Raw genomic sequence first — 45,812 nt, forward strand, 5'->3', positions numbered from 1 at the left:
GGGTGAAGAACGCGACCGGCATCCGCTGCACGTGCGCGAACACCTTCGTGCGCAGGTCGAAGATCAGCCCTTCACCGATCCGCGCCGAGAACCAGCGCTGCACCAGACCCAGCGCCGCTTCCACGACCGCGAGCAACGCGACCACCAGGGCCAGCGCGGTCACCAGGCCGGCGTTCCCCTTGGAGATCCCGTCGTCGACGATCTTCTTGAACAGCAGCGGCGACGCGATCACCAGCACCGCCGAGACGATCACCAGCAGCAGGAACGCCGTGATGTGCCAGCGGAACGGCCTGGCGAACCGGACGATCCGCCGCAGCGTGCCCTTGGCGAGCTTCTGCTCGAGGACCGACGAGTCCTGACGCCGCCAGCCCATCGCGCCCATTCCTGGGCGCATCATTCCCGACATCCGGCTCCCTCCCTGTGCTGAACCTTCATAACACTCGAGGTCACTCCGCGCTTCCCGCAACTTTTGGTTGCGCATCGGCGCGACCTGGTCTAGAGTCACATGCAACCAAAGGTTGCGAAAGGACGGAAGCAATGACCAGGAGCATCGAGCGGGAGATCCGGGTGGAGGCTAGCCCAGAGGTGGTCTACGAGGTGATCAGCTCGCCGGAGCACCTGCGTGAGTGGTGGCCGGACGAGTTCGACCTCGACCCGGTGCCCGGCGCGAGCGGTCAGATCACCTTCCGCCGGCCGGACGGGGACAAGGTCGAACCGCTGACGGTCGTCGAGGCCGACCCGCCGCGACGCTTCTCCTTCCGCTGGGCGTACACGGGCGAGACCGCCACCGCGGAGAACTCGCTGCTGGTCACCTTCGACGTGGTCCCGACCGACGGCGGCACGCTGCTGCGGTTCGCCGAGACCGGGTACGACGAGGCGTCGAAATCCGACGAGATGCTCGCCGACCACACGACCGGCTGGGACTACTTCCTTCCCCGCATCCCGCCGTACGCCGAGAAGTTGGCGCAGCGGCCGTGATCGACGACGAGCTCTGGTCGGCGATCGGCGACCCGACCCGGCGGCGGATGCTCGACCTGCTGCTCGCGGGCGGCGGCGGTACGGCGACCAGTCTCAGCGAGCAACTGCCCGTCACACGGCAAGCGGTCGCGAAGCATCTCGGCGTACTCGACCGGGCCGGGCTGGTGCACTCCACGCCGTCCGGACGGGAACGCCGCTACACCGTGGACGAGGAACGCCTCGCCCGCGCGATCAACCAGCTGACCGACGTCACCGACGCCTGGGACCGGCGGCTGCAACGCATCAAGCGCATCGCCGAGGCGATCGAACAAGCCGAGAGGAAACTCCAATGAGCGACATCCTGCACCGAGTTGGCATCATCGCGTCCCCGAAGGACGTCTTCGCCGCACTCACCACGATCGACGGCCTGGCCGGCTGGTGGACCGAGGACACGGTCGGCGACCCCGACGGCGTGATCCAGTTCCGCTTCGCCACAGCGGGCGGCGACGGCTTCGACATGAAGGTCGTCGAGACCAAGCCCGGTGAACTGGTCCACTGGGAGGTCGTCGGCGGCCCGGACGAGTGGATCGGCACGCACGTCACCTTCGAGCTGTCCCAGACCGACGAGTACACGATCATCCTGTTCAAGCAGGCGGGCTGGCGGGAGCCGGTCGAGTTCATGTACCACTGCAGCACCAAGTGGGCAACGTTCCTGATGAGCCTCAAGCAGTACGTCGAAACCGGCAAGGGCGAGCCCGCGCCGCACGACGTACTGGTCAGCAACTGGCACTAACCGAGTGCGGCCAGGAGCTCCTTCAACCGGCGCTCCTGGGCCTCACGCTCGGCCTTGAGTTGGTCGTCGTACGTGCGGTCCGCGGCACCGAGGAGCAACGCCTTGGTCTCGCGGATCGCGCCGGGCAGCGGGCCGAGCAACGCGTCGGACAGATCCTTCACCGTCGCCTCCAGCTCGTCCGCCGGTACGACGATGTTCGCGAGGCCGAGCTCCTTCGCCTCCGCGGCCTCGACCCAGCGGCTCGTCGCGCAGATCTCCAGCGCCCGCGAATAGCCGACCAGCTCGACGAGCGGCTTCGTACCGCCGAGGTCCGGCACCAGCCCGAGGGACGGCTCGCGCATGCTGAAGCGGGCGTCGGGCGTGACGACCCGGAGGTCACAGGCCAAGGCGAGCTGGAACCCGGCGCCGACCGCATGGCCCTGCACCGCGGCGATGCTGACGATCTCGGGCCGCCGCAGCCAGGAGAACCCGGACTGGAACTTCGCGATCAGCTCGAGGACCTCGTCGGTGGGCTTGGCGCCGAGAGTGAGCAGCGGCTCCTGACCGAGATCGTTCTCGCCCATGATCAGCCGGCGGTCCAGACCGGCCGAGAACGACGGCCCCTCCCCCGACACGACCACCACGCGGACGTCGGCCGGCAGTGCCGTACCGAAATCGGCCAGCGCACTCCACATCGCGGGCGTCTGGGCGTTGCGCACCTCCGGACGGTCGAGCACCACACGCGCGACCGGTCCGTCCACCGTCAACCGCAGTCCGAGATCCGTCATGCACCGAACATTACTTCGGAGTAATCAGGCAAGCGAGATCAGGTCGGCGTACTCGTTGGTCCAGAGGTCTTCGACGCCGTCGGGCAGCAGGACGACGCGCTCGGGTTCGAGGGCCTCGACGGCGCCCTCGTCGTGGGTGACCAGGACGATCGCGCCGGTGTACGAGCGGATCGCGTTCAGCACCTCGGCGCGGGACGCCGGGTCCAGGTTGTTGGTCGGCTCGTCGAGCAGCAGGACGTTCGCCGCGGACACGACCAGGGTGGCCAGGGCGAGACGGGTCTTCTCGCCGCCGGACAGCACCCTGGCGGGCTTGTCCGCGTCGTCGCCGGTGAACAGGAACGAGCCGAGCACGCTGCGCGCCTGCGTCTCGTTCAGGTCCGGGGCGGCGGTCTTCATGTTCTCCAAGACCGTGCGGTTCACGTCCAAGGTCTCGTGCTCCTGGGCGTAGTACCCGAGCTTGAGGCCGTGGCCGTCGATCACCTCGCCGGTGTCCGCCTTCTCGATCCCGCCGAGGATCCGCAGCAGCGTGGTCTTCCCGGCGCCGTTCAGCCCGAGGACGACGACCCGCGAGCCCTTGTCGATCGCCAGGTCGACGTCGGTGAAGATCTCCAGCGAGCCGTACGACTTCGACAACTCCCGCGCCATCAGCGGCGTCTTGCCGCACGGCGCCGGTGTCGGGAAGGCGATCTTCGCGACGCGATCCTGCTTGCGCTCGTCCTCGAGCGAGGACATCAACCGCTCGGCCCGCCGCAGCATCTGCTGGGCCGCGGCCGCCTTGGTCGCCTTGGCGCGCATCTTGTTCGCCTGGTCGACCAGCTGGGTCGCCTTCTTCTCCGCATTCGCCCGCTCGCGCTTGCGGCGGCGTTCGTCGGTCTCCCGCTGGAGCAGGTACGCCTTCCAGCCGACGTTGTAGACGTCGATCTCGGCCCGGTTCGCGTCCAGGTGGAAGACCCGGGTGACGGTGTCCTGCAGCAGGTTCACGTCGTGGCTGATCATGATCACGCCGCCGGCGTACGACTTGAGGAAGTCGCGCAGCCAGATGATCGAGTCGGCGTCCAGGTGGTTGGTCGGCTCGTCGAGCAGCAGCGTCTCAGCCTGCGCGAACAGGATCCGGGCCAGCTCGACGCGGCGACGCTGACCGCCGGACAGGGTCGACAGCGGCTGGCCGAGGACGCGGTCCGGGAGGCCGAGGTTGGCCGCGATCCGGGCCGCCTCGGACTCGGCGGCGTACCCACCGGCGGCGTGCAACTCCGCCTCGGCACGCTCGTACCGCCGCATGCCCTTGGCGCGGGTCTTCTCGTCCGCACTGGCCATCGACTTCTCGGCGGAGCGCAACCGCCGTACGACGTCGTCCAGGCCGCGCGCGGACAGGATCCGGTCCCGGGCCAGTACTTCGAGATCGCCGGTGCGGGGGTCCTGCGGCAGGTAGCCGATCTCGCCCGAGGACGTCACGGAACCGCTGGCCGGCAGCCCTTCGCCGGCGAGGATCTTGGTCAGTGTCGTCTTACCGGCGCCGTTGCGGCCGACCAGCCCGACCTTGTCGCCGGGGCCGACCCGGAACGAGGCGGGCGCGAGCAGCTGACGGGCACCAACACGAACCTCGAGATTGGAGACAGTGATCATCGGGGTTCGTAGGGGTCCTTTTCGCTAGAGCTTCAGCCGAGTGTGCTGATCTAGTGTATGTGGCATGAAATTCAATCCGGACGCGGATCTCGACACGAGTGGCGTCGAGGACACCCGTGGGAGTGGCGGCGGACGTGGCGGCGGGATGCCCGGCGGGATGATCCCGGTCGGCGGTGGCATCGGCGGCATCATCCTGCTCGTCGTGATCCTGCTCCTGACCGGCGGCCTGCCAGGCGGAGGTGGCAGCGACGAACCGGTCACGCAGAACACGGCGGCCGGCAACCTGGGCTCCTGCAAGAAGGGCACCGACCTGCAGTCGAACTCGGACTGCCGGTTCGTGTTCTACCAGAACTCGATCGAGAGCTTCTGGGCCGCGGAGCTCCCCCGGCGCGGCAAGAAGTACACCCGCGCGCCGATGCGGGTGTTCGAGGGCTCGGTGAACACCGGCTGCGGCCCGGCGACCAGCGCGGTCGGCCCGTTCTACTGCCCGCCGGACAAGCGGGTGTACCTGGACATCGGGTTCTTCGAGACGCTGCAGAAGGACCTGGGCGCCCGCGGCGGCGAGTTCGCCGAGGCGTACGTCGTCGCGCACGAGTACGGCCACCACATCCAGAACCTGTACGGCATCCTCGGCCGGATCAAGACCCGCAACGGCCCGACGTCCGACGCGGTCCGCTCCGAGCTCCAGGCCGACTGCCTGGCCGGGATCTGGACCAACCACGCCACCACGGTCCCGAACTCGAGCGGCCAGCCGCTCATCACCGAGCTCAGCGAGGACGATATCGCCCGCGGCCTGGACGCCGCCGCCTCGGTCGGCGACGACCGCATCCAGTCGAAGACCCAGGGCCAGGTCACCCCGGAAAGCTTCAGCCACGGCACCGCCGAACAACGCATGAAGTGGTTCAAAGCCGGCATGGACTCCGGCGACATGACCACCTGCGACACCTGGTCCGCCTCAACTCTCTGACGGCAACACGAAACCGCCCGGCAACTTACCGGGCGGCTTCGTGTTTGTAGCTGTCAGGCGACCTGGGCGGGGCGGTGGTAGCCGGGGAGGAGTTCGTCGACGAGGGCGTCGGTTTCGGCCTCGGGGCCGCGGGGGCCGCCGTGTTTGGTGAGGGCGGCGTACATCTGGCCGGCCACGTTGGTGACGTCGGCGGTGGTGCCGAAGTGGGCTGCCAGGCGGAGGGTGGCGCGCCACAGTTCCTCCGAGGCCGGCGAGAAGCTGAGGCCGGTCTGGAGGGCCGTGCGGGCCAGGTTGCCGTCGTTGTGGCTGAGGGACGACTCGGCGAGCCGCAGCGCGGCGTCGACGACGGCCTCCGCCATCCGGCGCTCGATCCCGGACGCGGCGAGCCACGAGTAGCGGCCGCCGGGCAGGTTCGACCAGGCCGGGCCGTGCACCAGGCTGAGCGCCGTCGACAGCGGGCCACGCGGGTCGTCGACCATCGACGCCTGCTTCGCCAGCGTGCGGAACACGTCCCAGTCGACCCGGACGACGCTGCGGTTGAGCATCCAGCGGCCCGACTCGTCGGCGTACATCGCGTCCACACCGACCCAGCGCCGGGTGTGCTCCAGCGCCGCGTCGCGCAGCTCCTCGCTGATGCCACGCGGCCAGATCGCCCCGGCGAGCACGTTCGGGTGTACGCCGTAGTCCTGGCTGGCCAGGAACGCGATGATCTCGGTCGACAGCGTGATCCGGCCGTCGTCGATGACCCCGCGGGCGTCCACCTCGACCGGACCGAGCAGGTCGACCTCGACCGGTGCCGGCTGGCTCAGGTCCGTGGTGGAGAACTCGTACGCCGGCATGTCCTGCTCGGACCGGCGCTTGTCGCGGGCGTCGAACTCGGCCGCGTCGAACAGCGCGACCAGGTCGGCGAACTGCTCCGGGTTGACGCTGTGCGCGTCGACCTCGAGGCCGAGCAACCTGCAGACGGCCTGGTTCTTCTCGTCCACGACGAACCGCCACGGCGAGTTCATCACATCGCCGACCACGACCACCGAGATGCTGCGCTTGGTGTCCGCGGCCAGCCGGTTCAGCTGGTCCTGCTCCTCCGGCGACGGCGGCGCGGACACGAAGATGATCTCCGAGCCCCACAGCGCCGCGTCCGGATGCGTCATCCGGGCCTCCGCCACGGAACCGGCGTTCCGCCGCTGGCAGGCCTGCACCTGCGCCTCGGTACGGCGGACGACCTGGGCCACCGCGTCGTCGAGGCGGATCCAGTAGCTCAGCCGCGTCGGCGCGAGCGACGACAGGTCGTCGCCGAACCCGACCATGCTGATGTGCGCGCCCTCGGACCACAGGTTCGTGGCCAGCTCGACCGCGAGCGAACCCACCACGTCGCGGGACGCGTTGTTCACGCCGCCGAACGCAACGATCCCGTTCGCGGTGTCGAGGTCGATCAGCACCGTCGCGCCGTCCGCGTTCTGGCCGACCGTCACCAGTGTCGGGTACGGCGCGGGCGCGTTGACCTCACCACTCGGGCCGTACCCGCGGCGCAGCGTCCACCGGGTGCCCTCGGCAATCGCCTGCCACGGACCGGGGGGCTCGCCCTGCGCGCCGTACGGGTCGAGCACGAGCGTGAGCGACCGGTCGGTCACCAGCGCGGCGACCACATTCGGCATCGGCCGGTTCAGCTGCGTCATGTCGGCGCCGAGCTTGCGCAGCGAGTTGTCCACGAACTGCGCGGTCGGGACGTCCGACGCGAGCCGCAAGCCGATCTCGGTCTGCCGGTGACCGGCAGCCTTCGGGCCGGGGCCCTGTGCCCAGCCGCGGCGCCGCTTCAGCGCCAGCGCCAGACCGGCCGCGAGCAGCGTCGCCCCGAAGCCGAAGATCCCGGCGTCCTTCAGGCTGATGCCGTCGTCGGCCGCGACCGGAGTTGCCTCCGGCACCTGAGTGCCGCCGCCGGCCGGCTCGCCGTGCTCGTGACCGGCCCCCGGAGCGTGCGGCTCGACGGTGACGTTCGGCTCCCCCGGCTTGACGTTCTTCGCGCCTGGGTCGTTCTTGGCGCTGCCGATGACGACGGACGAGGGCTTCTCGATGCCCTGCTCCGAGTAGCGGCCCGGACCGACCGGCTTCTGCTCGGGCGTCGTCCGGGTCTCGGTCTTGTTCTCGACCGTCGTCTTCGGCTTGGCCGGGGTCGTCTTCGTGTTGACCGTCTTGGTGGTGGGCTTGATGGTCGTGGGGTCGCCGATGCTCACGCGGACCGTGTGCACGCCCGGGCCCTTGGCGTCGGCGGGCAGCCGCACCTGCCAGCCCGGCAGGATCAGGTCCGGGTTCGTCAGCCGGCGGCCGTCGGGCTGGAGCTTGTCCTTGTTGAGGTCGTAGATCTCCTTGTACCGGCGGCCCTCACCGAGATACCGCTCCGCGATGTCCCACAGGCAGTCGTAGTTCCGGCCCTGCGGCGGACGGACCTCGGTGTACTTGACGACCTGACCCTTGTGGTCGTTGTTCGTCCGTACGCCGACACTCGTCTTCGACTGCTGGTGGCTGCCGCTGAGCACCGTGCTGGCTGCCTCGGTCTGGCGGAACTGCGACGTCGAGGACTGCTCGTTGCCGTGCCGCACGCTCACGGACGTCGGGGCGGCCGGGCCGCTCGTGGTGACCGCGCTCGCGACCGGCAGGCTGACGCCGGCACCCGCCGCGATCAGGACGACCGTGCCGATCAGCCGGCGCGCCAGCACCTGCGAGCCGCCGCCGAGCGGGACGCGTGGGGAAAGACCGTGGCCGCGGATCTCCGCGGCCGCCTCCGCGATCAGGCAGACGACGAAGTGCAGCCAGGCGAGCCAGATGAAGAACGCGATGATGCCGAGCACCGTCTCGACGCTCAGCTCGCTGAACAGCATGCTCTTGCTGGGCATCTTCTCCGGCCACGGCGTACCGAAGAACCGCAGCAGCACGTACGGCACGCCTCCGACGATCGCCAGGATCGCGAGCAGCGCGACGAAGCCCTTCAGCCGGTCCGCGCCCGGACTCCCCTGACGCCGCTGCGGCAACCGCGCCGCCTGCGCAGGCTCATTCGTCCTTACCATCGCTCCTCCATACCCCCACCATCAGCCACCAATGGCCTGAACTTCCTGCACCGGCAACCGCTGCACGGCCGTCACAGTCGCCTTACCGATCGAATGCCAGCCGCCGGCGTCCCGACCGATCCAGTACGAGACCTCCCAGATGATGGTCAGCTTCACCGTGTACATGCCGTCCGGCTGACTCGCACTGGACTTCGCGTACTTGTGCTTGCAGGTGTTCATCTGGTGGAAGGGATCCTGGGTCTCGTCGTACCCGTCCGGGTCGTCCGCCGGAGTGGTCCCCATCAAGCACGTGAACGGCGCAGTCCCGTCACCGGGATCGACCTTCATCTCGACGACCATGCCCCGCATGGTCAGGTTGTGCTGCGGATCGTAGTAACCGCTCAACTCACCCGTGGTCTTGTACTGCTCGGAGCTCTCCTTCGTCAGAGAGAAGAACGCCGGGATGTTCACCCGCGGCGTGAAGGTCGGCTTGACCACCAGCGCCGGAGTGGGATAGGTGCTCTTGAACCGTGTCCAGAACTGGTCCATGTAGTCCGGTTCTGGGCACTGCGCTTCCTCTTCGGCATTCACCGGCATGTAGGCGCGCTCCAGATGCGCCTTGTTGCCGCCGTTGTAGGTGTTCAGGTCGTAGTCGGTGATCGTGACCCGGAGCACCCACTTCTTCCCCTCCGGTGCCTGCGGAAGGTGGATCCCGTCTGGGATCGGGAAGTTGCGGCACGGCACGAACGGCTTGCCGTCCAGCCTCTCTCGCCAGGTCGGCGGCGGTGTGCCGTCACCCAGGTAGGCACTGCCCGAGGTGCAGTACGCGCCGAATCCGGTCGAGTTCACGTACATGCTGCAGACCGTGTTGCCGGTCTGGATCGTGTCTGCGGTGGCCGTCGTGGCCGGTCCGGCCATGAGCAGTGCGAGTACGGCGCTCAGGGCGAGCAGTGCGCGGCCTACGCGGTTGTGCATCCTCACTCCCCAGACTCGTCTTCCGGCAGATTATCTTCGACCAGGGGCATCATGCCCGGTACCCAGTGCCCCGTCACCTCTTCGCAACCTCGAAATCGCCATTCCGGTCTAGTACGGATAGCGTACCGACGCGCAGTTCACACCCTTGCTGGTCGCCAGGCGGTACGGCATCCAGCCGACACCCGTCTTGATCATCTCGATCACCTCGGGCGAGCCCTTCGGCGTCACCACGGTCCAGGTCTGCGACTTCGGGTCCCAGTACTGCGTGGTCTGCGAGCGGCAGGTCTGCACGGCGACGGTGTTGTCCGGCGTGCTCTTGGCACCGACCACGACCACGCTGCCCGGCGGCTTCATCACCCATCCGTTGCGCTTGGCATCCTGGATCCCTTGCGACACATCGGCGTAGAAGAACGACGGGAACCGCTTCTTCAGGATTGTGTCGTCCTTCGACACGAGGGCCTGGAAGTAGAGCGGGTAGCTGGTCACGAGGCCTTGGACGGCGGGGTTGGACGCGAAGTTCCCGGGTTGGATGACGACTTGTTTTGCGGTCGGTGCAGTTGGTTTGGCGGTGGTGGCCGGCGCAGTGGTCGTGCTCGGCTCTGACGACGGTGCGGTGGACGGTGTGCTGGACGTCGTCGTACCGGAGTCGCCGCCGACCGGGACCGGGCGGCCGCCGTCGTTGGCGTCCTTGCTGCAGGCACTCAGCAGCAGGACGCCGACCACTGCAAAGGCCGGGAGGGCAAACCTACGCACGGACAGAATCCTCCGGTGTCTAGCGCCCGCTCGGCGGCGAGCTGCTCGTGGGGCCTGACGGTTCGCCGGTCGGCGGGGTCTCGGACGGGGTCGGTGTTGGTGTGACGTTCGGCGAGCAGGACGCCGGGAACGGGAACGGAGACAGGGTCCAGATCGGGGTCGGCGATCCGAGGGTCCAGGTCGGGCACGGCAGGTCGATCGTCGGCGGACGCGGCGTGTCGATCGGGCCGCCGGGTCCGTCGGTGGTCGAGTTCACGACGATCGGCGGGATGGTCGGGCTGTCGTCCGCCTTGTCGACACCCTGTTCGGCGTGCGCCTGGCCGGTGCCGCTGGCCTTCAGGGAGGTCTTGCCGATCAGGCCGAGGAACGTCGTCTTGTTGGCGATGTCGACCTGGATGTCGACCTCTTTGTCGGTCAGCGTGGTCGGCCCGCACGCCGTGACCGCCGGGTCGTTCGACCGCACCTGGCCGCAGAACTCCGTGATCGCGGCGGCCGCCTTGGCGGTGTCGATCTTGGCCTCGGCGACGTTCAGCTGGATGGCCGCGGCGCCGACGCGCGCGGCCTCCTGCGCGTAGCCGACCGCGCGGGAGCGGGCGCCCAGCTGCCGGCCGCCGTCGATCACCAGGCCGGCCAGCGTGAAGATCATGACCGCGAGGATCGCGACCGCTGGGCTCAGCGCGCCGCGACCGAACCGCCGATGGTTGCGTCGCGCATCGATCCGGAAGAACTCGACGAGCCTACGAGCCGTCACCACGCACCCCCCGGTACGGATCGAGCGAGGACGTGAACCGCTTGGTGATCTTGGTGTCGCCGCCCAGGCCGAGCAGGCCGAGGTCGCGGTAGTTGATCGTGCAGGTGACCTCGACCGACAACGGCGAACCGGCCACGAACCCGGTCGTGATCGAGCCCGCCGCGGACTCCTTGCACGAGGCCACCGCCTGGCTCATCGTCGAGTTGACGGCCTCGTCGACGCGGGCCTGGGCATCCTGCAGCGACCGCGCCTGGCTCGCGCCCCGGGCACCGTCACGGGCCGCGCTCTCCAGCAGCGACGACGTCTGGAAGTACCGCCCGCAGGCCAGCAGGAACATGAACAGCGCCAGCAGCACGGGCGCGAGGATCACCATCTCCAGCGCCATCGTGCCGCGCTCGCGGGTACGGCGATGCCGCCCGCGAGAGCCTGGTCTGCGTGTCATCTGCTCGCTCACTTGTCGGCTTCGAACTGTTCGATGCGGCCGGTGGCGGTCCGGGTCACCTTCAGCTCCAGACCCGGCACCAGCGAAACGGTTTTGCCGGTGACCGTGAACGAGACCACGCCTTCCGGGTCGTTGTACGCCGGGAACGGGACGGTGGCGTTCTGCAACGTCGTACCGCCGAGCTGCTGGGCGTACGACTGGACGTCGGCCCGCACCTTCTCCCCCACCGCCGGGGTGTAGACCAGCGGCTGCACCAGCCGCAGCCGGGACACGCCCTCCTGCGCGGCGTTCAGCGCGACGGAACGCCCGTACAGCCACAGAGCGGTCTGGATGGACACGAAGATCAGCGCGATGATCGCCGGCGCCAGGATGGACAGCTCGAGTGTGCTGACCCCCCGCTCGGAACGTCTCCGCCGAACTCGTTTCCTCCCCAGCCGCATGGTTCGTCCGTCAGCCCTTGTCGATATCGGCCGTGTGCTTCTCGATGACGCGCTTCACCACGACGCCGATCGCCAGCGCGGCGACGACCAGGATCCCCGAGATGATCGCCCACTCGAGTGCGGAGGCGCCCAGCTCGGTGTTCCCCTGCCGTGCGCGGGCCCGCTGGGCCTGCGCCCGCGCCACCGCGTAGCCGGCCATTGCCCGCCAGAACATCAAGTCCGAGGTCATGCGAATGCCTTCCAGTTCGTGAGGCCGAAGCAGGCCTCAGTATGCCGTGTTCGACGGGCCGTTCCGTCCAACGGATCCCTTGCCCTCATCACTGTTCGGACTAACTTCCGAGGATCGCCACGCCGGCCGGGAAGGCCAGGAACAGGAAGAACGCCGCGATCATGACCAGCTGCGCGACCAGCATGGACTGGGAGCGCTCACCCGCCTTGCCTTCCACGTCGGCCAGTTCCTTGCGCCGCAGTGACGCGGCCCGGGCGAGCAGCGACGAACGGATCTTCGCGCCCTCGTCACCGGCCAGCGCGAGCGCCGAGGCCAGGTCCCGCAGTTCCTCGACGCCCAGGTCCTCGCCGAGCCGGGCCATCGCGTCCCACGGCGTGATGCCGATCAGCCGCGCGTTCGCCAGCGCCTGCCGGATCCGGGCCATCGCCCAGTGCTCGCCGATCGTCGACGCCGTCATCAGCGCTTCGGGCAGACCGCGGCCGCCCGCGAGGTTCATCGCGACCAGGTCCAGGAAGCTGCCGACCACGTGCCGGAAGTCGCGCCGCCGCGCCTCCGCCTGCTGACGCAACGCCAGGTCGGGCAGGAAGAACGCCAGCGCCATGAAGCCGAGCGTCACGATCGCCGGCGCCACGCCGGGCGCACTGATCCCGATCGCGGAGGCCAGGAACAGCACGATCGGGACGAAGATCATCGCGCCGAGCGCGAAGAAGACCTTGGTCGCGAGCATCGCGGCGAACGGCTGGTTCATCACCGCGAGGTCGCGGCGCAGCTTGCCGAACGCCCAGCCGCGGGCGTTGGCCTCCGCCTCGAGCCGGCGGCCCAGCGTCTCCCGCGCCCGGTCCACGCCGCCCAGCACGCGTTCGCCGGCGGCGCTGGTGGTGGCGCCGCTGGTGTAACCGCCGCGGCCCGCGTCGATCCGCGCGATCGTCGACAGCACGTTGGCCCGCGGCTTGATGAACATCCGGACCAGCACGTACACACCGAGTCCGGCGATACCGCCGGTAATGAAAGCCCAGGTCATCCGCTCACCGTCTCCATCCGGTCGTCGCCCGACCGGTTCAGCCGGTGCTCGTCGGCCATACCGATCAGGAACCGGTCCGGCACCTCGATCTTGGCCAGCCGCCGCAGCCACAGCAGTCCGAGTGCGTAGAGCCCGATCACCACCGCCAGCACGACCTGCCCGACGAAGCTCGTGTACGGCGCCATGTACGCCGAGTTGAACAGCACCAGACCGGCCGCCATCAGCAGCGTGATCGCGACTACGACCTGCACGCTGCGCCGGGTCGAACGACGTTCCGCCGCGACCTTCCGGCGTACGTCGAGTTCCTCGCGGGCCGAGTCCGCCAGCGCACTGAGCACCTCGCGCAGACCGGGACCGCGCAGCCGGGCGTTCAGCACCAGGGCGGCGACGATCAGGTCCGCGGACGGGTCGTCCAGGTCGTCGGCGAACCGCATCAGGGCCGACGGCAACGGTTCGCGGATCCGCAGCCGGTCGACCAGCAGGTTCAGGCTGGGCTTGATCGCGGGCGCCGCGTTCACCGCCGTCGCCGGGATCGCCTGCTCCAGGCCGACCGCGCCGGCGATCGTGTCGCGGAGCGCCTCGGTCCAGGTGGCCAGCGCGTCCAGGCGGTCGATCGCCCGGCGTTCCTCACCGGTGCCGCCGAAGAAGCGGTCGGCCATCGCCGCGAGCAGGGCGAGGGCGACCGCGAGTACCAGCCAGCGGGTCACCACCAGCACGAGCAGGCCGACCGCGAAGGCGACGCCGAGCCGGACCATGTTCTTGCGGGCCTCGACGGTGCGGTTGCGGAACAGCGACGGCGTCTCGTCCTTCGGCTCGGTACCGCGGATCGCGACGATCAGCAGCATCACCGCGCCGCCGACCAACGCCCCGCACAGCAGCGCGCCCAGAGTCCGGTCGTTCATCGCATCACGCCCACGTTCCGTGGACGAGGGGCTGGTACCCGAAGTGCTCGAGCTCGTCCATGCACGCGATCGGCGCGTGCGCCGCGGCATGGCCGTCCGGTCCCGGTGCGAACACCTCGCCGGACAGCACCCGGCCGTCCCATCCGGTGACCTCCCGGATGCTCTCGACGTACCGGCTCAGGCCGCCGCCGCGGGAGTAGTCGTTGTGCTTGCGGACGAACACGACGAAGTCGAGCGCACCGGCGATCAGCATCTGGGTGGCGTCCATCGGCAGCCGCTCGCGGGCCTGGATCGCGTACGTGCTGATCCGGTTGAACACCTCCATCGAGCTGTTCGAGTGGATCGTCGACAGCGAGCCGTCGTTACCCTGGCTCATCGCGTTCAGCATCGTGACGATCTCGTCGCCGAGCACCTCACCGACGATCACCCGGCTCGGGTTCATCCGCAGCGAACGCCGGACCAGGTCGGCCATGCTGACCTCGCCGACACCTTCGGAGTTCGGCAGCCGTTCCTCGAACGCGACCACGTTCGGGTGCAGGTCCTTGAACTCGCCGAGGCCGAGCTCGAGCGAGCGCTCGACGGTGATCAGCCGCTCGTGCGGCTGGATCTCGTTGGCCAGTGCCCGCAGCAGCGTCGTCTTCCCGGAGTTCGTGGCGCCGGCGATCATGACGTTCTTCCGCGCCGCGACCGCGGCCCGCAGGAACGAGCCGACGTCGTCGGAGATGGTGCCGTTGGCCACCAGGTCCTTGAGGAACACCTTGCCGAGACGGGCCCGCCGGATCGACACCGCGGGACGGGACGTCACGCCCATCACGGCGGAGAGCCGGGACCCGTCGGGCAGCCGCAGGTCCAGCTGCGGGTTCGCCGAGTCGAACGGGCGGCTGGTCAGGCCGGCGTGCGCCGCCAGCACCTGGATCAGCTCGACCAGTTCCTCATCGCTCTCCGCGACCGGGCCCGGGGTCTCCTCGCGACCGTCGCCGTACTGCACGAAGACCTGGTCGCAGCCGTTGATGTCGATGTTCTCGACCTCGGGGTCGTCGATCAGCGGCTGCAGCCGGCCGACGCCGAACAGCGCGGAGTGGATCGCGCCGGCGATCTGCGCGTCGTCGTCCGGCGTCGGCGGCGTCCGGCCCTCGGCCAGCTCGTACCGCGCGTGGTCCTCGAGCACCTGCACGATCAGCGACCGCGCATACTCCCGCTCGTCCTCCGCGCTCATCGGAGGTACGCCGTTCACCTGGTCGCGGCGGCGCTGCTCGTTCAGCCGCTCCGCGACCTGCACCCGCAGCTTCCGGACGAGCTCCTGATCGGCGCTCATCGATAGTCACCAGGCGGTGGCGGGAAGGCTGCGTTGGCCATGTCGAAGTCCTGCGGCGGCGGCGCGGAGACCAGCGACGCCATCTCCGCGGTGATGGCGCTCGCCGAACGGATCAGCTGGGTCTTGTCGAGCCGGCCGTGGCCGCGCCCGTCGAAGAACGCCGCACCGACCGGGTCGTACGCCAGGTGCCAGCGGTGCCGCACCGGCAAGGACATCGCGTCCAGCACGGACCAGACCTGCTTCACGCCGTCCCGCTGCTTCGGGTCGGCCACGACGACCACGCCGAGCTGTGCGTCGACATGGTGCACCAGCGTCGACAGCCGCTCTCGCAGGTGCGCCACCGACGAGCCTGTCGCCGTACACACCAGTACGACGAGACGCGCGGACTGGATGACCGGAAGCTGCGGCGACGACGCACCGATCCGCCCGCAGTCCGCCAGTACGTCGCCGTGCTGCATCTGGTTGAACGTGATGCCGAGCGGATGCCACAGACCGCCCATGCCACCGACCTGCTCCGGCGAGCGCACACCGAGCAGTACGTCGAGACCACCGTCGAGCTGCTGGCTGTGCGCGAGGATGACCTCGTCCCCCAGCCCCTTCCGGCTCGCGGCCGCCAGGCTGACCAGGCCGCGATCGGAGTTGAGGCCGGCTCCGCCCGGTCCGGTCATCCGGATCGCCACGTCGCTGCCGGCCGGGTCGCACTCGGCCAGCAGCACCTGCCGCGGCCAGAGCGCACCGAACACCAGGCTTGCCGTGGTCACCCCGGGCGAGCCCTTCGCGCTCGCCAGCGCCACCAGCGCCATCAGTTGGCCCCGTTGCGAGCGACGTCCGGCTTGGTGCCCGGCGCCAGCTTCACCAGCACGAGGGTCTTCGCCGCGGCCGCCGCCGCAACCGTGGTGATGTCGTCGGCGGGGATCAGGATCGTCACGTTGAGCGAGCTGTTCGCGCTCGTCTTGCTGTCGGTGATCGCACCGGCGGTCGACGTCACCTCGGCGGCGCTGACCAACGGCACCGCGGCACCCTCCGCGTTGGCGGACGGCACGCGGATGACCTTGACGATGTCGCCGACCTCGAGCCCGTCCGACGGCGCGCGCCCGGCCTCCAGGCTGACACCGACCAGGGCGCCCCCGGCCGGGATCGGCTGCTCGCCCTCCGCAGTGAGGTTCTCCGGCGTGACGAACTGGTCCTTGTACATCCAGGTCTTCGTGTAGCGGCCGAGGTACTTGTTCGCCTCCGACCACGGGATCAGCCCACCGGTGGCACCGGCCAGGTCACCCCGGGAGAGGTCCTTCGCTTCGAGCTTGCTGCCCGGCGGCAGCGCGTCGACCGAGATCGCCACGAAGTCGGAGCGGTTGCCGCTGTTCAGCGCGATCAGCGCGGATCCGGCGGCGCCGAGCAGGATCAGGATGACCGCGAGCGCGGCCAGGGCAGGACGGCGTTCCCGGCCGCTCGGGAGGCGGGTCGATCCGCCGCCCGTCGATCGGCCCGCTGCCCGGGCGCCTTGGGAAGAGCTACGCGTGGAGGACGAGAGACTCACCCGCATACCGTAATGGCAGCGAGGTGCCATCCGCGCCAGAAGGCCACTGCCGTTACCGCGCCGCGACCCGCTCCAGCTCGGCAGGCTTGAGCAGCTGGTTGAAGGTGCCCGGTCCGCCGTACAACTGGTCTAGATAGGCATACATCGCGCGCAGGCACAGGCCGATCTGCCGCTCCCAGCCGGGACGTGCCTCCAGCCAGGTCACGAGGTCCCGTCCCTCGACCAGCGTGACGGCGGCGTTCACCGGCTGCACCAGCCGGTCCGTGTCGGGGTCCGGCTCGATCTCCGGGCCGCGTACCTCCCGGACCGCGGCGGCCAGGGCCACTTGCTCGGCGCCGGTGAAGAAGTAGTCGAACCCGTGCTGGCCGTGCAGCCGGTCGAGGTACTCACAGAGCGCGAGGAACAGTTCGATGCCGTCGTACTCCCGGCCGTCGCCCGCATGGTGCCGCAACTCGGCGACGGTGCTGCGCGCCTGGGGGATGTTCCACTCCGAGTCACCGAACTTCTCCCACATGCACTTGATCCTAGGCGGGCCGCTGGGCGTAAATCGTTAACGGTTCGGGTGAATTGAGTTGCTGGCAAGTAACCGATTGTTTGCTAAATTCCGGACCAGAGGGTCCGGGTGACAACTGGTGATCACCCGGGCACTTAACGGGAGGGGTGGTTCGGCTGACTACAACGACGTTGTCCGCCACTGATCCGACGGCCCGCGCACGCTGGGCAGTCGGGAACGCGCTCGGGATCCTGCACCCCTCGGCGGTGCCGCTCCGTGACGGCCGGGTTCGGCTGAATGCACGCGACGACATGCTCGCGGCGCGGGTGATGCGCGCGATCGAGGAGTTGCTCGACCGCCGGGCCGCGGACCGCGTCGGCGACGACCGTCTGCTGGCGGAGGCCGTCAGCGTGATCGGGACCGAAGTGGCCCGGGCGCGCGGTGAGTTGCCCGCGCGCGGTGCGGTCGACGCCCTCGACCGGTACCTCCGGGTGCCAGGGCTGGATCAGTCCCGTCGTACCGAGGCAGACGCGATGCTCCGGGTCGCCCTCAGCGGCGCGGCGCCGGACGACCCCGAGGCGGCCGCCCGCCTCAGCCGGCTGACAGCCCCGCGGAACGCTCTCGCGACCTCGGCGCTCGTGTCCGCCTCGGCCGCGATCAACCGTGACGCGGAACTCCTGGGCCTGGGTACGCCGCCCGCACCGCGGCGCTCCGGACGCCACCGCGCACGGGTCGGGAGCAGGCACCGCAGCGCGGAAGGACGCCGGGTTTGGACCTCGCAGGTCCGCGGCACCGGGCTGACGATCGGCGCGCGCCCGAGCTCGCAGGGACCGCTGACCGACCTGCACGCGCTGAACCTGCTCGCCGCGATGGATCGCCGGGCCCTGTCGGCCGCGGTGACCGATCGTCCGGCTGTCGACCCCACCGCAGGTCAGGCCCTCCTGCAGATGACGGGCTCGGCCGTACCGCAGCAGCTCCGGGTCGAGATCGGCGACACCACCCTGGGCGCGCTGGGGCAGGGCATCATCCGGGCCGGTACGGCGACTGACCCGCACGTACTGCGGATTCCGGCCGGGCTCAGCGACGAACAGGTCCGCTACGTCTGGACGCACCAGCTGACGCTGATGTCGCAGGAGATCGCCGCCGCAGAGGCAGGCCGGTCCCGTGGTGTCTTCGGCAAGTTGAGATCCGTCTTCAGCCATGAGCGCCGCGACCGGCGGCTGCACGCGGACCACGCCGCGTTCCAGAGCCTGCTCGTGGACTGGCACGAGGCACGCGCCGAGACGCTCGCGAACGGGCATCCGAGCGGGCCGCGCAGCGTCGCCGACCTCGAGCGCGACCTGGAGGGTCTGGCCCGGACCATCCGTCGGCACGGCGGTTCCGAGCCTGCACTCCCCTGGACCGCCGGAGCGGTCGCAGCGCCCGAGGCAACTGCAGCAGGCTGGGCCGCCGCGCGCGCCGAGGCCGAGGCGAGGCCCGCCCGGAACACGCCCGCTCACCTGCGCGGTCAGGTTGTCACCCAGATCGAAACGCTCCAGGCCACGGTCACGGATCTCGACAAGAAGGCCGAGCACAAGCGGAACACCTCCCAAGAGGCGACCGACCAGGCAGAGAAGGCCGACGACGACGCCGGCGACGAGGACCGGCAACGCGACCGCGGCGCCCCCGAGCGGGCGCGCAAGCTGCGCGTCACAGCCCAGACCGCGCGGAACAAGGCCGACCGGCACACGGAGATCGCCGGTGCCTACGAGCAGGCCGCCGCCGACGCCCGGCAGGCCCTGGCCGGCTATCAGACGCTCCTCACCGAGATCGATGCCGACGGCCCGCAGAGCCGGATCGCCGACCTGGCCGCTGCCGCGAAGCAGCAGGTGGCGGTGTACGAACGCAGCCTCGGCCAGGCGATGCCGGTCAAGGACCTGCTGATGACCGGTGTGCCGGACGGCGACCAGCTCAACCTGCCGGTCACCGATATCAATCGGGTCCTGCGGGCGAACAAGTTCAGCGAACAGCTGGCGACCCGAGGCCCGCTCCCCGTGCCCGCAGCGGAGTACCGGCGGCTGCTGTCCGGCGACGGCATGGTGTTCAACGTCGACAACGACGCCACCACGGACGTCTCGTCGCTGCGCCAAGTGCGGTTGCGGCTGATCCCGGACGACATCACCGAGCGCGACGACATCGACTTCCGGATGGCCGAGCAGATGTCGGGTTCGCTCGGCGAGGGCGGCACGAGCGTCGGCACGACGGACACCCATTCGACGAACGTCAACATCGGTGTGAACGTCGGGGCGATCATGGCCCTCGCCGCACCCGGTACGCCGGTCCACGCCGCCGCGCAGCTCATCGCGCCGAAGGTCGAGGTGGCGCGCGGCCGCTCGCTCGCCGAGAGCAGCGGGGCCACCGCACACCACCAGTCCGGCTGGGTCGACGACAACCGCGGCGAGTCGATCCTCTACGAGTGGTCCGGCAAGTGGCAGATCGAGGTTCGGGCCTCCCCCACCGAGCCCTGGTCGGCGGTCGAGACGGTCGACGCCGGCCGCCGGCAGACGTGGGTCTCCAGCGCGTACACGGTGAAGCCGCCGGCCGAGACCGTCTCGCTCGCAGAGATCGGCCACGGGCAGGAGGTCACGGGCGAGTTCCCGCGGCACGGGGTCACCAGCATCACCGGACTGCACGACGTCACGGATCGCTTGGTCCGCAAGGCACAGCAGCAGTACGACGACCTGGACCGGGTCTCGTACAACCACATCGCCGGCCTGATGATCAACGACTCGTACCGCCTGCTGCGCGAGTTCAGCCGGCCCGGCGGTGTCACCCGGCGGATCCCCACCGGCGGCGAGACGGAGTACGACCTCACCTGGGAGGTCGAACCGATCTGGGCCGACGCGAAGCTCGTCGGTGAGTCCAGCTCGGAGATGTGGCAGGAAGAGGTCCTCGTCGACTTCGCCGGCCTCAACGCGAGCCAGACCTACACGGCGTCGGTCACCGGCACGGGGTCGGTCTCGTTCCCTGGCAAGCCGTCCGACCTGAGCCCGGTGCCCGCGGCGGCCGCGCTCAACAACGTCGGTGGTTCCGGCGTGAACGTGTCGCCGAACGCGTCGGCCGGACGCAACGTGTCCCGGGCGGGCGGCCAGAGCGTCAGCATGACCACGATCACCCCGGCCGTGCACCGCAACCAGGGCCCGACGCAGGGCGTGCTGGTCGGTCTGAGAGTGCGCGCGACGCTCCGCAAAGTCGGCGATTCCACGGCCGCACCGATCGTCGAGACCGGCGAGTGCCGGGCGCTGCTGCGGGTCGCGGAGAACGACCTGCTGCGCGCGGGCGGCAGGGCGGACAAGGACGCCGTACTGCGGGAAGACGATGGCACCATCAAGGTGGACAAGCACGGGCACGTGCTGTTGCGCGGCGACGCCGAGCCGTCGACCGTGCCGCAGACGTTGCCACCGTGGATGGGTCGCGGCGAGAACCAGATGCGCGGCGTCGGCAAGGCCCTGCCGCAGAACCTCAAGGGCGCCGAGCGAGCACAGCGCCAGGCGCTGGAGCAACTGGCCAAGATGGGTCTGGTAGCGCGGCCCGGAGAGCCGGCCACCGCTCAGCAGGAGGCCAACCGCGAGCGGATCGAGCAGCACATCAGCGCGCCGCGGATCGAGGCCGGTATCAACCAGGCCTGTCAGGGCGGCCTGATCGTGATGCTCGAGGACACCGGCTTCGCGGGTACGCCGCGCTGGCGGCCGTTCCGGCTGTCGGTCACGCAGGACTACGACGAGGCGACCAAGCAGTTCAAGGCCGAAGGCGCCGGAACCAGCACGAACGAGAACGTCGTACTGCTCGGCATCAGCTCGGCGGCCACCGGCCGGACGTCGAGCCGGTCCCGGGGCGTGCCGCTCTCCGCCGGCGTCGGCGCCTCCAACCCGCCGCCGGAAGGCATTCGGGGCTGGATGGGCAAGATCGGCGTGAAGGTCAGCCGGAACGCGCTCGGCCGTACCTTGAGCTGGACCGCGGGACGGCGCGTCAACAACGTCACGCTGAGCGAGAGCACCGAACCGCTCGACCGGCTCGAGCAGGGCATCCGGATCACGTTCGCCGAGATGACCGACAACGGCGACGCCGAGCCGATCGCCGACGTCCGGGGCAGCATGGAGGTCGCGTACGACAGCTCGATGACCCGAGCCGACGCTCCGGTGTACGAGAAGAACCCGAAGCCGCCGCACCAGCTGGCGGTCGAGCAGGCGTTCCCGGTCGCGGTCGATGCCGGTAACGCGGCCGACGAGCTGTGCAAGGCGATCCCCGCGATCCGGTCCGACTCCACCGCTCTGCCAGCGCTGCACGAGGCCCTGGCGCCGACCAGCCTGGTTGCGAACCGCGAGTGGATGAACGGCAACTATCGGCTGCCGTTCATGGTGGTCCGTGCGCCGGGCAGCCCGGCGCATGCGCTCGCGGACGGAACGATCCTGCCGGACGAGTACCAGATCGTGATCCGCGGCGAGGCGGTCAGCCTCACGCACGTCGCGATGAGCCAAGAGAACTCGGTCGACATCAACTTCACGATGACCGACGTCGGCTCCACGTCCGGGACGTCGGCTTCGGGCGGCGTCAGCGGCGACGTCGGGGGCGGCCTGGTGCAGGCCGACGGCTCCGCTCGCTCCGGGAACCTGTCGGTCGGACGCACCGGCGGCCGGTCGCAGTCCACCACGACCAGCGAGACCTCCGGCGACGAGCGGCTGCTGATCAATCCGGGCACGCACCACGAGTTCATCGAGCGCCACAAGATGACCGCGGACATCATGCACAACGGTCAGGTGATCAAGTCCGTCCCGTTGCCGGACGCACTGGCGCAGAAGGCGATGGCCGAGCGCCGGGCACTGGATCTGTACGCCTCCGGCAAGCTCGATCTGCCGCTCTGGGTGGCGTCCGACGCCGCCGAGCGGTACCTGAACGACAGGCTGCCGATCAGTCACCGCGTCGCGGCCGGCTTTCTGCGTCGTTACCAGCGGGAGAAGGCCGGTGTGACCACCGGCCTGGCCGCCGAGCACACGGTCGAGCGTCTGACGGCGAAGCTGCAGACGAAGAGCGGGGCCCCCGGTGCGCAGGCCTCGAATGCCGCCACGGAGTTCGACACGACGGCCGATCAGGTCGAGGAAATGGCTGCGCAGCACCGCGTCATGAGCACTTCCGCGGCGTACGACGAGAGCCAGGGAGCGGCCAAGATCGAGTCGCTCACCGTCGAAGGCACCACGCACCGGGTGGACCTGCGGACCCTGGTCGTGCCGCAGGTCGACGAACTCGCTCCCGGGCTGCGGGAGGCCAGCCGCCTGCTCCAGGGCGCCCTGGACATCGACCTGAAGCCAGGGAACTTCCACGGCCACCTCGAGGACATGCTCGGCGCGGACGGCTTCGAGGTTCCCATCGAGGTGCCGATCCAGGGACAGGCACGGCCCGACGTCCTATTCGTCCAGGTGCACGCCCGGTACGAGGGCGAGCGCACCATCGAAGGCGTCCCGACCACCCCCGAAGGCGAACCCGACATCCCGAAGGAGGAGGCCGGCAGCGTCGACCAGAACTACGACTACGAGCAGATCGACCGGTCGGCCGCCCACACCGTGACCGTCTCCGCCGGTGTCGAGGGCAAGACCCCCACCGCTCTCGGCGACGGCTCCGGCGGGGTCGCCACGGACCAGACCACGTCCCACACGGGCGGTGACGGCCAGCAGAACGCCACGATCGACCGGTTGGGCCATTTCGACCCGGTCAAGACGCATCAGAAGATCGTGTTCACGACCCAGGTCGTCAGGGTCCGGAACGCCGGCGCGGCCGCGATGGCCAGTGCCCGCTGGAAGCTCGGCCGGATCGACCCGGCCGACGTCACCAGCATCTCCGAACCTCGTGAGCTCCGCGCGGACATCGTCCAGTGGATCCCCCGCGGCGACCTGACGGACGGCCCGCGGATCGAGCCGCAGCCGGAGCTGGAGGAACGCGCCGAGCACCGCCCGATCCGGCTCCCGGAGGGCGCCGTGCCGATCCGGGCGGCGCTGCACGCGAAGGGCGGCGCCCGGCGCAACGAACTGGCCGAGAACCTGACCGCCCATCTCGAGCAGCCCGGCGTCCTCGGCCGGCGAGGTACGGCGGAGTACCGGCATCTGATCAGGTCGAACCTCAAGCCGAGCGCACTGAAGGCCAAGGCCGGCCGGCTGCTCGGCGACGGCATCGCGCTGCAGCCGATGGCACGTCCGGGCAACGGGCGGACGATGGTGAGCGTCAAGATCAACGCGACCGCGCTCGGCTGGGAGCTGCACGGACCGTCGCTCGAGGGTCAGGCAGGCCGGGTCTGGCGCCGGCAGGACGTGAACCGCTCGTCCAGCAGCAGCAACCGGCTGACCCCGGTCACCGCGTCCGGCGGCGTCGACGGCGGGCTGGTCTCGATCAGCGGATCCATCGGCGAACAGGTCAAGGAGCAGTCGTCGGATGCCAACGGCACCCGGCTCGAGACCAGCCGGTTCCTCGAGGGCCAGATGGTCACGGTCCGGATCCCGGTGGTGTACGACGCCACGGTTCGGACGACCACCGACAACGGCCGTGGCGAGCCGGTCGTGAAGAAGTCCGTCAACCTGCCGGACCTGGCCCGCGGCGAGATGTACGTCCGGATGCTCCGGCACCAGTACCTCGAGGGACTCCGGCAGATGGAGTCCGGCGCGTCCCTCGACGCCGTACTGGCGAACGCGCGGCTGCAGGCGGTGCCGGAGGAACTCGGGGCGCCGGACATCACGGCGACCGAGTACGGGCAGGGCAAGTCGGGCGCAGTCTTCCAGCCGTACCGGCCGCTGCTGAACGCCCTCGAGCGCGCGAAGGCCGAACGCAAGCCGATCGTCCTGCTGGTCCAGGAGGCCGACGGTACCGAGCGGAAGTACCAGGCCCTGCCGAACGGCACCATGCTCGGCGACCGCGACGGCGGTTTCGCGTCGGCGTTCGCGACGCTGCATCCGAACCTGGCGCTGATGGCCGAGGGACGGGTCGACCTGCGCGAGCTGTACAACACGTCGTCACCGGACGGCAGCTTCAGCGCGAAGGTGGCCGGTGCGCTGGAGAAGGCGAACGTGCCGCGGGACGTGCTCAAGGGTCTCGACTACACGACGGCCGCGCGGACGCTTCCAACAGCCGACCAAGGGGCGCGCACCGCGCCGGGCAGTGCGGCCGGACGGACGATTGCACAAACCGGCCACGGGCCGTCGCTGTCCGGGCCGTGAGCCGATCATGGAAACTCCAGAACCTGGTGGACGAGAGGGGCTCGATGGCATTCGCGGTGGCGCGGACCTGGGACGAGGCGCAGCTGTACCTGGAGCTGCATCCGTGCCCGGACTGCGGGTCGGTCGACGCGCCCTGGGAACAGGCACTGGTCCAGGTCGATGGTGAGTTGGCGTCCAGCTACTCCGCGATCTGCCCCGGGTGTTCCGCCGCACGCGAGTACCTGTTCGGGCTGCCGGCACGCGAGACACCGGTGCACGGCTGGCCGACGTTCGGCGGTCCGGAGCCTTCCGAGATCCTCGACGCGGGCCAGTGGCTGGACGTCGCCGACATCGCCGCGGCGGCCGTCCCCACGGATCCCGTCGAGGCCGGTAGGGTGCTGGCCATCGCGCAGTCCGCCGTCGCCGAGGTGATCAAGTTCGTCCCGGCCGGCGCGGACGCCGTACCGGACGACGAGTTCTGGACACCGGAAGGACAGGCGGTGCGTGCCGCCGAACCGGGGCGCTTCCGGCTGGACAGGTTACTGGTCACGCGTGACGCGTATGCCGAACTGGGCAGAGAAATCAGCGAGACAGGAGCGAGATAACCGATGCCGATGGCAAGGACCCTGTGGGAGGCCCGGATCTACGTCGCGCTGGAGACCGCGCAGGCCGGACCGCAACCCGGTGAGGTGTTGGCGCCTGCCCCCGATTTCGAGCTCGGCGACAACCTCGTCGAGGGCCCGGATGCCTGGACCTACCGGTCGCCGATCGGCGAGATCACCATCCCGTACTCGTCGCAGCACTCGTCCACCCGGCTCGGAGCGCATTGGGGACTGGGCCGGTCGCAGTTGGTCGACGCAGCGGAGTGGGCGGTCGTCGGACACCTGTACGCCGACCGGACGATCGCGGCCGACATGGCGTACGACGGTCAACCGGGCCAGGCGCGCTACTATGTCGAGCTCGGCTGGGAACTCGCCGCCGAGGCGATCCGGGAGGCGATGAAGTCGCTGCCGGAAGGTACCAACGGCGGTGACACGGTCCCCGACTCGGAGATCTGGACCAGCTTCGGCACCGACGCAAAGGCCCGCGACCCGTACCTGGTCAGCCGCGCCCGGCTGGATGACGACCTGGAGTACTACACCGGCACGCTGGCGGACTTCCGCGCGTTGTACAGCGACTCCTGATGTGAGAATCCCCACCGGTAATTGTTAACTCGTCTAGTGGGATTTGTGGCGAGAAATTGAACAGCTGGTTGCTAATCTCCCCGTCCGGTGATCTGAACGGGGAGATTGGCGTTGACGAGTGCTGCCGGCACGGAGAACGACCCGCGGGTTCGCGCGCGCCAGGCGCTCGGGCTCGCGGTCGGCGTGGTGGCGCCCGAGGCCATCGCCCTGCAGGCCGGCGGCCTGCGGTTGGGGCACTCTCGTGAACGACTGGCCCGCAAGGCCCTTCGCCGGCTGGAGCGCAGGCTTGCCCGGCGAGCGACTGCGGTCGGCGACGACCGCCTGGTCGCCGAAGCCGTAGCGTTCGTCGGAGCCCAGCTCGAACGGGTGCGCGGCGGGAGTGCGGCGGACGGCGCGACCGGTGGGCTCGATGCCCTGCTCGACCTCCCGGGGCTGCCCGCAGTGCAGCAGCGCGAGGCACAGGCTCTGCTGCAGGATCTGCTGGACGGCAACCGGCTCGAGAGCGAGGCCGACCTTCGGCGGCTGACCAGCGCGCGGGCCCGTCAGGAGGGTTCGAACCGGCCCTTCGCGGCGGATCTGGTCGCCAACGCGAACTCCCTGGCCCGCGACGCGGAGCGCCTGGCCCTCACACAGCAACAGCCCGCGACGCTGCGGGCGCCGGGCCGCTCGCGACGCCCGGTCGGCGGCGTGCACCAACCGGGCAGCGGTACGGGACGCGCAGCGGCGGGTGGATTCTTCGGGCCGATCCGTCGGCTCGTGAGCGACATCAGGGCGAGCGCCGGGGCGCACCGCGCCGTACGGAATCGTCGGGCGGAGGCGCAGTACGAGGAGTTCCGCCGGCTCAGTGTGGAGTGGCGGGACACGCGGGACGGGCTGGGTGTCCGCGCGCTCGCCGATGTCGAGACCGACCTGACCAACCTGTCCGACGCCATCCGCCACGGCGGGCACCCTGCTCCGAGGGCGCCGTGGACCGGTCTGCACGTCGTCGTACCTGAGGCGGAGCAGACGCCGGCGACGACTCCGGAGGAACGCTTCCACGCCCGCGTACGTCGGCAGGTCGCCGATCTCGAGTCCGCTGCGGCGGATCACATGCGGCGCGCCGACGTACGAACCGCGAGCGCGGCGGACGCCCGCGACCAGGCGGCGGAGCTGTTCACCGCGGCCGACGACGAGGCCGGCGCGCGGGACGCATCCGCGAGCGAGCGCGCCCGCCGGCTCCGCGTCCGGGCCGTCGCGCGGCTCCGGGTCGCCGACCGTCATACCGAGATCGCGCGCTTGTGCACCGCCGCGGCAGATCAGGCCAGGACCGCGGCCGAGGCGTTCCGCGCGCTGTCCCCACAAGGCGATACAGAGGCCGCCGTACGGGAGGTTCGGGCGTACGAGCAGGCGACCGCGGCCACTCTCCCGGCCAAGGACGTCCAGCACAACGGCCTTCCGTCCGGCCGGCTCCCCCACCTGACCAGGCTGTGCAAGGAGCTCAACGAGGCGCTCGAGGAGCACAAGGCGCCGTACTCCTTCACCCCGGACGTTCTGCACCGGACGCTGCGCGGCGAGAGCCGCCGGATCCTCTCGCCCGACGGTTTCGTGCTGACGATCGGCAACGACGCGCGCGCGGACGCCGACGACCTCCTGCAGTTTCACCTCCAACTCGATCCCGGCGAGCTCCACGAGGTGCTCGACAGCCCGCTGACCATCGACGAGGCCCAGGTGGGGCAGGTGGTCCAGAGCGGCTTCAGCGTCGCCACCGCCGCAGCCCAGAACACCGCAGCGACAGCCAGCACAAGCCTCCGGGCCGTGACAGAGGCGCTGCCGGACACGAACAAACTGAAGGTGGCCGCCGCGTTCGTTGCCCCCGGCGCCGAACTGAGCCGCGGCCGGGGCCGGACGGTCACCGGCGGGGCGACCGAGTTCGCCCAGACGGGCGCGGTCGAGGCGCTCCGTGGCGAGTTCCTGCGGTACCGCTCGGACCGGCCCCGCTGGATCTGGCGGATCCGCGAGTCGGCCACCGCGGACTGGTCACCGCCCAACGTCGTCGACACCGGCGCGGACCACGACGCTGCCACGCTCGACCTGGGCTACATCCACACCTACACGGTTCCGCCGCCGACCGAGACGACCGATCTGGAGACGCTGGGTCTGGCCGCGGAACGCCGTACGGCGATGCCCGAGCACATGGCCACCCGCGTCGACGGCCTCAACGACCTCTGCGACCGAACCCTGGCGGAGCTGCAGCATCGACTCGGATCGGTCGACCGTGTCGGACACGACCGGGTCCGCGGTCTGGTCGTCGAGGACGGGATGATCCGGCTGGACGAGACCACGCGGCCCGGCGGTGTCTGGCGCCTCATCACCGAGGGCGGCCGACCGGTCGCCTGGGCACAGCTGGAGACGGACGTAGACCTCGAGTCCGCCGAGTTGACCAGCGACAGCTCGCCGGATCACAAACTCGAACTCTGGCGCGTCGGCAACTCGGGCGCGTCCGGCAGTCAGTCGTTCAGCCGGTCGCGCACGGCCGGCCTCACGGGCAGTACGCCGATCTCCGACCTGGGCCCGACGACCGCGGACCTGGCTCCGGGACTGCACGCGGGACGGAACACCAGCCACGAGGACACCGCGTCGACGGCCGACCTGGGCAGCCGGTGGAGCACCCAGCGGATCGCGCCGACCGTCGGCATGAAGCTGCGCCTGCGGCACAAGGTCACTGTCCATCGCCTCGACCGCGACGAATCGTTCACGACCGAAGGAGCGGGCGACGCCTGCCTGCGGATGGCGGAGCGGGACGCGTTCCGCTACGGACTCCCGGTCCCCGCCGCGGCCCTGCTCCGGGATGCCGATGGAGCCGTACGACGCGGTACGGACGGCCGGATCCTCCTCCGCGGGGATCCGCGCCCGACCGACACTCCCCTGCAACTCCCGCCGTGGCTGGGCAACGGACCGGGGCAGCTGCGCGGCGCCGGACCGGCGATGATCCGGGAGCTCACCGGCGCCGACGACGCACTGCAGGACTTCCTCACGCACCTGTCGCAGCAGGGCATGATCCCGCCGCTCGACGACGGCCGCCCAATGCCGTCGGCTCTCACCGATCAGGACCCCGCCGTCGTACTCAGCCAGGTGGAGAACTGGGAACGCGCCTGCCAGCAAATCGCCAAGCACCGGCTGGAGACCGGGTACGACCATGCCGCACAGGACCGGCTGCGCTTTCAACTCACCGAGCACCGCACTGGCCACCCGCCACGGGTCCGGACCTACCAGATCGCCCTCGAGCAGCACTTCGACCGCACGACGCCGATCGGCGTCGCGGACAACGACATGGTCGTCAACGTCGACATCGGCGTCAGTACGTCGGGACGTACCGGCTCCCGGGCGCAGAGTGTGCCGTGGTCGGCACGGCTGGGTCTGAGCAACGCGCCGGCCGCCGGGGACGCCGGGACCACACCGACGGCGGGTGCCTCGGTCGGCCGGACGTCGCGCGGCCGTTCCATCGGATGGTCGTCCACCAGAGGCGCGTACCGGATGACGGTGGCCGAGTCAGGTTCGACGGTCTCGGTGTTCGACGTACCGCACACGATCACGGTCAGCGAGGTCACGTCCGACGGGACGGCGGTGCCGGTGGCCTCGTCCGAGGGCAGCGCGCAGGTCTGGCTCGACAGCGAGTTCTGCGGAGGAGTGCAGCCCACGGTCGCCGTACCGGGCCGCGTCGAAGCCAAGCTGCTGCAGACGGTGGCGGTCCACCACATCGACGCGCGGAACCCGATCGCCCAGCTGACCGCCGCCGTACCCGGCCTCGAGGGCAGCTCCGCCCTGCAGCACCTCAGCGGATTCCTCGCCCCGCGGAACCTGATCGCCCGGCCCGAGCTGCTCACCGCCGAGTACCGCACCAGCCTGGCCGTCGGTTCCGAACCGTCCGACCCGCTCGAGGCGATCCGGCAACGCGGTCTCACTCCACGGCCGACCGCCCTGACCGTCACGACGCGGGTTGAGAACCTCAGGTACGTCGGAACCGGGCACCCCATTCTCGCCGAGCTCAACGTGACGCTGGCGACCACCGGAAGCACCGCGGGCGTGTCGGCCGCCACGACCGCGGGGATCAACGGCGGCAGTGGCGCCGTGTCCGCCGACGGGCAGTCGTACGGCGGCTCGCTCGGGCTGACCCGTACGGCGACCGTCTCGTCGAGCGCGTCCGAGTCGGCCACGAGCGGCGTCGAGCGGACCCTGATGCGGGACGGACAGCACTACCAGTTCTGGGGCGATCTCGTCCTCGAGGCCCAGCTCCGGTCCGGCGGTGCCGCACCGCGCCGGATCCCGCTCGAGAACGGCGCCGTACTCCTCACACTTCCCGAGCGCGACGCGCTGCAGTCGTACGGACGGCGCGACCTGGACCTTCCACTGCACCAGGTCTCCGACGCCGTCGAGCGCGTTCTCAACGGCAACCTCGTTCTCCCGCGCCGCACCAGGAACGCCCTGCTGCGCCGCTACCGGATCGACAAGCGCGGCGCCACCGGCGGCCTCGCTGCCGGACACACCGACGAGGTGCTGGTCGACGCCTTCCGGACGACGGCCGGACTTCCGGCGCAGCCCGATCAGCGGCTCGACGCCGTACTGGCCCAGGCCGAAGATCTCGCGCGGCTGCGAGTCGTGCCGCAACTCCCCCGCCACTACGACCGAATGATGGGCGCCGCGCAGGTCGACCAGGCCTCGCTGCAGGACCCGGACGGCAACGACACCGACCCGTTCCGGGAGGTCTGCGCAGCCGTCGCGGAGCACTCGCCGCAGGCGCTGGACGATCCCGTTCTGGTGGACGCGCTGCGCGGCGAGCTCGCCGGCACCCGCTGGCGGAACCAGCTGGACGACATGCTCGACCCGCGCGGCTTCGTCCGCGAGCTTCCGGTCCGCATCGGTGCGAGCACCCGCAACCTCCGCGTCCGCGTGCGCTTGAGGTTCGTCGGCGAACCGAGCACCGAGGTGGGCGGGACGCAGGGCCAGAGCGGCAACGGCTTCGGCCTCGTCCAGCTGTGGAGCCTGCGCGACCGTAGCCGCAGCCGGACCGAGGGCACGTCGTACGGCGCCTCGCTCGACCTCTCGGGCTCGGACGGGATCCCGGCGACCGCCGGTGCCGGCGCGGAGCTCAACACCTCCACCACCGCGGCGAGCACCGAGGCCGGCACCCAGATCACCACCGCCCTGGCGATCGAAACGGCCCGGGTCGAGCGGGACTATCAGCTCTTCATCGAGATCGAAGACTCGGCGGTCCCCGGCGGGACCTCTGATTCCACGACCCGCCGGGAAGCCCACGGGCGGATGAGTCTCGCCGTACCAGCGTCTGTGCTCGACTCGGCTCCCCCGCAGCTCGGGCCGGAGATCCCAGACCACCGGACTGCGGTGCTGCCCGAGCACTACCTCCCCGAGGGCACGCTGCCTTACCTGCCCGGCGACGCGGAGGACAACGCCTTGTTCGACGCTGCCTGTGCTCGTCTCGGCGAGGTGGATCTGCTCAAGCCCGACGGCGTACGGATGCATGCCTCGACGCTGGAGTCGCGGCTCGGCGGCGCGAACCGGATGGTCGCGTTCCAGGAGATGGCCGGTCCGTCGGGGTACAAGCTCGTCCCGCTCGCCGTGCCCGGGGACAGCGCGCGCGTGGTCGCGATCCGGGTCCGCGCGGAGGTTTCGGACCTGGAACTGGTGTCGGATCCGGACGAGGAGTCGACCACCCAACTCGGCCAGAACTCCCGCGCGCTCCGGGTCAGTCAGCTGACCGCCCGCAGCAACAGGCTGCTGCCCGGTTCCCGGACGATCGGCACCAGTACGCCGGGCGGCGAGCTCAGCGTGAGCACGACGAGCAGCCGACGGGTCAGCGAGCAGGACACCGGTACCGTCGGTGCGCGCCATGAGACCGGCATGTACGAGTCCGGGCAGGTCGTCACCGTCAAAGTGCGGGTGGACTACCACCTGGACTTCGAGCGCCTCCGGCTCGGCCGGCGCAGGCACCCGAAGGTCGAACGCTCCGCCACGCTGCGACGTGCGGCGTCCGGCGAGGCGTACCTGACGATGTACCGGCACGAGTACGACGAGATGCGGGCGCGGATGGAATCCGGTCAACCCGCCCGAACCAGCTTCAAACCGGAACGGGTCAGGACCGTGCAGGTGACCGTGGACGCCGACGAACAGCATCCGTACCGGCCCTTGGTCGATGCCCTCGACCAGGCCCGGCGCGAGGACGTGAACGTCCGACTGGCAGTCCGGGAGGCGAGCGGCCGGCGAACCGTGTACGTCGCGCACCCGGACGGCACCATGACCGGCCGGGGCGACCGCGGCTTCGCGGCGGCGTTCGCCACACTGCACCCGCGGCTGGCCCTCCTCGCCGAGGGCCTGGTCGATCTCAAGGCCCTGCACGAGCCCGACGCTCCACCGCGGCGCTTCACCAGCGCGGTCGTCGAGGCACTGCAACAGCACGGCATCCCGGCGGCAGCACTCGCCGAGACCGACTCGCGGATGAGTCACACCCGGACCGCGAAGGCAGCGATGCGCCGAAGCCACACCGCCAACCCCGCGAGCGGGATGACGATCGATTGAACGACTACGACCCGCCGTACGCCATCGCCCGGACGACGACCGAGGCGCTGCTCTACCTCGACCTGACCGCGTGCGCGGACTGCGGCTCGGACCAAGCGGCCTGGCAGTACGACGTCCTCGACGCGGCGCTGAGGTACGTCGGTACGTGTGTGGGCTGCGGCGTCGAGCGGGAGTACCTGTTCTCACCGCCGTACCAGGGACTTCTCGATGATGTTGCGACCTTCGGCGGACCGGAGCCGTCGGAGCTGGTCGATGCCGGGCAGTGGCTGGCGGTCGCCGACTGGATCGCCGGCGAGGTGCCTGCCGACGACCGGTCCGAGGCGGCCCGCACTGTGATGGCCTACGCACGCCAAGCCGTGCAGGAGGTCCTGAAGTTCGTCCCGCCGGCCGGCGACTCCGTGCCTGCGGAAGCATTCTGGACGGACGCCGGGCAGGCCGAACGGGACCGCGACCCCGGACGCTTCCGGCTGGACCGGCTGCTGGCCGTCCGGGACAGCTACTCCGGCTGATCGACGTCGATCCGGATCGCGCGCGCGTCGAGGCCGGCCTGCTCGAGTACCTTCTGCTTCGGATCCGGTACGCCGAGGAACGGCGGCCGCACCAACCCGCGGAGATCCTTCAGGCGCGGATCCTCGAGCACCGTGTCGATCGCACGACGGTCTCCCCCGCACACCAGTACGTCGAGCTTCGCCGGCGCCAGGATCCGCACCGCGACCTCGGTGGCCGCCGCGAACGCCTCGCGCGCCTGGTTGTCCCGCCGACGCGCGTACCGCTGCTGCGACCAGCCGCCCGCCTTGGTCGTCCCCTGCACGTGCCGCGACCCGACCTTCGAGTCGAGAAGCTTGCCGCCGGCAAACACCCCGGCGCCGTAGCCACCGCGCCGGACGAGCAGTACGCCGAGCCGTCGTTCGGTGAGCACATGCGCCACGAGCCCCGCGCGGGACAACTCCGTGAGGGGCTCGAAAGGCACGGTGACGACAGCGGACTCGCCGTCTTCGGCCGCCAACGTGACGCTCGTCGGCGTCACGTCGTACACGACCTCACCATGCCGTTCACCGAACCCGGTCAGCCACTTGTCCAACCGCTCCGGCGCGACGTGAACGGTGCGCGTCATGCGCCAGTCCCCTCGGACAGTCCGGCACGCACGATCGCGCGCGCCGACGACAGCATCACGTCCGCAGCCTCGTCGCGACTCAGGCCGGCCACGTCGACGAGCCAGACCAGCGCCTCGATGCCGACAGCGCTGCGCACAGCGACGGCGAGCCGGTGGACGGCAGCCTCGGACAACCTGTCGCGGGCCGGGGAGAGCGCATCCTCGAACCAGCCGATCCCACGTCCTTGCCGCAGTGGCAGCTGACCCGGCTGTGAGGACGGCTCGAGCGACAGGCGAAGCATCGTGCGCTGCTGCGGCTCGAACTCCAGCACAATCTTGACGAACGCCGCCACGACCGCGAGCAGCCGAGCCTCGGGGTCGTCGCCGCTGTCGGCCGGCAACAAGGACGTGAGCTCGACCTCCGGGTGGGCGGCGGCGAGCAGCTCCGCCTGGCTGCGGAAGTACCGGTACGCCGTCGTCCGCGAGATCGACGCAGCCGCCGCGGCCTCCTCGACCGTCGGGGCCGATCCGCCCTGGGTGATCAGCTCACGGGCGGCGGCGATCAGGTCGTTGCGCGTGCGCTGCTTCTGCCGGGTCCGTCCGGACTGCTCGTACGCCGTTGACATGGAATACACGGTACCGTACGTTCGTAATGGGACTCGAGTCCCACAAAACGGGAGGGGTATTCGACATGACCACACTGGCTGCGACGGTCCGCGATCACGGCGAGGGCGAACGGCGGTGGTTCAGCGGCGGCGGGCTGCACACCTGGCTGGCGACCTCGGAAGAGACCGGAGGCGCGTTCCTGCTCTTCGAGTTCGTCGGCGAGCAGGGCAAGGTGACTCCGCTGCACATCCACCCCGCGTCGGACGAGACGTTCTACCTGCTCGACGGTGAGATCCTGCTCGACCTCGACGGGAAGAAGCGCGGCCTCTCGGCCGGTGGAGTCGTGGTGATTCCCCGCGGCGTACCGCACGCCTTCACGGTCGTCTCCCCGACGGCCAGGCTCCTGACGATCCTGACACCGGGCACGGACGAGGCGTTCTTCCGGCTCGCCAGCGAACCCGCTCCGGAGGGAAGCCGGCCGATCCCGGTCGACTTCGACCGGATCCGGGACGTCGCCGAGAAGACCGGCGCCATCCAGATCGTCGGACCGCCGCCGTTCTGAGCAGATGCGAAGAGCCCGGGCCACCTGACCCGGGCTCTCGCACTGCGGAAAACACTCAGACGTTGAAGCCGAGGGCGCGCAGCTGGTCGCGGCCGTCGTCGGTGATCTTCTCCGGGCCCCACGGCGGCATCCAGACCCAGTTGATCCGGAAGTCGTTGACGAGGCCGTCGAGCGCCATCCGGGTCTGGTCCTCGATCACGTCGGTCAGCGGGCAGGCCGCGGACGTCAGCGTCATGTCGATGATCGCCGTACTGGTGTCGTCGACGGTGATGCCGTAGATCAGGCCCAGGTCGACCACGTTGATGCCGAGCTCCGGGTCGACGACGTCCTTGAGGGCCTCGTTGACGTCCTCGACCTTGGCCGGCGTGGTGCCCGCCTGCGCCGCCTCGAGGTCGACCTCGGGCAGCTCGATCTTCTCGTCGGTCTGGTCAGGCATTGCTCACTCCTTGGTTGGCAGCCAGGGCCTGGGCGGTGGCATCGCGCCACGCGGACCAGCCCAGCAGTGCACACTTCACCCGGGCCGGGAACTGCGCGACGCCCGCGAATGCGACGCCGTCCTCCAGAACCTCTTCGTCCGGTTCGACATTCCCGCGGCCCTGCATCAGTTCGAGGAACTTCTCGTACGTCGCCATGCCCTCGGACACCGGCTTGCCGATCACCAGGTCCGACATCACCGACGTCGCCGCCTGGCTGATCGAGCAGCCGACGCTGTCGTGCGTGACGCCCTTCACGGTGTCGCCGTCGAGCTCGACCCGGAGCGTGACCTCGTCCCCGCAGGACGGGTTCACGTGGTGCACCTCCACGTCGTACGGGTCCGCGAGGCCCGCGTGGTGCGGGCTTCGGTAGTGATCCAGGATGATCTCCTGGTACAGGCTGTCGAGCTGCATATCAGTCCACCTTGAAGAAAGAACGGACGAACCCGAGTCCGTCGACGAGCGCGTCGATCTCCTCGGGAGTCGTGTACAGGTAGAAAGACGCTCTGGTCGACGATTGCATTCCGAACCGCTCGTGCACCGGCCGCGCGCAGTGGTGCCCGGCCCGGACCGCGATCCCGCGGGTGTCCAGCACGGTCGACACGTCGTGCGGGTGTACGCCGTCCAGCGCGAAGCTGATCGCGCCGCCGTGGTCCTTCGCGTCGGTCGGCCCGAGCAGCGTCAGGCCGGGGACCGTCTTCAGCCCTTCGAGCGCGTACTCGACGATCGCGTGCTCGTGCGCGGCGATCTTGTCCATCCCGATCCCGGACAGGTAGTCGACGGCCGCACCGAGCCCGACCGCCTGCGCGATCGGCGGCGTACCGGCCTCGAACCGGGCCGGCGGCGGCGCGTACGTCGAACCGGTCATCCGGACGACCTCGATCATCTCGCCGCCCCCGAGGAACGGCGGCAGCGACGCGAGCAGGTCGTACCGGCCCCAGAGCACGCCGATACCGGTCGGTCCGACGACCTTGTGACCGGTGAAGACCAGGATGTCCGCGCCGAGCGTTGACACGTCGACCGGGAACTGCGGGACCGCCTGCGACGCGTCCACCACCACGGTCGCGCCGACCGCGTGCGCCTTGGCGGCGATGTCGCTGATCGGGTTGATCGTGCCGAGCGCGTTCGACACCCAGGTGAGGGCGACGACCTTGGTGTTCTCGGTGAACAGCTCCTCGATGCTGCTGAGGTCCAGCCGCCCGTCCTCGGTCACGCCGAACCACTTGAGCGTCGCGCCGGTCCGCTCGCACGCGAGCTGCCACGGGACGATGTTGCTGTGGTGCTCCATCTCGGAGACCACCACGACATCGCCCGGCTTCAACGACGCGCCGAGCGTGTGCGCGGCCAGGTTGAGCGCCTCCGAGGCGTTCTTCGTGAAGACGATCTCGTCGCGCGAAGGAGCCCCGATGAACGCGGCCACCTTGTCCCGGCCGCCTTCGTACGCCGCGGTCGCCTCGGCACCGAGCTGGTGCATGGCCCGCGCGACGTTCGCGTTGTGCTTGAGGTAGTGGTCCTCGATCGCTTGCACGACCTGGCGCGGCTTCTGCGAGGAGTTGGCCGAGTCCAGGTAGACCAGCGGGAACCCGCCGGCCAACTCACGCGAGAGGATAGGGAAGTCCGCCCGGACCGACTGCAGGTCCAGGGGACTGCTGAACGTCCGGGCGTCGGTCACTTCGCGCCAGCCTTCAGGAACCGCTCGTAGCCGTTGGCCTCAAGCTCCTCGGCCAGCTCCGGGCCGCCCTCTTCGGCGACGCGGCCGTCGACGAAGACGTGCACGAAGTCGGGCTTGATGTAGCGCAGGATCCGCGTGTAGTGGGTGATCAGCAGGACACCCTTGTCACCCTGGGACGCGAACCGGTTGACGCCCTCGGAGACGATCTTCAGCGCGTCGATGTCGAGGCCGGAGTCGGTCTCGTCGAGGATCGCGATCTTCGGGTTCAGCAGCTCCAGCTGGACGATCTCGTGGCGCTTCTTCTCACCGCCGGAGAAGCCCTCGTTGACGTTGCGCTGACCGAAGCTGGGGTCCATGTCCAGGTCGGACAGGGCCTTGTTCACGTCCTTGACCCAGGTGCGCAGCTTCGGCGCCTCGCCGTCGATCGCGGTCTTGGCCGTCCGCAGGAAGTTCGCCACCGACACCCCCGGCACCTCGACCGGGTACTGCATCGCCAGGAACAGGCCGGCCCGGGCGCGCTCGTCGACCTTCATGTCGAGAACGTCCTCGCCATCGAGGGTGACGGTGCCACTGGTGATGTTGTACTTCGGGTGGCCGGCGATCGAATACGCCAGCGTGGACTTGCCGGAACCGTTCGGGCCCATGATCGCGTGCGTCTGGCCGGCGGCGATGGTCAGGTCGACGCCCCGCAGGATCTCCTTCGGGCCGTTCTCGGTGTCGACCGACACGTGCAGGTCGCGGATCTCGAGTGTCGCCATGAGGTTTCTTCTATCTCCGTCGTTTACAGGGATGCTTGGTTCAGTGGGTTCTTCACGTCGACGAGTACGTCGTCGCCGTCGAGGCGCACGGGGTAGATCGGCACCGGGTCGTACGCCGGCAGGCTGGTCGGCTCGCCAGTGCGCAGGTCGAAACGGGACCCGTGCAGCCAGCACTCGATCTCGCACTCGCCGACGTCACCCTCGGACAGCTGGATCTGCGCGTGCGAGCACTCGTCCCGCACCGCGAAGTACTGCCCTTCGCTCTTCACGACCGCGACCTCCACACCGCCGACCTCGACCGGGATCACACCCTCGTCGGGGACGTCGGCGGCGGCGCAGGCGCGCTCGAACGTGTCGCTCACTGACCGACGACCGCCTCTTCGCCCGATAGGCGCTGTGCCGATGCGCTCAACTCCGCGGCCCGCGCCAGCTTCTCCTCGATCACGTCGTGCAGGTGCTCGGTGACCTCGGGTACGCCGATCTTGCCGATGATGTCGTTGAAGAAGCCGGACACCACCAGCCGCCGCGCCGCGTCCTCGGGGATGCCGCGGGCCTGCAGGTAGAACAGCTGCTCGTCGTCGAACCGGCCGGTCGCGGACGCGTGCCCCGCGCCCTCGATCTCGCCGGTCTCGATCTCCAGGTTCGGCACCGAGTCGGCGCGGGCGCCGTCGGTCAGGACCAGGTTCCGGTTCAGCTCGAACGTGTTGGTGCCCTCGGCTGCGGCCCGGATCAGCACGTCGCCGATCCACACCGAGCGGGCGTGGTCACCGGCCAGCGCACCCTTGTAGATCACGTTGCTCTTGCAGTTGGCGGCCTCGTGGTCGACGAAGAGCCGGTTCTCGTGGTGCTGCGCGCCTTCGGCGAAGTAGACCCCGAGCAGTTCCGCGTCGCCGCCAGGTCCGGCGTACCGGACGTTGGTGCCGATCCGGACGATCTTGCCGCCCAGGGTGACGACGACGTGGTGGAGCTTCGCGTCCCGCCCGACCAGCGCATCGTGCTGGGCCAGGTGGATCGACTCGTGGTCGGCCTGCTGGATGCTGACCACGCGCAGCTCGGCGCCGTCGCCGACGACGACCTCGACGTTGCTGCTCAGGTCGCCCGCGCCGGTGTGATCGATGATCACGATCGCGCGGCTGTGCCGGCCGGCGTCCACGATCAGGTGGCTGAAGCCGCGGGCGCCGAGGCTCGCGACGTTCACGTGCACCGGCTCGGTCAGCTCGGCCTCGACCGGGATCCGGACCGCGAACGCGTCGCCGGCGTGGTTCCAGGCGACGGCCGCGGACCGGTCCTGCGGCTTGCCGACCTTCAGCGAGTCCGCGGCGACGGTCTCGAAGACGACGCCCTCCGGACCGGAGGCGTCGATCTTCGGGGTCTCGGTGCCGGCCGCGTCCTCGAACAGGGCCTTGAGCTGCTTGACCGGGGTGAAGCGCCACTCCTCCTCGCGTCCGTTCGGCACCGCGAAGTCGGCCACGTCGTACGACGTCGGCCGCTCGCTGCGCGCCTGGAGCGGGACCGGGGAACCCGGTCCGTGGGAATGTGCCCGGTTGCCGGTAGCAACCAGTGTCTCTGCCGAGGACATCAGCCGACGGCCCCTTCCATCTGCAGCTCGATGAGCCGGTTGAGTTCCAGCGCGTACTCCATCGGGAGCTCGCGGGCGATCGGCTCGATGAAGCCGCGGACGATCATCGCCATCGCCTCGTCCTCGGCCATGCCCCGGCTCATCAGGTAGAAGAGCTGGTCGTCGCTGACCTTGGACACGGTCGCCTCGTGCCCCATCGCCACGTCGTCCTCGCGGACGTCGACGTACGGGTAGGTGTCCGAACGGCTGATGGTGTCGACCAGCAGCGCGTCACAGCGCACCGTGGACTTGCTGTGGTGCGAGCCCGGCGCCACCTCGACCAGACCGCGGTACGACGTCCGGCCGCCGCCGCGGGCCACCGACTTCGAGACGATCGAGCTGGAGGTGTACGGCGCGTTGTGCACCATCTTGGAGCCGGCGTCCTGGTGCTGGCCCTCGCCCGCGAACGCGACCGACAGGGTCTCGCCCTTGGCGTGCTCGCCCATCAGGTACACGGCCGGGTACTTCATCGTCACCTTGGAACCGATGTTGCCGTCGATCCACTCCATGGTCGCGCCCTCTTCGCAGGTGGCGCGCTTGGTAACCAGGTTGTAGACGTTGTTCGACCAGTTCTGGATCGTCGTGTAGCGGCAGCGGGCGCCCTTCTTCACGATGATCTCGACGACCGCGGAGTGCAGCGAGTCCGACTTGTAGATCGGCGCCGTGCAGCCCTCGACGTAGTGCACGTAGGCGCCCTCGTCGACGATGATCAGGGTCCGCTCGAACTGGCCCATGTTCTCGGTGTTGATCCGGAAGTAGGCCTGCAGCGGGATGTCCACCTTGACGCCCTTGGGGACGTAGATGAACGAGCCGCCGGACCAGACCGCGGTGTTCAGCGAGGCGAACTTGTTGTCGCCGACCGGGATGACGGAGCCGAAGTACTCCTTGAAGATCTCCGGGTGCTCGCGCAGGCCGGTGTCGGTGTCCAGGAAGATGACGCCCTGCGCCTCCAGGTCCTCACGGATCTGGTGGTAGACGACCTCGGACTCGTACTGCGCGGCGACGCCGGCGACCAGGCGCTGCTTCTCCGCCTCCGGGATGCCGAGCTTGTCGTAGGTGTTCTTGATGTCCTCGGGCAGCTCTTCCCAGCTGGTCGCCTGCTTCTCGGTCGACCGGACGAAGTACTTGATGTTGTCGAAGTCGATTCCGGACAGGTCGGCACCCCAGGACGGCATCGGCTTGCGGTCGAAGAGCTTCAGGCCCTTCAGCCGCAGGTCGAGCATCCACTCGGGTTCGCTCTTCAGGGCCGAGATCCCGCGCACGACGTCGGCGTTGATGCCACGCTGGGCAACCGCGCCGGCGGCGTCGGAGTCGGACCAGCCGTACTGGTAGTTGCCGAGGCCTTCCAGTTCGGGGTGAGCGGTTTGCGTCATCGTGTAGTCCTCGCAGCTTCGCCGTCGGATACAGGGGGAACCGGGCTGGTACCCGGGATATGCGTCGTACAGACACCGTCGCCGTGGGCGATGGTGGCCAGTCGCTGCACGTGCTTGCCGAGGAGTCTCGAGAACACCTCGGTCTCGGCCTCGCACAGCTGGGGGAACTGCTCGGCCACGTGCGCGACCGGGCAGTGGTGCTGGCACAGCTGCTCTCCGTGGGCAGCTTTCGCCGTGGAGGCCGCATAGCCGTCCGCGGTGAGCGCCTGGGCGAGCACCTCGGCCTTCTGGTGATCGGGGGCCGCGTCGAGCAGCTCCCGGTAGCGTCGCTCCACCTCGGCGGACCGGCGCCGGGCGAACTCGGCCACGGCGTCGTCACCGCCGGCCTCGGCGATGAACCGCATCGCGGTCGCCGCGAGGTCGTCGTACGCCTGGTGGAAGGCGTGCCGGCCGGAGTCGGTCAGCACGAACACCTTCGCCGGGCGGCCGCGGCCGCGGGGGCCGTAGACGCGCTCCTCGCGGGATTCCACCAGGCCCTCGTCGAGCAGGTGGTCCAGGTGCCGGCGCACCGCCGCCGGGGTGAGTTCGAGCCGTTCCGCCAGCACCGCGGCGCTGGACGGGCCGTTGGTCAGGATCGAGCGTGCGACCCGGTCCCGGGTGGACTCGTCCCGCGCGCCGGCAGCGCCGTGGGACACGGCTCGGTCGGTCGCAGGAGTTTTCACAACATCAGTGTCGCGTAATTCACCGGGGCCTTCAAATAAGGCTCCCCTTACCGGTTCCCGCGGTCACGCGGGGCGCCGCGGGTGACCGTGAGCGAGGTCACTCCGGGGCGTTCTCTATGCTGCCGTTGTGCCAGTCGCGGTGGAGATCGACAACCTCGTCGTGCGGTACGGCGAGAAGACCGCGGTCGACGGTCTCAGTCTCACCGTAGCCGCCGGCACGGTGACGGCCGTGCTCGGCCCGAACGGCGCCGGCAAGACCACGACCGTGGAGACCTGTGAGGGCTTCCGGCGCCCGGACTCGGGCAGCGTCCGGGTCCTCGGCCTGGACCCGTTCGCCGACCACGACGACCTGATGCCGAAGATCGGCGTGATGCTCCAGGAGGGCGGCGCCTGGTCGGGCGTCCGCGCGGTCGAGATGCTCCGGTACGTCGCCACTTTGCACACCCACCCGCTCGACGTGCCCGCCTTGGTGGAGCGCCTCGACCTGGGCAGCTGCGGGCGAACGCCGTACCGGCGGCTCTCGGGTGGACAGAAACAGCGACTGTCCTTCGCGCTGGCGATCGTCGGACGGCCGGAGATCGCGTTCCTGGACGAGCCGACCACCGGGCTGGACCCGCACGGCCGGCGCGAGATCTGGCAGCTGATCCGCGATCTACGCGACGACGGTGTGACGGTCGTGCTGACGACGCACGCGATGGACGAGGCCGAGCAGCTGTCCGACCAGGTGCATGTCGTGTCGGCCGGCCAGGTGATCGCCTCCGGCACCCCGGACTCCCTCACCGAGCACCACACCAAGTCCCTCGAGGACGTTTTCCTCGAACTGACCGCGCCGAAGCGGGAGACGCGATGAGCAGCGCTGCGACGTACGCCCCACGGCCGGGCGGCGCGCCCTGGCCGCGGAAGGTGCTCGCGCACACCCGGATGGAATTCAAGCTGCTCGTCCGCAACGGCGAGCAACTACTGCTCGCGCTGGTGATTCCGCTCGGTCTGCTGCTCCTTCTCGGCGGGACCGGCCTCGGCGAGCGGCTGCCGCTCGGGAGCGGCCGGCCGATCGACGAAGCGGTCCCCCGGGTGCTCGCGCTCGCGATCCTGTCCTCGTCGTTCACCTCGCTGGCGATCGCGACCGGCTTCGAGCGCCGATACGGCGTCATCAAGCGCCTGGGCGCCTCACCACTGTCCCGCACCGGTCTGCTGGCGGGGAAGATCGGCGCGGTCCTGATCGTCGAGGTCATCCAGCTCGTCGTTCTGATCGGCACCGGGTTCGCGCTCGGCTGGAAGCCGATCGGCGGGTTCGAGGCCGTCTTCGGCGTCGTCCTCACAGTCCTGTGCGGTACGGCGGCCTTCGCGTCACTGGGTCTGCTGATGGCCGGCGTACTGCGGGCCGAGGCGACCCTGGCCGCGGCGAACCTGTTGTACCTGCTGCTGCTCGTGGGCGGCGCGATCATGACGCCCGTCGACGAGTACCCGGAGGGCATGCAAGGCGTCGTCCGTCTGCTGCCGAGTGCCGCGCTCGCCAACGGGATCGCGAATTCGACCGTAGAAGGGGTGATTCCGTGGGCGGCGGCGCTGTCGCTGGCACTGTGGGCAGGGGTGCTGGGGTACCTGGTCTCCCGCACCTTCCGCTGGGACTGACCTTTAGAGTGTGCCGGTGATGACGACCGAGACCCCGCCCCAAGAGACTGAGCCAGTCAGCGGATTCTGGCGACTGGTTCCCGAGCCGAGCCTGGACGTCGTCCGGCGCTGGGGCTGGGCGTCGGTCGTGGTGAACATCGGCATCGTGGTCACCGGCGGACTGGTCCGGCTGACCGGCTCGGGGCTCGGCTGCCCGACCTGGCCGTCCTGCACCGACGACTCGTACGTCCCGCACGCCGCCCTCGGCGTCCACGGCGCGATCGAGTTCACCAACCGGATGCTCGGGTTCGTCGTCGCGATCGTCGCGATCCTCACCTGGCTGGTGGTCATGCGCTACCGCCCGATCCGGCGGGACCTGCGCCGGCTGGCGACCGCGGCCGCGCTCGGGGTCCCGCTGCAAGGGGTGATCGGCGGCATCAGCGTGCTCACCGGGCTGAATCCGTGGATCGTCTCGGCGCACTTCCTGGTCTCGCCGATCATCATCACGCTGACCGTGGCCATGATGCGCCGGTCCCGGACCAGTCCCTACCCGCACACTCCCCCGGTGGTCCGCGCGCTCGCAACCGCCGCCGTGGTGGCGGTCTGGCTGACCGTTGCCCTCGGCACCATTGTCACCGGAGCCGGCCCGCACTCCGGCGACCCGGAGACCGGCCGCAACGGCTTCGATCCCGAGCTGGTCAGCCAGCTGCACTCCGATGTCGTCTTCGGCCTGTTCGGGATCACCATCGCGCTGGTGATCGCGACCCGCGTGACGGCCACGTCGCGGACGCTGCGCAAACTCGCCGCGTGGCTGCTCGCCATCGAGCTGCTGCAGGGCGTCGTCGGCTTCACGCAGTACTTCACCGGCCTGCCGTGGGGTGTCGTCCTTGTCCACATGTTCCTGGCCGGCCTACTGATCGCCCTCGTCACAGCCGTGTACGGCGAACGCGGGACGCCCGCCACCTGACGGGCCCTCGCCCGGCAGTGTCGACGGGAAGTGTCGAATCCGGGCCACCTTGTTCGTCGCAAGGGTCAGAGGCAGCTCACAAGGGCGCTGTCACGACCAAGGAGATGCCGACGATGCCGCACTCACAGGCCAAGGTCCACCGCATGTTCGAGCTCGTCGAGCCGATCGCCACCGTCACCTTCTCCGAGGGGCCGACCGAGGCGTTCCTGGCCCTCGGCATGCGCAACTACTGGGACGGATACTTCGCCGGCCGGGCCGCGCCGCTGGGTCTGGTGCCGGCCGAAGTTGTGCATGCGGTCTTCTACAACTTCGCCGACGGCGAGGTGGCGCGCCACATCCCGTGGGTCTGGGGCAAGACCACCCCTGAGGAGGCGATCGCCGTGCGCGAGCGGGGCAGCGCCGCCGCGCTGCGGCAGATGATCGGGGAACTTGCCGACTCCCCCGGTCTGGTCCGGGTCGCCGACCTCGCCACCCGTGCGGCGGTCAGCGCACCGACCGAGGGCCGAGCGCTGTACGCCGGCCTGCGGGCGATCGACATACCCGAGGAGCCGGTGGCCAGGCTCTGGCACGCGGCGACGCTGCTGCGCGAGCACCGCGGGGACGGTCACAACGCCGCCCTCGTCACCCACGGCATCGGCGGCACGGAGGCCCACGTCCTCCTGGCTCTCTCGCACGGAATGAGGCCGGAGGACTTCGGCCGGATCCACCACCTACCCAAGGCACAGCTGGCCGGTGTCGTCGACGGGCTGCGCGCCCGCGGCCTCGTGGACGCGGCCGGCGGGTTCACCGACGCCGGCCGGCAGACCAAGGAGCGGATCGAGGCCCTCACCGACGAGCTGGCGTCACCGGCGTACGACGTACTCAGCACGGACGAGCTCGACGAGCTGGTCGCCGGACTCGAGCCGATCGCCGCCGCAGCACACGCCCATTGACCCCGCGGGGCCGTGCGACAGGTTCTGGTGGGCTGAGACCTGATATCTCCTGTCCGCAGTGCCTAGAGGGTGTCAACGCCCGGGGTGAGTGGAGCCGACGGGGCAACCGCGGACGGCACGAACGCGAAGTGATACCCAAGCGCATTCAGTTGCCGTCAGCAACTTTTGACCAGATCCCCAACTCCACAAGGCCTTCTGGCATCCATTGGCGAACGCCCGCGAGTTGAGTTCATCGAACACATGTTCTAATATAGAAGCATGAGCGAGTGCGCGACCAGTTCTGTCGGCGGTGACCACCAGATCACCGCAGACGCAGCCGCGCGCACGACGACCCCCACCATCAGCACCACCGCTGTACCTTCGGCGCCTGGCCCTGCGGCGAGATCCGTCTCGACTCCTGGCTGGGCAGGCGTGGTGTCTGCGTGGAGTGCTTGGGATGACGAGTCGCTCGATGGTGGCTATGTGCCGGACGACCTGGCCTACCCGACCGATCCCGAACTCCCCGGCGGCCCGGCGGTCATCAGTGAGCAGGACCAGTTGGACGCCGAGCTGGACGCCTTGCTGGGCCGGAATCGGTTCTCGCGGGTGGATGAGTTGGAGTGGCAGGAGTGGGACGGTGTCGAGCAGGACGCCGCGGAACGGGAGATGTTGCTCCGGGAGGCGCCGGCCTGGGTGTTCTTGCCGCCCGGTGGTGCGCTGGCTGGCGCGTTGGAGGGGACCCGGCCGGAGGCGATGTCGCCGATGGCGCTGGTGGAGTTGATGAGGGCGGCGGACCGGCTGATCGGCTGGGGGGAGGCGATCAAGGCCGGTGCGACGGCGTCGTTCGTCCGGCAACGCCGAGCCGAGCACCGCGCGGCGCCGCGCCCGACCCAGATCGATTCCAAGGGCCGCCCGATCGACCCCGAGCGGTCCTGGCACGGCGAGATCGCGCTGGCGCTCGGGTTGTCCTCCAACACCGTGGGGCGGCGGGTGGAAACGGCGTTGCGTCTGACCTCGACGCTGTCCGCCACTCATACCGGCTTGCGGTGCGGGGCGCTAACCTGGGGCAAGGCGCTGGCGATCTCCGAGGCCACCAGCCAACTCCCGGATGAGGCCGCACGAGCCGTGGAGGCGCACGTGCTGAAACGCGCCGCGAAGCAGACCCACCGCAACCTGCTGGAGTCGTTGCGCCGCCAGGTCGCCAAACACACGACCGCGCACGCCGCCGACGACCACCGCTCCGCCACGGCCGAGCGCACCTGCAAGATCGTCCCCTTGGCCAATGGCATGGCCGGCCTGTGGATCGTCCACACCGCCGACAAGATCCAGCAGATGTGGGTCACCATCCAAGCCATGGCCATCCTCGCCAAACGCAACACCCCCACCACCAACCCCGGCCCCGCAGACACTCCCGGCAACCCAGCTCCCCGCAACCCAGCTCCCGGCAACCCAGCTCCCGGCAACCCAGC

At 69.8% G+C, this 45,812-nt stretch carries 41 protein-coding genes (1 of these 41 cut by a window edge); 15 read left to right on the forward strand and 26 right to left on the reverse strand.

The features are described 5' to 3' along the window. A protein-coding gene (locus ACLJOO_RS37415; RefSeq protein ID WP_410792419.1) for an ABC transporter ATP-binding protein crosses the window boundary here: on the reverse strand, nucleotides 1–406 show its beginning. Its footprint begins 1,493 nt before the window's first position; 406 of the gene's 1,899 nt are visible here — the first part of the coding sequence; its start codon is at nucleotides 404–406; its stop codon lies off the left edge, out of view. Nucleotides 407–537: 131 nt separating this feature from the next. Between ACLJOO_RS37415 and ACLJOO_RS37420 the strand changes: the two genes are divergently transcribed. The 3 genes from ACLJOO_RS37420 to ACLJOO_RS37430 are packed head-to-tail and all read left to right on the forward strand — an operon-like array spanning nucleotide 538 to nucleotide 1,750. Next, entirely contained in the window at nucleotides 538–978 is a 441-nt protein-coding gene (locus tag ACLJOO_RS37420; protein WP_410792420.1) for an SRPBCC domain-containing protein, read from the forward strand. Continuing rightward, a complete protein-coding gene (locus ACLJOO_RS37425; RefSeq protein WP_410792421.1) occupies nucleotides 975–1,310 on the forward strand; it encodes an ArsR/SmtB family transcription factor in 336 nt (111 codons plus the stop codon). Before ACLJOO_RS37420 ends, ACLJOO_RS37425 begins: the two co-directional genes overlap by 4 nt. After that, nucleotides 1,307–1,750 (forward strand): SRPBCC family protein, encoded by a 444-nt coding sequence (locus ACLJOO_RS37430; RefSeq protein WP_410792422.1) that lies wholly within the window; start codon nucleotides 1,307–1,309, stop codon nucleotides 1,748–1,750. Before ACLJOO_RS37425 ends, ACLJOO_RS37430 begins: the two co-directional genes overlap by 4 nt. Here the strand turns inward: ACLJOO_RS37430 and ACLJOO_RS37435 are convergent. Both ACLJOO_RS37435 and abc-f read right to left on the reverse strand, forming a co-directional pair. Further along, nucleotides 1,747–2,517 (reverse strand): enoyl-CoA hydratase/isomerase family protein, encoded by a 771-nt coding sequence (locus ACLJOO_RS37435; RefSeq protein ID WP_410792423.1) that lies wholly within the window; start codon nucleotides 2,515–2,517, stop codon nucleotides 1,747–1,749. The genes ACLJOO_RS37430 and ACLJOO_RS37435 overlap by 4 nt on opposite strands. Nucleotides 2,518–2,541: 24 nt before the next feature. Continuing rightward, nucleotides 2,542–4,140 carry a ribosomal protection-like ABC-F family protein gene (abc-f, locus tag ACLJOO_RS37440; protein ID WP_410792424.1) on the reverse strand — a complete coding sequence of 533 codons (1,599 nt, stop codon included), beginning with the start codon at nucleotides 4,138–4,140 and terminating at the stop codon, nucleotides 2,542–2,544. A gap of 64 nt (nucleotides 4,141–4,204) precedes the next feature. On the opposite strand from abc-f, the gene ACLJOO_RS37445 reads away from it, so the two are divergent. Beyond that, nucleotides 4,205–5,107 carry a neutral zinc metallopeptidase gene (locus tag ACLJOO_RS37445; protein WP_410792425.1) on the forward strand — a complete coding sequence of 301 codons (903 nt, stop codon included), beginning with the start codon at nucleotides 4,205–4,207 and terminating at the stop codon, nucleotides 5,105–5,107. 53 nt (nucleotides 5,108–5,160) lie between these two features. On the opposite strand, the gene ACLJOO_RS37450 is transcribed toward ACLJOO_RS37445, so the two are convergent. From ACLJOO_RS37450 to ACLJOO_RS37510, 13 genes are all read right to left on the reverse strand, one after another. After that, nucleotides 5,161–8,169 carry a hypothetical protein gene (locus tag ACLJOO_RS37450; protein WP_410792426.1) on the reverse strand — a complete coding sequence of 1,003 codons (3,009 nt, stop codon included), beginning with the start codon at nucleotides 8,167–8,169 and terminating at the stop codon, nucleotides 5,161–5,163. A 21-nt stretch (nucleotides 8,170–8,190) separates the two neighbouring features. After that, a complete protein-coding gene (locus ACLJOO_RS37455; protein WP_410792427.1) occupies nucleotides 8,191–9,123 on the reverse strand; it encodes a hypothetical protein in 933 nt (310 codons plus the stop codon). Nucleotides 9,124–9,231: 108 nt separating this feature from the next. Continuing rightward, nucleotides 9,232–9,876, reverse strand: coding sequence for a hypothetical protein (locus ACLJOO_RS37460; RefSeq protein ID WP_410792428.1), 645 nt, complete (start codon nucleotides 9,874–9,876; stop codon nucleotides 9,232–9,234). A gap of 19 nt (nucleotides 9,877–9,895) precedes the next feature. Further along, nucleotides 9,896–10,627 carry a TadE/TadG family type IV pilus assembly protein gene (locus ACLJOO_RS37465; RefSeq protein WP_410792429.1) on the reverse strand — a complete coding sequence of 244 codons (732 nt, stop codon included), beginning with the start codon at nucleotides 10,625–10,627 and terminating at the stop codon, nucleotides 9,896–9,898. Continuing rightward, on the reverse strand, nucleotides 10,614–11,069 hold the full coding sequence (locus tag ACLJOO_RS37470; protein ID WP_410792430.1) for a TadE/TadG family type IV pilus assembly protein: 456 nt from the start codon (nucleotides 11,067–11,069) through the stop codon (nucleotides 10,614–10,616). The genes ACLJOO_RS37465 and ACLJOO_RS37470 overlap by 14 nt, the downstream gene beginning before the upstream one ends. An 8-nt stretch (nucleotides 11,070–11,077) precedes the next feature. Then, a complete protein-coding gene (locus ACLJOO_RS37475; protein ID WP_410792431.1) occupies nucleotides 11,078–11,509 on the reverse strand; it encodes a TadE family protein in 432 nt (143 codons plus the stop codon). 10 nt (nucleotides 11,510–11,519) lie between these two features. Then, nucleotides 11,520–11,738 (reverse strand): hypothetical protein, encoded by a 219-nt coding sequence (locus ACLJOO_RS37480; protein WP_410792432.1) that lies wholly within the window; start codon nucleotides 11,736–11,738, stop codon nucleotides 11,520–11,522. A gap of 100 nt (nucleotides 11,739–11,838) precedes the next feature. Beyond that, the gene (locus ACLJOO_RS37485) at nucleotides 11,839–12,759 is read right to left on the reverse strand and encodes a type II secretion system F family protein (protein ID WP_410792433.1); all 921 of its coding nucleotides are present in this window, start codon (nucleotides 12,757–12,759) and stop codon (nucleotides 11,839–11,841) included. Beyond that, entirely contained in the window at nucleotides 12,756–13,661 is a 906-nt protein-coding gene (locus ACLJOO_RS37490) for a type II secretion system F family protein (RefSeq protein WP_410792434.1), read from the reverse strand. Before ACLJOO_RS37490 ends, ACLJOO_RS37485 begins: the two co-directional genes overlap by 4 nt. 4 nt (nucleotides 13,662–13,665) lie before the next feature. Then, nucleotides 13,666–14,976, reverse strand: coding sequence for a CpaF family protein (locus tag ACLJOO_RS37495; RefSeq protein ID WP_410792435.1), 1,311 nt, complete (start codon nucleotides 14,974–14,976; stop codon nucleotides 13,666–13,668). Then, nucleotides 14,973–15,779: a hypothetical protein gene (locus tag ACLJOO_RS37500; protein WP_410792436.1), complete on the reverse strand. Its 807-nt coding sequence runs from the start codon at nucleotides 15,777–15,779 to the stop codon at nucleotides 14,973–14,975. Before ACLJOO_RS37500 ends, ACLJOO_RS37495 begins: the two co-directional genes overlap by 4 nt. After that, nucleotides 15,779–16,513, reverse strand: coding sequence for a hypothetical protein (locus ACLJOO_RS37505; protein WP_410792437.1), 735 nt, complete (start codon nucleotides 16,511–16,513; stop codon nucleotides 15,779–15,781). Before ACLJOO_RS37505 ends, ACLJOO_RS37500 begins: the two co-directional genes overlap by 1 nt. 52 nt (nucleotides 16,514–16,565) lie before the next feature. Then, on the reverse strand, nucleotides 16,566–17,027 hold the full coding sequence (locus ACLJOO_RS37510) for a hypothetical protein (RefSeq protein WP_410792438.1): 462 nt from the start codon (nucleotides 17,025–17,027) through the stop codon (nucleotides 16,566–16,568). Nucleotides 17,028–17,173: 146 nt separating this feature from the next. Here ACLJOO_RS37510 and ACLJOO_RS37515 point away from each other — a divergent pair, with 146 nt between their 5' ends. From ACLJOO_RS37515 to ACLJOO_RS37535, 5 genes are all read left to right on the forward strand, one after another. Next, entirely contained in the window at nucleotides 17,174–24,244 is a 7,071-nt protein-coding gene (locus ACLJOO_RS37515) for a hypothetical protein (protein WP_410792439.1), read from the forward strand. Nucleotides 24,245–24,288: 44 nt separating this feature from the next. After that, on the forward strand, nucleotides 24,289–24,828 hold the full coding sequence (locus ACLJOO_RS37520) for a hypothetical protein (RefSeq protein ID WP_410792440.1): 540 nt from the start codon (nucleotides 24,289–24,291) through the stop codon (nucleotides 24,826–24,828). A 9-nt stretch (nucleotides 24,829–24,837) separates the two neighbouring features. Beyond that, a complete protein-coding gene (locus ACLJOO_RS37525) occupies nucleotides 24,838–25,407 on the forward strand; it encodes a hypothetical protein (protein ID WP_410792442.1) in 570 nt (189 codons plus the stop codon). Between the two features lie 111 nt (nucleotides 25,408–25,518). Further along, nucleotides 25,519–31,977, forward strand: a complete 6,459-nt coding sequence (locus ACLJOO_RS37530; RefSeq protein WP_410792443.1) for a hypothetical protein — start codon at nucleotides 25,519–25,521, stop codon at nucleotides 31,975–31,977. Then, nucleotides 31,974–32,486 carry a hypothetical protein gene (locus tag ACLJOO_RS37535; protein ID WP_410792444.1) on the forward strand — a complete coding sequence of 171 codons (513 nt, stop codon included), beginning with the start codon at nucleotides 31,974–31,976 and terminating at the stop codon, nucleotides 32,484–32,486. Before ACLJOO_RS37530 ends, ACLJOO_RS37535 begins: the two co-directional genes overlap by 4 nt. On the opposite strand, the gene ACLJOO_RS37540 is transcribed toward ACLJOO_RS37535, so the two are convergent. After that, nucleotides 32,474–33,091: an acVLRF1 family peptidyl-tRNA hydrolase gene (locus tag ACLJOO_RS37540; RefSeq protein WP_410792446.1), complete on the reverse strand. Its 618-nt coding sequence runs from the start codon at nucleotides 33,089–33,091 to the stop codon at nucleotides 32,474–32,476. The two genes, ACLJOO_RS37535 and ACLJOO_RS37540, sit on opposite strands and share 13 nt — an antisense overlap. Continuing rightward, complete coding sequence (locus tag ACLJOO_RS37545; RefSeq protein WP_410792448.1) at nucleotides 33,088–33,696, reverse strand: TetR/AcrR family transcriptional regulator; 609 nt, start codon at nucleotides 33,694–33,696, stop codon at nucleotides 33,088–33,090. The genes ACLJOO_RS37540 and ACLJOO_RS37545 overlap by 4 nt, the downstream gene beginning before the upstream one ends. A 65-nt stretch (nucleotides 33,697–33,761) precedes the next feature. Here ACLJOO_RS37545 and ACLJOO_RS37550 point away from each other — a divergent pair, with 65 nt between their 5' ends. Beyond that, nucleotides 33,762–34,238, forward strand: coding sequence for a quercetin 2,3-dioxygenase (locus ACLJOO_RS37550; protein WP_410792449.1), 477 nt, complete (start codon nucleotides 33,762–33,764; stop codon nucleotides 34,236–34,238). Between the two features lie 55 nt (nucleotides 34,239–34,293). Here ACLJOO_RS37550 and ACLJOO_RS37555 read toward each other — a convergent pair whose 3' ends face one another. The 8 genes from ACLJOO_RS37555 to ACLJOO_RS37590 are packed head-to-tail and all read right to left on the reverse strand — an operon-like array spanning nucleotide 34,294 to nucleotide 40,854. Beyond that, entirely contained in the window at nucleotides 34,294–34,674 is a 381-nt protein-coding gene (locus ACLJOO_RS37555; protein WP_167212646.1) for a metal-sulfur cluster assembly factor, read from the reverse strand. After that, on the reverse strand, nucleotides 34,667–35,125 hold the full coding sequence (gene sufU / locus ACLJOO_RS37560; protein ID WP_410792451.1) for a Fe-S cluster assembly sulfur transfer protein SufU: 459 nt from the start codon (nucleotides 35,123–35,125) through the stop codon (nucleotides 34,667–34,669). Before sufU ends, ACLJOO_RS37555 begins: the two co-directional genes overlap by 8 nt. Before the next feature lies 1 nt (nucleotide 35,126). Beyond that, the gene (locus tag ACLJOO_RS37565) at nucleotides 35,127–36,383 is read right to left on the reverse strand and encodes a cysteine desulfurase (RefSeq protein WP_410792453.1); all 1,257 of its coding nucleotides are present in this window, start codon (nucleotides 36,381–36,383) and stop codon (nucleotides 35,127–35,129) included. Beyond that, nucleotides 36,380–37,141 (reverse strand): Fe-S cluster assembly ATPase SufC, encoded by a 762-nt coding sequence (sufC, locus tag ACLJOO_RS37570; RefSeq protein ID WP_410792455.1) that lies wholly within the window; start codon nucleotides 37,139–37,141, stop codon nucleotides 36,380–36,382. The genes ACLJOO_RS37565 and sufC overlap by 4 nt, the downstream gene beginning before the upstream one ends. 23 nt (nucleotides 37,142–37,164) lie before the next feature. Further along, nucleotides 37,165–37,503 carry a non-heme iron oxygenase ferredoxin subunit gene (locus ACLJOO_RS37575; protein WP_131340840.1) on the reverse strand — a complete coding sequence of 113 codons (339 nt, stop codon included), beginning with the start codon at nucleotides 37,501–37,503 and terminating at the stop codon, nucleotides 37,165–37,167. Further along, entirely contained in the window at nucleotides 37,500–38,720 is a 1,221-nt protein-coding gene (gene sufD / locus ACLJOO_RS37580; protein WP_410792456.1) for a Fe-S cluster assembly protein SufD, read from the reverse strand. Before sufD ends, ACLJOO_RS37575 begins: the two co-directional genes overlap by 4 nt. Further along, nucleotides 38,720–40,132, reverse strand: a complete 1,413-nt coding sequence (gene sufB / locus ACLJOO_RS37585) for a Fe-S cluster assembly protein SufB (RefSeq protein ID WP_410792458.1) — start codon at nucleotides 40,130–40,132, stop codon at nucleotides 38,720–38,722. The genes sufD and sufB overlap by 1 nt, the downstream gene beginning before the upstream one ends. Further along, the gene (locus tag ACLJOO_RS37590; protein WP_410792459.1) at nucleotides 40,129–40,854 is read right to left on the reverse strand and encodes a helix-turn-helix transcriptional regulator; all 726 of its coding nucleotides are present in this window, start codon (nucleotides 40,852–40,854) and stop codon (nucleotides 40,129–40,131) included. The genes sufB and ACLJOO_RS37590 overlap by 4 nt, the downstream gene beginning before the upstream one ends. A gap of 139 nt (nucleotides 40,855–40,993) precedes the next feature. Here ACLJOO_RS37590 and ACLJOO_RS37595 point away from each other — a divergent pair, with 139 nt between their 5' ends. From ACLJOO_RS37595 to ACLJOO_RS37615, 5 genes are all read left to right on the forward strand, one after another. Next, complete coding sequence (locus ACLJOO_RS37595; RefSeq protein ID WP_410792482.1) at nucleotides 40,994–41,704, forward strand: ABC transporter ATP-binding protein; 711 nt, start codon at nucleotides 40,994–40,996, stop codon at nucleotides 41,702–41,704. Beyond that, nucleotides 41,701–42,486 carry an ABC transporter permease gene (locus ACLJOO_RS37600; protein WP_410792460.1) on the forward strand — a complete coding sequence of 262 codons (786 nt, stop codon included), beginning with the start codon at nucleotides 41,701–41,703 and terminating at the stop codon, nucleotides 42,484–42,486. The genes ACLJOO_RS37595 and ACLJOO_RS37600 overlap by 4 nt, the downstream gene beginning before the upstream one ends. Before the next feature lie 19 nt (nucleotides 42,487–42,505). Continuing rightward, on the forward strand, nucleotides 42,506–43,432 hold the full coding sequence (locus tag ACLJOO_RS37605) for a COX15/CtaA family protein (protein ID WP_410792484.1): 927 nt from the start codon (nucleotides 42,506–42,508) through the stop codon (nucleotides 43,430–43,432). A 113-nt stretch (nucleotides 43,433–43,545) separates the two neighbouring features. Continuing rightward, nucleotides 43,546–44,364 (forward strand): MarR family winged helix-turn-helix transcriptional regulator, encoded by an 819-nt coding sequence (locus ACLJOO_RS37610; protein ID WP_410792462.1) that lies wholly within the window; start codon nucleotides 43,546–43,548, stop codon nucleotides 44,362–44,364. A gap of 462 nt (nucleotides 44,365–44,826) precedes the next feature. Then, the coding region (locus ACLJOO_RS37615) for a DUF222 domain-containing protein (RefSeq protein ID WP_410792464.1) at nucleotides 44,827–45,812 on the forward strand (986 nt) is incomplete at its 3' end.

It is taken from the genome of Kribbella sp. C-35, assembly GCF_046549195.1.
Lineage (GTDB): Bacteria > Actinomycetota > Actinomycetes > Propionibacteriales > Kribbellaceae > Kribbella.

Excerpts from the sequence above, each read along its gene's own strand:
- ACLJOO_RS37600 (WP_410792460.1), top strand. The coding sequence starts at position 41,701 with ATGAGCAGCGCTGCGACGTACGCCCCACGGCCGGGCGGCGCGCCCTGG.
- ACLJOO_RS37445 (WP_410792425.1), top strand. The coding sequence starts at position 4,205 with ATGAAATTCAATCCGGACGCGGATCTCGACACGAGTGGCGTCGAGGAC.
- sufC (WP_410792455.1), bottom strand. The coding sequence starts at position 37,141 with ATGGCGACACTCGAGATCCGCGACCTGCACGTGTCGGTCGACACCGAG.
- ACLJOO_RS37435 (WP_410792423.1), bottom strand. The coding sequence starts at position 2,517 with ATGACGGATCTCGGACTGCGGTTGACGGTGGACGGACCGGTCGCGCGT.
- sufD (WP_410792456.1), bottom strand. The coding sequence starts at position 38,720 with ATGTCCTCGGCAGAGACACTGGTTGCTACCGGCAACCGGGCACATTCC.
- ACLJOO_RS37540 (WP_410792446.1), bottom strand. The coding sequence starts at position 33,091 with ATGACGCGCACCGTTCACGTCGCGCCGGAGCGGTTGGACAAGTGGCTG.
- ACLJOO_RS37470 (WP_410792430.1), bottom strand. The coding sequence starts at position 11,069 with ATGACACGCAGACCAGGCTCTCGCGGGCGGCATCGCCGTACCCGCGAG.
- ACLJOO_RS37450 (WP_410792426.1), bottom strand. The coding sequence starts at position 8,169 with ATGGTAAGGACGAATGAGCCTGCGCAGGCGGCGCGGTTGCCGCAGCGG.
- ACLJOO_RS37455 (WP_410792427.1), bottom strand. The coding sequence starts at position 9,123 with ATGCACAACCGCGTAGGCCGCGCACTGCTCGCCCTGAGCGCCGTACTC.
- ACLJOO_RS37490 (WP_410792434.1), bottom strand. The coding sequence starts at position 13,661 with ATGAACGACCGGACTCTGGGCGCGCTGCTGTGCGGGGCGTTGGTCGGC.
- sufU (WP_410792451.1), bottom strand. The coding sequence starts at position 35,125 with ATGCAGCTCGACAGCCTGTACCAGGAGATCATCCTGGATCACTACCGA.
- ACLJOO_RS37500 (WP_410792436.1), bottom strand. The coding sequence starts at position 15,779 with ATGGCGCTGGTGGCGCTGGCGAGCGCGAAGGGCTCGCCCGGGGTGACC.
- ACLJOO_RS37605 (WP_410792484.1), top strand. The coding sequence starts at position 42,506 with ATGACGACCGAGACCCCGCCCCAAGAGACTGAGCCAGTCAGCGGATTC.
- sufB (WP_410792458.1), bottom strand. The coding sequence starts at position 40,132 with ATGACGCAAACCGCTCACCCCGAACTGGAAGGCCTCGGCAACTACCAG.
- ACLJOO_RS37480 (WP_410792432.1), bottom strand. The coding sequence starts at position 11,738 with ATGACCTCGGACTTGATGTTCTGGCGGGCAATGGCCGGCTACGCGGTG.
- ACLJOO_RS37555 (WP_167212646.1), bottom strand. The coding sequence starts at position 34,674 with ATGCCTGACCAGACCGACGAGAAGATCGAGCTGCCCGAGGTCGACCTC.
- ACLJOO_RS37525 (WP_410792442.1), top strand. The coding sequence starts at position 24,838 with ATGGCAAGGACCCTGTGGGAGGCCCGGATCTACGTCGCGCTGGAGACC.
- ACLJOO_RS37550 (WP_410792449.1), top strand. The coding sequence starts at position 33,762 with ATGACCACACTGGCTGCGACGGTCCGCGATCACGGCGAGGGCGAACGG.
- abc-f (WP_410792424.1), bottom strand. The coding sequence starts at position 4,140 with ATGATCACTGTCTCCAATCTCGAGGTTCGTGTTGGTGCCCGTCAGCTG.
- ACLJOO_RS37485 (WP_410792433.1), bottom strand. The coding sequence starts at position 12,759 with ATGACCTGGGCTTTCATTACCGGCGGTATCGCCGGACTCGGTGTGTAC.
- ACLJOO_RS37610 (WP_410792462.1), top strand. The coding sequence starts at position 43,546 with ATGCCGCACTCACAGGCCAAGGTCCACCGCATGTTCGAGCTCGTCGAG.
- ACLJOO_RS37475 (WP_410792431.1), bottom strand. The coding sequence starts at position 11,509 with ATGCGGCTGGGGAGGAAACGAGTTCGGCGGAGACGTTCCGAGCGGGGG.
- ACLJOO_RS37545 (WP_410792448.1), bottom strand. The coding sequence starts at position 33,696 with ATGTCAACGGCGTACGAGCAGTCCGGACGGACCCGGCAGAAGCAGCGC.
- ACLJOO_RS37495 (WP_410792435.1), bottom strand. The coding sequence starts at position 14,976 with ATGAGCGCCGATCAGGAGCTCGTCCGGAAGCTGCGGGTGCAGGTCGCG.
- ACLJOO_RS37520 (WP_410792440.1), top strand. The coding sequence starts at position 24,289 with ATGGCATTCGCGGTGGCGCGGACCTGGGACGAGGCGCAGCTGTACCTG.
- ACLJOO_RS37420 (WP_410792420.1), top strand. The coding sequence starts at position 538 with ATGACCAGGAGCATCGAGCGGGAGATCCGGGTGGAGGCTAGCCCAGAG.
- ACLJOO_RS37510 (WP_410792438.1), bottom strand. The coding sequence starts at position 17,027 with ATGTGGGAGAAGTTCGGTGACTCGGAGTGGAACATCCCCCAGGCGCGC.
- ACLJOO_RS37430 (WP_410792422.1), top strand. The coding sequence starts at position 1,307 with ATGAGCGACATCCTGCACCGAGTTGGCATCATCGCGTCCCCGAAGGAC.